Source organism: Rhizobium sp. rho-13.1 (assembly GCF_007000305.1).
GTDB lineage: Bacteria > Pseudomonadota > Alphaproteobacteria > Rhizobiales > Rhizobiaceae > Rhizobium > Rhizobium rhododendri.
On the sequence record NZ_SCFL01000015.1, the window covers coordinates 56,777 to 111,636 of the forward strand.

The window sequence follows — 54,860 nt, forward strand, 5'->3', positions numbered from 1 at the left end:
TGCTGCCGATACCGCGAGCATCGCCAATCGCTCGGCAACCAGCGGATCCCTCAAGAGCGCCGACAGCGGCGTAAGGGCTCCGATGCGGATGATCTTGTCGTCGAGCGAGATACCGGTCATCTCGCCTATGCCCCCGAGATCGATCAGTCTTACCGGTTTCGCCGCACCTTTTGCCCACTCGAGTTGCAGGGCCGTTCCGCCGGCGACGAGACGCGCATCCTCGATATCCCGCATCATGCCGAGGGCATTCCCGACGGACGACGGATGGAGCACGGTGAAGGCGGCGCGGGTCATCGTCAGCCGGCCTCCATCGTTGTGCCGAAACGGATACCCTTTTCCTTTAGCCAGCGGCGGTAGGCGACGGAGGAGCTGTCTGCGCGGGTCGGGATTTCCTGGCGCGGTTCCAGTGGCAACAGAAGCGGCCGCTGGTTCTCGACGACGATGCGGTCCTGCAGGAAAATGATCTGCTCGAAGTGTAGCAGCGAGGTATGCGTCGAGGCGTTGTCGACCAGATACATGACGGGCTGTGCCCGACAGAGACCCTCTTCTATCGGCTGGATGAACAGCGCAATGGCGTCGAGCCGATCCGGCGCTGTCGGGCAGACGCGATAGAGCATGACGCAGAAAGGCGTGGGCACGCGGTAGGTCAGTTGTACGAAGGCGCCTTCGCTCTCGGTGGCAGCAATGCGCGGCTGGAAGAAGGTACAGTTGGTCGCCCAGACCTCGTCGACATCGCGGCGGACCTCACTCAGATAGCCCGGCACTTCGGTGTGCGGCTCCGAGCCGAGGATGTCCGTGTGAACGAACGGGAAATGTGCCATGTCGAGGAAATTTTCGACGACGCGAAGGCCTGATGCCCGCATCCTCACCCAGCCGCAGGGTACAAACCGGCGATCGGTCTCCGAGGCTTGCGAGATGTTGAAGATGTCCCTGTTCGGATGGCCGAGCGTCGTCCAGACGCAACCGTATTTCTCCTGCGCAGGCAAGGGTGCGCCAGACGCCACGCCGGAATGCACTTCGCAAATGACAATCCGCCCGCCTTGCTGGCGCACGATCTCGATGTCCTGTCCGAGCAACCGTGTCCGCACGGGCACTCCGGTGACGTCCGCTGCGGTCTCGACAGCGTACCATTCGTCCAGTGCAGCCCTGTCGGATGTCTTTGCCATGGAGGCTCCTATTCAGCCTTCGTCCACTGCGCCGTGCCGCCGGCGTTCTCTGCCAGCCATGCCGCACGGCGAGCAAAATGCGGCGGTGCGATGCGGTGGATCTCGGCGATGATTGCCTTCATGTCGCCGGTCTTCAGCATGCCGTCCTCGACTAGGATCTTCCCGTCGACCATCGTCATGCTGACATCGCCGCCGCGAACGGCGTGGACGAGGTTGTGCTGGAGGTTGAAATAGGGGCCCTCGCCGAAAACCGGCGTCATGCGCGGCGTATCGGTGCGCACGGCGATCAGATCCGCGCGCTTGCCCGCTTCCAGCGAGCCGATCTCGTGATCGAGCCCGATGGCGCTTGCACCTGATATCGTCGCCATGCGCAGGACGTCCCAGCTATCCATCGCGGCCGCATCGAGATCCTTCAGCTTGCCGAGCAGGGAGGCGACCTTCATTTCCTCGAACATGTCGAAGTTGTTGTTTTCCTTCTCGCCATCCGTGCCGATCCCCACCGGTACGCCGGCTGCCAGCATCTCGCCAACGAGGGCGATGCCGCTTGCAAGCTTCATGTTGCTCACCGGGTTATGGGCGATGGAGACATTGTACCTCGAGATGAGCTCGATCTCTGCCGAATCGAGCCAGACCCCGTGGGCGATCATGGTGCGCGGTGCTTCGAAGAAACCGAGCTCTTCGAGCGCAAACATCGGCCGCTTGCCATAGCGCTTGCCGAACTCCGCCAGCTCGATCTCTGCTTCGCTGCAATGGGTGTGAAAGCCGGTGTCATATTTTTTGGCAAGGGCGATGCCGCGTTGCTGGCCTGCCTCGTCGGCATAAAAGAGGTGTTCAAGCCCGACCCAGACGTTGATGCGGCCATCCGCCTTGCGATGCCAGGTCTCGATCATCGCCTCGTTCATGTCGAGCGTGTCGAAATAATTATATTCCGGGTGCTCGCCAACATAGGGCACGGCCACCAGCCGGTTGCCGATGGCGGCCGCAGCCTTTGCGCTGCCGTCCATGTATCGCCACATGTCGACGACAGTCGTCGTGCCGCCGAGGACAGATTCCGCGTAACAGAGCCAAGACGCCGCCTCCGCCTCGTGCGGCTGCAGCATGCGGTGCATCGGGTTGATATGCAGGGTCAGCCAGTCCCAGACGGGCAGGTGCTCCGCTGTGCCGCGCAGGAAACCGGAATGGGCGTGGGCATTGATGAGCCCGGGCATCAGGACGGAATTCTCGATCTTTCTGACGGACACCTCCGGATGTTCGGCCACGAGTTCGGCAAGCGGCGCCACCGCCTCGATGCGTCCGCCGTCGATCAGTACGGCACCACCCGTCACGACGCGATTTGCCGGATCCATGGTCAGGAGATGGTCGCCGGCGATGATCTGTCTTGCACTTGCCATGATGGGTTCCAATTTCGTTTATCCGGTCCCGCGCCGAGGGCTCAGGTCCCGGTTGCGGTGAGCAGGAAGTCGGCCGCCCGCTCGCCGATCATCGTTACCGGCGCGTGGGTATTGCATGTCGGAATGATCGGGATCACGGAGGCGTCGGCAATCGTCAGCCCGGCGACGCCCATGACCCTCAGCCTGCTGTCGACCACAGCCATTTCCCCGCTGCCCATCGCGCAGGTTCCGCAGACATGGAAAAAGGTCGAGCAGGCGTTGCGGATGTAGGCGATGATGTCCTTTCGGCCGAGCATCGCCGGCGGGGCTGCGTATCCGCCGAACCAGTCCGCATAGGCGGGCGTTGCCGCGAGCGCCATTATCATTTCCACCGAGGTGACGAGGGCGTCGAGATCGCTCGGTTCAGCAAGGTAATTGGGCTGGATTTCCAGCGCGCCGCCCGGCTCCGGGCTCAGCAGCCTCAAATAGCCGACGCTCTTCGAGCGCATCAGCCCGCAGCCGATCGAAAAGACGTCACTGGGAAGATCATAGAGTTCACGAATGCGCGGCTCGGCGCTGTTGCCCTGGACGGGAAAGGCATGCAGGTCGGCTTGCGGCAGATGAGTGCTCGACTTCCAGTTCATCATCGTGCCGCCGCCATTGCCGATCGTCGGCCCAAGCGGCTGCCTGGCGCGAAAGACGCAGGCCTGCACCAGCGGATGATCCTGGAGATTGCGGCCGACGCCTGCAAGTGCGGCACGGACGTCTATCCCAAGCCGCCTCAACTCGGCGGGATCGCCGATGCCGGACATCATCAGCAGGCGCGGCGTGTCGATCGCTCCAAGGGCGAGAACGATGCCGGTCGTTGCTTCGGTCTCGTGCGGACGGCCGTCGACCAGATGGGTAACGGAAACGCACCGGCCGTTTGCGATCCCGAGGCGGATCGCGAACGAATTTGTCGCCACCGTCAGCCGCTCGTTGTCGAGCACCGGCTCGAGATAGCCTTTCGCCGAACTCCAACGCTTGCCACCGGATATGTTGAAATTGGAAACGGCAGCACCCTCGTTGTCGGGGCCGTTGGGATCGTCGATGACGGGAATGCCGAGCGCCCGGGCGCCGTCGAGCATCGCCGCGGCTGTCGGGTGCAGTGTCGCACATCGCTCGATGCGCAACGGGCCGCCTGCACCGCGCAGGTCCGATGCGCCGTCCTGCCAGTCTTCCGAGCGCTTGAAGAACGGGAGCACATCCTTGAAAGACCAGCCCTTTGCGCCGGCAGTTTCCCAGGCATCGTAGTCCATCGGATGGCCGCGATACCACATCATCGCATTGATGCTGCTGGAGCCGCCGAGCACCTTGCCGCGCGGAATGCCGATGACGCGATTGTTGACGGCAGGCGTCGGCGCATAGTCGTAGCCCCAGTCGTAGCGGCTGCGGCCGAGCGGCACCCAGGCCGCCGGGTCTTCGATTTCGGGAATGCCGAAGCCCGAGCTTCCGGCTTCGATCAAGAGCACGCTCGCGTCGCTGCCGTCGATCAGACGCCGTGCCACCGCGCAGCCGCCCGACCCCGATCCGACGACGATATAGTCGTAGGCCCTGGAAAGCGGCTTCTGGGGAATGGCGACGGCGGACATCGAACGATAGTTCCTGTTCAGTTGTGCTCGCTGGGGCCCATGATGACGATGCCTTCGCTCGCCTCGACATGGCGGACGAAGATGTATTTGTCTTCCCGGCCATCGCTGTGCTTGCGTTTGATGTCCGGCTGCACCGTGCCGGCAACCTTGGCGACGATGACATAGGGGACGTCGGCTGCAAGCCCTGCGGCGCAATGGGCGTCGAACTCTTCCACGTTGCGTGCCGTGAAGGCATTTTCGATGCCGCAGCCGCGCGCGATGGCAGCGATATCGACACGTCCGAAGGCCGTATGCGTCGGCGGGCCGCCGATCGACTGGTAGATCTCGTTGTCCCAGACGACGACAAGGAGGTTCTTCGGTTGCTCGTTGCCGAGCGTCGCGAGAATGCCGAGGTTGAACATCATGCCGCCGTCCGTATCCAGCGAGACGATGCGCCTGTGTGGCAGGCCGGCGGCAAGTCCGAAGGCCTGGGGGGTGACGCAGCCGAGTTGCTGCTGGAAAAGGCTCGCTTCCCGCATATGCGGCGCCGCGTTGTACCATTCGTCGACGCTGCCACCGAGGGAGAGGATGACGAGCTCATCCTTCAGCCGGGCCGAAAGGGCTTTCATGCAATCGAAGCGTTTCATCGGACGATCTCCCCGCCAAGCGCGATTGCCGAATGGTAATAGGCCGCATAGGACCACTTGAAGGCGTCGGTGATGGCCCGCTCGATCGCCTCTTCCTCGCGCACGATCCGGTACGGAATGCGCAGCGCGTCGAGCACCGGCTCCATGGTTATGCCATGGGGGATCGCCCACCAGTTGTTCTCGCCGAGCTCGCCGCGATAGCTCATCAGCATGACGACCGGGATGCCGGCACCAAGGCCCATGCGCGCCAGGGGTTCGACAGACGCCCTGAGCCCGGAATTTTCCATCACCAATGCTGCCCGTTTGCCGGACAAAAAAACCCCGCCACAGATCGCGGCGCCCTCTCCCTCGTTCGTGACGCGGATCGTGCGGATATCGGGATCGGCATCAAGCGCCGGGTAGAGCTCCTTGAACAGCGAGTCCGGCAGGTAGCAAACGACGCTCACGCCGGCCTTTTTCAGGCCACGGATGACAGCGTCAACAGCAGATTTTTTCATCGGGCATCCTCTCTTCCCGGTCAGGGTGACAAATGCCGGATGTTCCGAATAGGGTCTTATTTTCGATCCATGCAATGCGCCAAAAGCAACATGTCATCATGTTCGATCTTCCGATCCATCAAGCGACTGCGCCAGAAGCCTGCCCATCGCCGAGGCGGCGTCCGACATTTCCTTCTCCGAGCGCGAGAGAAGCATCAGCTTGCGCGGATTGACCTTGGCGTCGTGCAAGGGGACGAACGTCAGCGTCCCATCGGCAATCTCCTGTTCGATGCCGACACGGGTCTGCAGCACCGTGCCGAGGTCGCGCTTGGCAAGATCGATCATGAGCCCGATGGAGTTGGTGCGCGCGCGGGGCGTGAGGTCGACGAAAGATCGGCTGAAGGCATCCTCGACCCAGGCGCCGAGCGTCAGGCTGGCGTCAGACAGGATGACCCGTTCGCCGGCAAGGTCGAACAGCTTCAGTTCCTTCTTCTGCGCATGACGGCTATCCGGGAGCGCCAGTACGCCGAGCGGCAACAGCACAGTCGAAATGCGCCGCACATTGCGCGCCACTTTGACGTCGAACACGACAGCAAGATCGCATTCGCCAGCGGCCACGGCATCGGCGGCCTGCTGCGATCCCATCACCCTGACATCGACGGAGATCTCCGGGTGCCGCTTCCAGAATTCCTGCAGGGCGTCCGGCATCAATCCCCGCGAGACGCTTTCGATGATGGCGACGGAGACGGTACCGCGATGCAGTCCGTTGAGATCGTTGATCTCGGTGCAGGCGCGCTTCAGTTCCGACAGGCTGAGACGGGCGTGATAGAGCATCAGTTCACCGGCGCTGGTGAGCTTCAGCCGCTGGCGGACACGCTCGAAGAGAGGCGTGCCGAGCTCTTCCTCGAGCTGCTTCAGGATACGGCTGATCGAGGACGGTGCGACGTTCAGGGCCTGGGCTGCCTGGCGAATGGAGCCAAGACGCGCCACGAGCTGAAAGTAGTGGAGACGGGTGGCCACAAGCCCGAGCCGAAACGGATCCATCATGCCAACATGCCCATAAGCCGCGCCTTTCCGCTCTCAGTGATAATCGGGAATGCCGGGCATGGTCAGGAAGCCCTTGAGCGAGCGGAAATGCCGGATCCAGCGTCGCAGCGCCGGGAACTCCGCGTGATCGATGCCGAAATCGCGGCTGAGGGCGAAGGATGGGAAAAGCATGAGGTCGCCAAGCGTCGGACCGCTGCCGCAAAACCACTCCAGCCCATCGAAATGGCGGATTGTCATGTGGTCGTCCATGATCCGGAAGGCTTTGCGGGCCGAGGCGCGAAGCGTTGTTTCGTCACCGGGCGTATCGAACAGCGCCTGCAGCCGGGCCGCCACCGCCGGGCCAAGGGCAGTGTCGCCAAAGCCGACCCATCGGACGACGTCGGCGAAGGCCTTCGGGTCGTGCGGCAGCCACTGTTGCGCCGCGTCGTGCGCCCGGGCAAGATAAAGAAGAACGGGCGCCATGCCGTAAACGACGAGATCGCCATCCTTGACGACGGGAAGCGTCCCGAGCGGATTGAGAGCCAGCATGGCCGGCTTCCCGTGCTCCTGCCCCGGAAACATGTCGATGGCCACGGTCTGCCAATCCAGCCCGAGCATGGATAGCAAAAGGCGAGCGCGGTAGCTGTTTTCGTCGAGTTCGTAGCCGTAGAGGGTGATTTCCGGCATCAGGCCATCTCCGCCGTTTGCTCGAGTTCGAACCGCATCTTTTCCATCAGGCGGGCGTGGTGCGCCTGCCTGCCGCTTGCCTGCGGGGAATGAGGGCCGAGAATGACACCGTGAATGGCGGTCTTGTCGGGGGAGACTTGCTGGACGGCCATGAGCAGCCGGTCGCCATCCGCCGCCAGCAGTCCGGTGTTGGCATCCAGATGTTTCATTCCTGCCTGATCGAGCGCCGCGAGCACATCGCTGATCGGACAATCGACATAGAGGCTGCGGACGGGCGCGAATTCTGCGGCACCCACGGCATCTGGCAAAACGGCCTCGCTGGATGCCGTCGCCCAGATGATCCCGTAGTCCTCCCGCGCAAGATATGTCGGCACCTTGATCGTCGAAGGCACGTCCAGCGCAGGATGGGCCGGGATGTAGCGGCACTGACCGGCAGCATCATACTGCCAGCCGTGGTAGAGGCAGGCAATATGGTCGCCGCGCACGAAGCCGAAGCTCATCCGCATGCCGCGATGCGGACAGCGATCCTCCCAGACATGGACGATGCCGCTGCTGTCGCGCCAGACGACGATCTCCTGCTCGTCGACGACGGCACCCGCCGAGGTTCCGGGCTCGATCGAGGACGAAAGCCCGACCGGCACCCACCCTGCTTCCAGTCTCATGATCCGCTCCTCTTCATGCCGCAGCACGCCGCTCGATATCCAGGATGATACAATCGTAAGGGCCCAGGCTGCAGGCCATCTCGAACGCATCGACGAGATCGCCATGACCGCGCACCGAAAGGCTGGCAGCTGCACTGTCGCAGGCGCCGAAGTCGATTTGCAGATCCAGCTTGCGGGCGCGATGCGTGGCAAACTCCGTGAAGCTGTCGCAGATCATCTGACCGCGAAAGGTAAAGCTAGCCGCTTCGATCATCGCTCAACCTCGCTCGGGCAAGTGCCGTTCTGCGGTCTCCCAGTAGCCTTGACCTGCATGAAAATGACCCGTTTTGCATAAATTTTAATCGCGCCTTAGTTTTGTGCATCCTATCCGGTTTTTGCCGGAGAGTTCAAGCCAGTTTGGTGACGGAGTTGTTGCCTTTTGCGCCTGAGTGCCTTCGAAAAATTGGCACTATTCCGAACAAATGCCGTCTGACACTGTGATTGCCGATAGCTTCTTGCAAGCTTGAGATGGACGAAACCGCGCAGATCTACGCCGCTCCAGAGCCGTTTTCGACCGGGAAATTGGTCCTCGTCATCTGGCACAGTTGTTGCGTCGCATAAATCAACGCTGGCCGAAGCCGGCTATAAAGGGGGATACCATGCTGGACTTGCGTACGCTTTCAAGGCGCGGATTTTTGAACATGAGTGCCGCTGGCGCCGCCTCGCTGATGCTGCCGACAGGCTTTGCCCGCCAGGCATTGGCCGCCTCGGCATTTCCCCCGATCAAGGAAGAAGACGCTGTCGTCGGTTTCGGCCATGTCGGCCCGATCTCCGACGAGGGATGGACCTGGTCCCACCATCAGGGTCTGCTGGCCGTCAAGAAGGCCTATCCCAAACTCAAGAAGGTTCTCGAGGTCGAGAACATTCCCTACTCGGCCGACGCCACACGCACCTATCGCCAGTTCGTCAGCGAGGGCGCCAACATCATCTTCGATACGTCGTCCAACGGCGATTTCCTGCATGAGGTGGTCAAGCGCGCCACCGACGTCGCCTTCATGGAATGCGACGGCCGCGTGACGATGGACAATCTCGGCTGGTATTACCTCGCTCACTGGTATCCGACTTATGTGATCGGTGTGGCCGCCGGCCATCTGTCTAAAACCGGCAAGCTCGGCTACATCGCCTCTTTCCCGGTCGCTTCCGTCTATGCATCGACCAACGCGTTCCTGATGGGCGCTCGCAGCGTCAACCCGAACGCCGTGTTGCAGACGATCGTCATCAACTCGTGGTTCGACCCGCAGGCAGCGACGCAGGCCGGCACGGCATTGATCGACAACGGCTGCGACTTCCTCTTCGGCATCATGGACGAAGCCGGATATCTCCAGGTCGCGGAAAAGCGTGGCGTCTGGGCGGCGATGTGGAACACCGACATCCGCCGCTACGGCCCGAACTCCTATGTCTCGTCCGTGCTGATCGACTTCACCAAATTCTATGTCGACCAGGTCGGCAAGCGTCTCGCCGGCACCTGGACGCCGACCGAGCAGCTGTTTGCTATGGGTGCTGGCGTCGATCGCGACAAATGGGGCGAAAAGGTTCCGACCGACGTCGCGGCGGCGGCCGACGCAGTCCGCCAGAAGATGGTTGGCGGCTGGTCGCCGTTTACCGGAGAGATCAAGGATGCAAGCGGAAAGGTACGGGTTGCTGCCGGCCAGACGATGACCGACCTGGAACTCTACAACTGGGACTGGTCGGTCGAGGGCGTCTCGGGCCTTTCCGGCTGATCCCGGTCGACGACCGCCAATCCGGGACCCGGCCTTGCGGCCGGGTTCGCTGCTTCCCTTCCGGTGCATAATTGATGACTGAAAACGCGATCCGTTTCAAAGCTCCTGCCGGTGCGCCGCCTTTGGTCCAGCTGAAGGGTATCGCCAAGTATTTTCCAGGCGTCGTCGCCAACGAGAATGTCGACCTCGATGTCATGCCCGGTGAGATCCACGCCCTCTTGGGCGAAAACGGCGCCGGCAAGTCGACCCTGATGAACATCCTGACCGGTATCTACCAGCCAGACGCGGGCGAAATTATTATCGACGGCTACGCCAAGCAGTTCGCCACCCCGCTGCAGGCCATCGCTGCGGGCATCGGCATGGTGCATCAGCATTTCAAGCTCGTGCAGGCGTTCACTGTTGCCGAAAACATCCATCTCGGCTGGTCTGAGACACCCCGCCGTGCCTCGGCGCCTGTTCTGGAAGCCCGGACTGAGGCGCTTGCCGAAAAATTCAATCTCCAGACCCGACCGGGCGCGCGGGTGAGCGACCTGTCGACGGGTGAGCAGCAGCGCGTCGAAATCCTGCGCGTGCTTGCCCGCCAGGCGCGCGTGCTGATCCTCGACGAGCCGACGGCAGTGCTGACTCCTGCCGAAGCCCGCGAGCTCTTCAAGGCCTTGCGCAACTTCGTCGCCAGCGGCAATGCCGTCATCTTCATCAGCCATAAGCTCGACGAGGTGCTGGAAATCTCCGATCGCATCAGCATCCTGCGCGGCGGCCGCAAGATGGCGACGGTCGAGGCGGCCGAGTGCAATCCGCGCATGCTTGCAAAGCTCATGGTCGGTCGCGATATCGTGCTTGCCGACATGCGCCAGCGCTCGCCGACCGCGGCTGCCATGTCGGCGACACCGGCGCTCAGCCTTGAGCACGTCTCGGCTTCGGGCGACAACGGCAATCAGGCATTGTTCGATGTCTCGCTCGACGTCCGGGCCGGCGAGATCGTCGGCATTGCGGGCGTCGCTGGCAATGGGCAGCGCGAGTTTAGCCAGGTGCTGACAGGCATTCGCCCGCTCAGCGCAGGCCGCATCCTGATCGATGGCAGCACGGTGGAGAATGGCAATGCGGCATTTTTTGCAGATAGTGGCATCGGCCACATTCCGGAAGACCGACTGCACAGCGGCCTGGCGCCGGCGCTGAGCATCACCGTCAATGCTGTCATGCGCGAATACAAGACACCGCGGATCTCGGCAGGAGGCATCTACCGCCTGGCCTCGGCAGCGGCGCTGGCCAAGGAAATTGCCGCCGCTGCCGAGGTGGCCATTCCGGATTTCGCCATGCCGGTCCGCAACCTGTCGGGCGGCAACCAGCAGCGGCTGGTGGCGCGTCGCGAAATGCGGATCGCCCACCGCGTGCTAGTGGCCGCCTATCCCAGCCGCGGCCTCGACGTCGGCGCCATCAACACGATGCTGCGCTATATCGTCGAGCTGCGCGACGCCGGCGCCGGTATCATCCTCATTTCCGAAGAACTTGAGGAACTGTTGAACGTCTCAGACCGGATCGCCGTTCTCTATGAAGGCCGGATCATGGGCATCGTCGATACCGACAACGCCGACCTCGACGAGATCGGCCTGCTCATGGGCGGCCGCGCACCAACCCACGAGGCCGCCTGAGATGGCTGCATCACTTCGCCTTCAGCGTCTGCCGTCCGCGTCGCCCGTCATAGCCCTTGCGGCGCGCGCCGCAGCCATTGTCATTGCCCTCGTCTTTGCCGGTATCGTCCTGTCGCTCACCGGGGCCGATCCTCTCAATCTCGGCCTGCAGGTGCTGAGCGCCAGCTTCGGATCGAGTTTTGGATTGGAGGATCTGGCGCTGCTGCTCATTCCCCTGATCCTCACCGGGCTGTCGGTCGCTGTCGCTCAGCAGATCGGCGCCTGGAATATCGGGGCGGAAGGCCAGTTCTACGCGGGGGCCTTCGGTGCCGCCGCTGTCGGTCTCTTCGTGCCAGGACCGCCGGTCATCATCCTGCCGATGATGTTCGTCGCCGGACTTGTCGGCGGCGCCGCCTGGATCCTCGTGCCGACGCTTGCGCGCGCCTATGCCGGTGTCAACGAGCTGATCACGACGCTACTGCTCAATTTCGTCGCGATCCTGCTCGTCTACTATGTCTCGACGAACGCCTGGCGCGACAAGATGGCGAATTCCGCCACCAAACGACTTTCCGCTGAAATCCCGGACTTCTGGGGCTCAGTCCACTGGGGCCTGCCGATTGCCGTGATCGTCGCGCTGGCCGTCGCGGCCTTGCTGGCGTTCTCGCGCTGGGGCTATGAAGTGCGCCTCGTCGGCTCGAACCCATCGGCGGCGCGCTATGCGGGCATGCCGGTCCGCAGGCACCTGATTACCGTCATGCTGCTCTCCGGTGCCATCGCCGGTCTCGCCGGCATGTTGGAGATCGCTGGCACGGTTCATCGCCTGCAAGGCGGCATCTCCAACAATTACGGCTATCTCGGTATCATGGTCGCGGTTCTCGCCCGCAGTTCGGCCATCGGCGTCATTTTTTCCGCAGCGCTGATGGCCTTCATCCTCAATTCCGGAATCATCCTGCAGACGCAGGGGCTGACGACGTCGACCGTGCTGGCAATCACCGGATTGATCCTGTTTCTGACCGCGATCGGCGACGAACTCGCCCATTACCGCATCGCCCGCGACAAGGCTTGAGGAGACAGAGCATGGACCTTCTGACCGGGCTTTTCACCACGGCGTTTCTTGCCGGCGGCGTGCTGGCGCTAGCCGCCCTCGGCGAGGTGCTGGCGGAACGCGTCGGCGTCGTCAATCTCGGTGTCGAAGGCCTGATGGCCATGGGGGCGCTGACGGCAATTGCCACCGTCGCGTCATTCCCGTCGCCAACGGTCGGTTTTCTCGCGGCGCTCGGCGTCGGCGCTGTCTTCGGCATGATGTTCGCGTTTGCCACTGTGATCCTCAGGGCAAATCAGGTGCTCTGCGGCCTTGCCTTGACACTGATGGGCAATGGTCTCGCCTCCACGATCGGCCGCGCCTATTCCGGCATGCCCGCCCGTGCGGTGTTTGCCGGTATCGAGGTACCGCTTCTCAGTAGCATCCCGATCTTCGGGAAGGCCTTCTTTTCGCAGAACATCCTCGTCTATCTCATCTATATCATCCTGCCGGTCGGGCTCAGCTACCTTATGTTCCGGACCCGCCACGGCCTCAACATGCGGGCTGTCGGCGAAAATCCGGCTGCGGCAGATGCTGCGGGCATTTCCGTCAATCTCATCCGCTTCGTCTACGTGACGGCCGGCTCTGCACTGGCGGCCGGTTCCGGTGCCTATCTGACGCTGGCCTTCGTGCCCTCGTGGTCAGATGGCGTCGTCGCCGGTCGCGGCTGGATTGCCGTCGCACTGGTAATCTTTGCCGGCTACCGGCCGATCCCAGCCGTCCTGTCCGGGCTCCTGTTCGGCTTCATCACGGCACTCGGCTTCGTCGGCCAGGCGCGTGGCTGGCCGATTGCGCCGGCCTTTCTGTCGATGCTGCCCTATCTCGGCACCATGGCCTTCATCATCGTGCCGGTGCTCACCTGGCAGCGGATGCGCCGGATCATGGCGGCACCGGCGGCTATCGGCGTGCCCTATTACAGGGATGTGCGCTGATGCAGGAGGCATGCGCCACGCGGGTATTTGTCGATTTAGCGATGGACCAATGGCACGGAGATCATCAAGATGAGGCGGCAGGCAGTCGATCGAGAAACGGGAGCGCTCCATGAGCAGATGTTCGGACCAGGCAGCCCTTGATCAATGGTATCCGCTCGATACGGAGACGGAGATTCCCTTCGGGTCATCGTCGAGCCGCCTGCTTGGCAGCGATCTTGTGGTAACGAGAGAGACGGACGGTTCAATCGCGGTTACGGCAGAAGAGGGTGCTCTTCAGATCATCAAACGCTTCGGCCTTGTCTGGACGACGTTGGGGCAACCGGCCGGCGGCCTCTTTGCGCTGCCGGAGGCTGACGAGGAAGACCGTCGTGTCGTCAACTGCGGTTCCGTGATGGTTCGCGCATCCGGGCTACGGATTGTCGAGAACTTTCTCGACATGGCGCATTTTCCGTTCGTGCACACCGACATTCTGGGCGCCGAGCCCCACACCGAAGTCATGCACTACAATGCCGAGATCCGCCGGGATGTCGACGAGGTCTGGGCAACGAACTGCCAATTCTTCCAGCCGCAGGCCGCCCTATCCGCTACTGGCGGCATCATGACCGACTATATCTACCGCGTCATGACCCCGTTTGCGACGCTGCTCTACAAGACATGCCCGAACGCGGCCAACCGATGGGATGTCATATGCCTGTTTGTCCAGCCGCTCGATCCCGGCCGCTGCCGCGCCCATCCCGTCATGTTCCTGATCGACGATGTCTCGACGACCACCGAGCTGGTGCATTTCCAGCAGCTGATCTTCCTGCAGGACCGCATCATTCTCGAAAACCAGCGCCCGGTGCTGTTGCCGATGGAGGCGCGCTCGGAGATCCCGACGCGGGCCGATGCCAGCTCCATCGCCTATCGTCGCTGGCTGAAGGAGAAGGGCATCACCTACGGCACTTCCGCGATGGCAGCGTAGCGGATACCCCATGGATCTTTGCAACCGGACACTGAGCGCCAGCGGCTTTCACACGCCGGAACGCGGCACCATCGATATCCTGCAGGACGTCTTGATCGACATCGACGGTGACGGCCGGATCGAAGCCATAGTCCGGCCAGGCGAACCCAGTTATGACGAAATTCGCCGGGTCCGCGAGACCGACGGGCGGCTCGTCACCCTTTCCCGCACCGCCTACCTCCTGCCGGGCTTCGTCGACCTGCACGTACATGCGCCGCAATACCCGCAACTGGGAAGCGCGCTCGACGTGCCGCTCGAGGTCTGGTTGCAGACCTATACCTTCCCGCTCGAGGCCCGCTACCAGAACCTGGCCTTTGCAAGGCGTAGCTACGGACTGCTGGTCGACGACCTGCTGGCGAACGGCACGACCACCGCCCTCTATTTCGCGACAGTCCACCAGGAGGCGACGCGCCTGCTGGTGGATCTCTGCCTCGAGAAAGGCCAGCGGGCATTGATCGGCAAAGTCGCAATGGACAATGCCGACGAGTGCCCGGACTATTATCGCGACGCATCGACCGAGGCGGCTTTGGAGGGCACGCGGGCGCTGGTGGACCATATCCGCAGCCATCCGGACAATGGCGCCGATCGCGTTCTGCCGGTGGTGACGCCACGCTTCATTCCGTCCTGCACGGATGCGACGCTCGAGGGGCTCGGTGCCATCGCCAGTGAATGCGGTTGCCATGTCCAGACCCATTGTTCGGAGAGCGACTGGGCGCATGGCTACGTGCTCGACCGCTACGGGTCTACCGACACCGACATGCTCGACCGGTTCGGACTGCTCGGGCGCAAGACGGTTCTCGCCCATGCCAATTTCCTGACGGCCGACGACATCGAAACAATCCGCGTCCGCAAGGCCGCCATCGCCCATTGCCCTCTGTCCAACGCCTATTTCGCCAACGCCGTCTTCCCACTCCTGGCAGCGCTCGAAAAAGGCGTTCATGTTGGCTTGGGCACCGATATTTCCGGCGGTCCGAGCGCGTCGATGCTTGAAAATTGCCGAGGCGCCGTCCTTGCCTCGCGCATGTTGCAGAGCGGTGTGGATCCGACACTGGCTGCGGGTGTCCGATCGACCTTCGGTCCCGCACAGATCGATTTTCGCGATGCATTCTACATCGCGACCACAGGGGGTGGGGTGGCCCTCGACCTGCCCATCGGCCAGTTCACGCCCGGCTACAAATTCGACGCCGTCGTCATCGATGTCGAGGCCGAAGGCGGGACGGTGCGCCTTTGGGACGAGTTCGACCACGGTGAGCAGATCCTCCAGAAGATCATCTACACGGCCTCACGGGCAAACGTCTCGGCCGTGTGGGTCGACGGGTTGGACAGGCTGACCGCTGGGTGATCAGCCAGCGGCTCGCCCTACGGGCGCTGCGCGCCGTTTGTCGTGAGATAGACGGCGTAGACAGAGGTCGTCGCTGTTATGAAGAGGCGGTTGCGGCGTGGTCCGCCGAAGGTGAGGTTGGCAACGGTTTGCGGCACCTTGATCTTGCCGAACAAGACACCCTCTGGCGAGAAGCAATGCACACCGTCCGCAGCACTCGACCAAAGGTTGCCCTGGTTATCGAACCGGATGCCATCCGGTATGCCTGCATCGATGTGGCAGAACACCTTCGGGTTCGCAAGGCTGCGGCCGTCGACGACGTCGAAGACCCGGATGTGGCGTGGCGCTGACGGCTCGTGGCTGGCCCCGCTATCGGCAATGTAGAGCTTTGTCTCATCCGGCGAAAAGGCGAGCCCATTTGGCTGCAGGAAGTCGCTGACGACAGCGGTGAGATCGCCGGTTTCGGGATCCAGCCGAAAGACGTTGCGCTGGCCCTGCTCTGGATCGGACTTGTAGCCCTCGTAGTCCGACAGGATCCCGTAGGTCGGGTCGGTGAACCAGATCGTCCCGTCCGAGCGGACGATCACATCGTTGGGGGAGTTCAGGCGTCTGCCTTCGAAGCTGTGGGCAAGAACAGTGATGCTGCCATCCACCTCCGTGCGAGTGACGCGGCGTGTGCCGTGCTCGCAGGAGATCAGCCGGCCCTCTCGGTCGCGCGTATTTCCGTTGCTGAAGTTCGAAGCGTGACGGAAAACCGAGACGCCGCCATCCGGCACCCAGCGCATCATCTTCTGGTTCGGAATATCGCTCCACAGAAGATGTTGCGCATCGTCGAACCAGACCGGGCCTTCCGCCCAGCGGCAACCACTGTAGAGCTCTTCCAGCCGGGCACTGCCGACAAACAGCGCCGTAAAGCGTGGGTCGTGAACTTCGAATGGGGATGCGTCGGTCATGAGGATATTCCGCGTTCAGTGATTTCGAAGACTGCGTCCACCGGCGACGACGATGACGCCGATGATGATGAGACCGGTCATGACGAGGCGGATGCCCGCGCCAAAGCCGTAGGTGTTGAGCATGGAGACGACGAGGAACATGAACAGCGACGCGCCCCATATGCCGGCGACATTGCTGTCCCCACCGGCAACCGCCGTGCCGCCGATGACGACGACGGCAATCGACATCAAAAGATATTCCTGGCCCATGTTGAGCGCGGCACCGCCGGAGAAGCTCGCCAGCAGATAGCCGCAGACGGCGGCGAGCACGGCACAGAGCACGTAGGTTGTCAGCCGGACGCCATCGACCGGTATGCCGGCCATGCGCGCAGCATTGATGCTCTGGCCGATTGCGGCGGCCCAGCGCCCATAGACGGTTCTTTGCAGCAGCACATAAGCGAGGAGCGATAGAACGAGCGCCAGGAGCGCGACGTTCGGCAGGCCCAGCGTCGTTCCTGTCGAAAAGCTTGCCAGCGCCTCCGGCGGTTTGATCCGCAGGCCGCGGTTCGTCCAGATGGCGGTCGACTGCACGATGAAGCTCATTGACAGGGTGGCGATGATTGGCGGGATCCTTAGGAGCTTGATCAGCGCGTAATTGCCGAGCCCCACTGCTAGGCCGACGGCGACAGCCACCAGCAGGCCCATGGCGATCAGCGCGTTTTCGCCCGCCATGAATTTCAGCGCGACTGTGCCCGACAGCGTCATCGTTGCGGGCACGCACAGATCGATATTGCCCGGGCCGAGGGTGATGACGAACATCTGACCGACGCCGACCACGATCGAGAACGCGGCGAAGGTCAGCGCTGCCTGGCTGAGACCCAATGTGCTGGCGCCGCCGGTAAACAGGATGGTGACGAACCAGACGACGAAGGCAGCGACGAAGGACCAGATCCATGGCTTGCGCATGAGCGAGGTGAGGATTGTCATGCGCGCTTCTCCCTTTTTTCCATGCGGTTGAGCAGCAGTCGCAGCCCGAGCACGACGATAAGGATCGCCCCCTGCGCGCCGATCTGCCAATCCGACGAAATGCGCAGGAACGACAGGAACGAGCCCGCAAGTGTCAAGGTCAGCGCGCCGATGACTGCACCGATGGGCGAAACGCGGCCGCCGACGAACTCGCCGCCGCCGAGAATGACACCGGCAATCGACAACAGCGTGTAGCGCAACGCAATGTTGGCATCGGCCGACGTCGTCAGGCCGACAAGGGCAATTCCGGCCAGAATGGCGAAAAAGGCGGCCAGCGCATAGGTCGCTGCCCTTGCCGCTAGGATCGACCAGCCGGCGCGCTCGACAGAACGTGCGTTGCCGCCGACGCCGCGCAGGATGACGCCGAACGAGGAGCGCATAATGAGGAAATGCGAGAACAGCGCGATGATGACGCTGGCGACGATGGCCATCGGCACCAGCGGCGGCTTTGACGTCATAACCGCCCTCGCCCAGTCCGGCGCATGCCCTCCCGGTGCCGGCAGCAGCAGGATGGCCAGTCCGCTCCAGACGAAGCTCATGCCGAGCGTGACGACGATGGATGGCAGGTCGCGGATGTGGATGAGCACGCCGAGACCGGCATAGACAGCGACGGCGGCCAGCAGAATGGCGATGCCCAGTGCCGGATCGGATTGCAGGAAGGTCGCCGTGACGCAGGCGATGAAGCTGACGAACGAGCCCATGGAGAGATCGAGATCGTTGACGGTCATGACCAGCATCTGGGCGATTGTCGCGAGTGCAATCGGAACCGCCAGATTGAACAGCAGGTTCAGGCCGATGTAGCTCATCGCACGTGGCTGCAGATAGAAGACTGAAATGAGCAGGATTGTCAGCGACAGGGCGGGAATGACGAGGCGGATGGTATCCGAAGACAGGCGAAGCTTCATGCCGCCACTCCCGTGAAGGACGCTGACAGAATGTTTTCCTCGGTCACTTCGGGGCCGACGAGTTCGCGGACGATGACGCCTTCGTTAAAAACGAAAACGCGGTCGCAAAGACTGACCTCTTCCATCTCCGTCGAATACCACACGAAGGTCCGTCCCTTGGCCGCTTCAGCCCTGATGATGGCGTAGACTTCCTGCTTGGTGCCGACATCGACACCGCGCATCGGATCGTCCATGAGCACGACGGGCGCAGTCGTTGCCAGCGCGCGGGCGAAAAGCACCTTCTGCTGGTTGCCGCCTGAGAGCGACAGAATGCGATTGTCCATGTCCTTGGTGCGGATCTCGATCCTTTCCTTCCACGACATGCCGAGCGTCTCTTCCTTAGCGTCTCGCAGCATTCCGCCCGGAGACAGGTCGTTGAGATTGGCAATGGTGAGGTTCTTCAGAATGCTCCATAGCGGAAAGACACCGTTGAGAGCGCGGTCGCCGGCAACGAAGGTCACCTCGGCATCGCGCCGCCGCATCCAGTTGCCGGTGCGCGCCAGATAAAGCTCGAGGAGGATATCCGTCTGTCCATGGCCCCCGAGCCCTGCCAGTCCGACGAGTTCGCCCGGGAACGCGCTGAACGGCAATCCCTTGCCTTTGCGTGGGGGAGCTGACAGCAGAGGCGGGGCTTGGTGTGCCCGGGCGCGCGCCGGCGCGGCGTCGCGTGCCTTGACGACACTGCCCATGACGGCCACCAGGCTGTGATGATCGAATGCAGCGGACGGTTTCTCGGCGACGACCTTGCCGTCCTTCATGACGATGACCCGGTCGGTTGCCGACAGGATTTCACCGAGGATATGGGAGATCAGGATGATCGACCCGCCGTTTTTCACGAAGACACGCACATAGGCGAGCAATTGCGCCGCAAGGCTTGCGTCCAGTGACGAGGTGGGCTCATCGAGGATCACCAGCTTGACCGGAGTGGAGATAGTGGAGAATGCCGTGGCGATCTCGACCATCTGCCGTTCGGCAATCGAGAGGTCGCCGATGGTGGCTTCCGGCTTGATGCCATGGCCTGGGAAAATCGCATCCAGAGACTGGCCGATGATGGCGGCGGCACGCCTGCGCCAACCCCAGCCGGTCAAGCCGCGATGCATGACGCGGGTGTTCTCGATGACGGTCAGGTTGGGACAAAGCGACAATTCCTGGAAAACGCATCGCACGCCGTGGCTTCGCGCGGCAGCGATACCGTAGCGCTCGATCTTCTCGCCACCGCAACTGACGCTACCGGAATGCAGTGTCAGCCCGCCGTTGATGATGTTGACGATTGTCGATTTCCCCGCGCCGTTGTGACCGACGAGGCCGACGCATTCGCCGGCGGCAATACGGATGGTTACGCCGTCCAGCGCCTTGACTGCGCCGAAATGCACCTTGGCGTCGCTCACCTCAACGACGGCCGGGCCGTGCGTTTTCACGTCCATGACTGGATCTCCCTCTGAAGGACCGACCGCCCGAGGTCAATCGGGCGGCGCAAGGCGGTGGGAGGATGGGTTTTACTTGCTGTCAGCGATGACTTTCTGCGTATCGGCCAGCGAGTACTCGACATTGGCGACACCCCCCGAGGGGGTGGTCGCAAGGTTGGCCTCGAGATTGTCCTGGTTGATTGTCAGGAACGGCACCACCAGGTCCTTCTTCACGGTCTTTCCGTCGAGGATCTGTTGCGCGACCCAGAAGGCCAGCGTCGAAACGCCGGGAGCGATGGACACCGACATGGTTTCGTACTTGGTGGCGTCCTTCTGCTTCTTCCACCAGACGAGTTCATCCTGGCGATTGCCCATGACGATGGTCGGGATGGGACGTTTTGCCGCCTCGAAGGCCTGGGCCGCGCCATAACCGTCGCCACCCTGGGTCACGACGGCTGCCACTTCCGGCAGGCTCGGCAGGATGCCGGCAACGGCCTTCTGCGCAACATCCTGCGCCCAGTCGCCGTGAACGGAGCCGACGATCTTGAACTGCGGAAATTTGGCGACGCCCGCATGGATACCGGCGGAGATTTCATCGTCGACGGAGACGCCGGCGAGGCCGCGGATCTCAAGCAGGTTACCACCGGCGGGGATCTTCTTGGCGAGGTAGTCGACCTGGCTTTCGCCCATGCCCTTGAAGTCGACGGCGATGCGCCAGGCACAGGGTTCGGTCACGATGCCGTCGAACGAGACGACGACGATGCCGGCATCGCAGGCCTCTTTGATGGCGCCATTCAGCGCCGTCGGCGACGCCGCATCGATGACGATGGCGTTGTAACCCTGAAGGATCATGTTCTGGATCTGGGCTGCCTGCTCGGTCGCCTGGTTTTCAGACGTGGTGAATGGGTCTGCGGCAGCGACGACGCCGGACTTGACGGCTTCGCCGGTGACCTTTTCCCAGCTGGTCAGCATGGCCTGGCGCCACGAGTTTCCGGCGTAGTTGTTGGACAGCGCAATCTTCTTGGCGGACGTGTCGGCCATGGCAGCTGCGGGCAGCGCCACGCAGGCAAGCGTCACCGACGTCAGAAGCAGATTTCTGAAATTCATTGTCTCTCTCCCTGTTGACCCGAAATCCCCTCCCGGGCGGATAGTTTGTGTCAAACGTCGAGTTCCTCCTCTCGACCCCATCAGGATGTTATAGATTGGCGGGGTTGTATAGTAACAATGCGGCATTGCATTTGCGGCAATTCCTGTAATTGCTGCGGGATCCTGCAGGACGGGGTGCCACCACCTGGCGCTTACTGGGCAGAACGGACTGAGCCGCGACCTGGGAGGGAACGGCTGGAGGAGGAACCATGCTCAAGTTGGCGCCCTCGGCGCTTCTCGACCATTATCTCGGAATTTCCCGCGTGCTGGCGGGACAGCTGGAGTTCCGCTCTGCCATTCGCGCGGTGGCAGCGGAGATCTCCCATATCATTCCCCACGATCATCTGGACGTCTGCATCATCATGCATGGCGGCAAGTATCACACCGCCTACGAGACCGGCATTGAAACCGCATGGGGCAACAACCCGCCGGCGCTGGTGTCGGGAAGCCCCATCCGCAGCCTTCTCTGGGGCGAGGTCGGCTACCTCCTGACCGACGATGCCTGCGTCGATCCGCGCTTCAACTTCGACGGTGCCTTCGTGCGCCCAATCTTCGACCAAGCCCTGCGCAGCCGCCTGCATGTTCCGCTCAAGGTCGAAGGTGACGTGATCGGCGCGCTCAGCTGCTCGGCGCACGCCGTTGCACTTTATGGCCTCGACGACGTGGCCAATGCGCGGTCGATCGCAGACCTGCTGTCGCCCTATTTCTTCGCCTTGCGCGCCGCCGAGCAGGCCCAGCAATGGGCGATCGTCGAGGCGGAAGCGCGAGCCCGCGAAGAGGGCCTGCGGCTCGGCGCGCTCAAGTTGACCGAGGCGCTGGAACTGGAGCGCCAGCGGATCGGCATGGATCTTCACGACCAGACATTGGCGGACCTGACCCGACTGTCGCGGCGCCTGGAGAGGTTGACCCACGAGCAGAAGATCTCCGGCGAGGCGCTGGAGCCGCTGGCCCGCAGTCTGCAGCATTGCATGCAGGACCTTCGCCAGATCATCGAGGAGGCCAAGCCCTCCGTGCTGCAGCTGTTCGGTTTTGCGCAGGCAGTCGAAAACGAGCTGGATCGTTCGATCCGGGATAGCGGGTTGTCAATAGCCCAAAAGCTCGTCGACAACACCGGCGGGGTAATCGACAGACTGGAGCCGACGGTTAGCATAGCGCTGTTCAGGATCGTGCAGGAAGCCATCAACAATGCTGTGCGTCACGCGCAGGCCGACCACATCACCGTAACGCTGACGGGCCGGGCGGACGGCATTTCCATCGAGGTACGCGATGACGGCATCGGTATCGACAGGCCGGGCCGCCGCCGTGGCGCCGGCATCGACAATATGCAGACGCGCGCGCAGCTCATTTCCGCTGGATTTTCCGTCGGCGACGGGCGCCAAGCCCGCGGCTCCGTCGTGTCCATCCACCTGCCCATCGCAGAACAGCCGTCCCCTCGTGACGGCAAATCGAGGCTGCACGCATGAAAGTTCTGATTGTCGAGGACGATCCCCTGCATCGCTCCTATCTCCACGAGGCAATCGGCGCCTCCCTGCCGGAATGCGAAACAATCCTGGAGGCGCAGAACGGCAAGGAGGGCGAGAAGCTGGCGCGGGAAAACAAATCCGCCCATGTCGTCATGGATCTGCAAATGAACAACCGCAACGGCATCGAAGCCGCGCGAACGATCTGGAACGAGCGACCGGACACGCGCATCCTCTTTTGGTCGAACTATTCCGACGAGGCCTATGTGCGCGGCGTATCGCGTATCGTGCCGGATGGAGCCGCCTATGGCTACGTTCTCAAGTCGGCCTCCGACGAACGTCTGAGGCTGGCGTTGCGCAGCATCTTCATCGAGGCGCAATGCGTCATCGACCGCGAGGTTCGCGGCATGCAGCAGAAGAGCCTCGGCCAAGCAAAGGGGTTCAGCGATACGGAATACGAGATCCTGGTGGACATAGCTTTGGGGCTGACCGACCGCACGATCGCCCGCCGGCGAAACCTATCGCTGCGCAGCGTCCAGAACAGGCTGCAGCAACTCTACGAAAAGCTTGAGGTTTACCAAAATTCCGCCGAGGATCATGAGGACGGTCGCTTCAATCTGAGGGCCAGGGCGGTGACCGTCGCAATGTTGCGCAAATTGTTGAACTACAGTGCCCTGGAGCGCGCAGAGACGGAACTCTCCGAATGGCTTGCCTCCCTGTGAGCCGCGCCGGAGTGAACATCTGAGCGACTGGCAATTCCCGATGGCCTCGCGCCGTAAAAGTCTGAAGACAAGGAGTTATAAAATGGCAAAGGAAATTTTCTGCAGCTTCGGCATCGATGTCGATGCGGTCGCCGGCTGGCTCGGCTCCTACGGGGGCGAGGATTCGCCGGACGATATTTCGCGCGGGCTTTTCGCCGGTGAAGTTGGCAGCCCACGGCTTGTGAAGCTGTTCGACCGGTTCGGCATCAAGACGACCTGGTTCATTCCCGGCCATTCCATCGAAACCTTTCCAGAGCAGATGAAGGCCGTCGCGGATGCCGGCCACGAGATCGGCATCCACGGCTACACCCATGAAAATCCGATCGCCATGACGCGCGAGCAGGAGGTCGAGGTGCTCGACCACTGCATCGATCTCGTTACCAAGCTCTCCGGCAAGCGACCGACCGGCTATGTCGCACCATGGTGGGAATTCTCCAACGTCACCAACGAATTGCTGCTGGAGCGCGGTATCAAGTATGACCACTCCCTGATGCACAACGACTTTACACCCTATCGCGTCCGCGTCGGCGACAGCTGGACGAAGATCGATTACTCGAAGAAGCCGTCGGAGTGGATGGTACCATTGAAGCGCGGCCAGGAAACCGACCTCATCGAGATCCCCGCCTCCTGGTATCTCGACGACCTGCCGCCGATGATGTTCATCAAGAAGTCGCCCAACAGCCACGGCTTCGTCAACCCGCACGACATCGAGCAAATGTGGCGCGACCAGTTCGACTGGGTCTACCGCGAGATGGACTATGCGGTCTTTCCGATCACCATTCACCCCGATGTCGCCGGGCGCCCTCAGGTGCTGATGATGCTGGAGCGCCTGTTTGCCCATATGAGCAAGCACCCCGGCGTCAAATTCGTCACCATGAACGAGATCGCCGACGATTTCGCGGCCCGCTTTCCGCGCAAATCCTAGAAGGCGGACAGATCGATGTGCTCGCTTTGCGGCATTCTCGGGGGCAACGAGCATTGGGCCGATGCCATTGCCCGTCCCGGCGTCTACACGCGCAACACCGAGCGCATCGATCGGCGGCGGGAAAGGGCGGCGCGCGTGCGCATCGCCAACCGCGTGCTGGCGGCCTTCGGCCTTTCCCTCTCGGACTGGCAGGGCACATCGTTTCTGCTGTCCACCCGGACCGGCAAAACCGAGATCATCGAGGATCTCGGCCATTTGTGGCCGGCAGCCGAGACGCTGGCGGGCAGGCCGCTCGATCCGCTGGCGCTACCGTTGCTCGACAGGCTGGAGGCGGAGGCGAATGGCTGATGATTACCCCGCCTTCACGCCGGTCAATCTCCTGACCGGCTTTCTGGGCTCGGGCAAGACCACACTGCTTCGCCGTATGCTGGGGGATCCGGCCATGGCCAACACCGCCGTTTTGATCAACGAATTCGGCGAAATCGGCCTTGATCATCACCTGCTCGAGCGGATCGACGAGACCATGGTGCTGCTGCAATCGGGCTGTCTCTGCTGCACCGTGCGCGGCGAACTGGCCGAGGCACTGCGCGACCTCCACGCCAAGCGAGACGAGGGTCTCGTGCCCGCCTTCGACCGCGTCGTCATCGAAAGCACCGGCCTTGCCGATCCCTTTCCCGTATTGTCGACTCTGAAGGCCGACCCGGTTCTGCGCCATCACTTCAAGGCAGCGACCACCATCGCAACGGTCGATGCCGTTAACGCGACTGTGCAGCGCAGCCGTGCGGAATTCGCGCGCCAAGTGTCGGTTGCCGACCGTATCGTGCTCACCAAGACCGACCTTTCATCACAGTCACAGGAAGACAGTGCGGTTGCGGCCATCCGCGCGCTCAATCCGGATGCGACGATCCTGCGCGGCGCTGGTGACGATCTCGATCTACGACGTCTGCTGGTCGATGATGCCAGCGGAGAGATGAGCCTGTTCCGCTGCGACGAGCCGCTGGTCGGCGATGGTTCGATCCACACGGGAAAGATCCAATCCTTCGTTCTTAAGGCAGAGACCGCAGTCGATTGGACCGCCTTCGGCATATGGCTGACGATGCTGCTCAATCGCCATGGGGACAGGATCCTCCGGGTAAAAGGCATCCTCAATGTCGCCGGCGAGCCCCGGCCCGTCGCCATCCACGGCGTCCAGTATCTCGTGCATCCGCCAACACATATGCAGGCCTGGCCCTCGCAGGACCGTCATTCGGCCGTTGTCTTCATCATCGACGGCATCGACCCTTCTCTGATCGTTCGATCCTTCCAAGCCTTCAATGCCCTCGGCTGACGCCTGATCGTCTCGCCTGCCCATATAATCGTCATCTGCCACCGAAACTGTGTGCAGTTTTGACTGCTGATCCAAATAACCCAGAGATTTCAACCCCAAAAAACTGGCACGGGGTTTGCTTGTCTTATTTCAGAGTTGGTGGCTAGGGTTCCGGCGCTATCATGGCGTGCTGGTCCGAGAGCTACCACCGGTCGGGAGAGAAATCCCGCCGGGTGCACGGCGGGAGAAAAGCCCGGGAGACCTCGTTAGCCAAGGGATTGGCTGCGTGAGTCTGTGCCAATCCCTTTTTGAGTTAAAGCAAAAGGGGAATTGTCATGCAGAGCATTTCGAAAGCATTTTCCGTCGCGGCCTTGGCTGCCTCTCTGGCCATCGGCCTTGCACAGGGTGCGGCTGCCGCTCCGAAAACAGAATTCAAGGTCGCCTGGTCGATCTATGTCGGCTGGATGCCGTGGGGCTATGCGGCAGATCACGGCATTGTCAAGAAATGGGCCGACAAATACCGCATCAAGATCGATGTCACGCAGTTCAACGACTATGTCGAATCGATGAACCAGTACACCGCAGGCGCCTTCGATGCGGTCACCCTCACCAATATGGACGGCCTGTCGATCCCGGCCGCCGGCGGCGTGGACACTACGGCTGTCATCGTCGGCGACTTCTCCAACGGCAATGACGCGGTTATCCTCAAAAGCAAGGACAAGCTCGCCGACATCAAGGGGCAGCCCGTCAATCTCGTCCAGTACTCGGTCTCCGAATATCTGCTGGCTCGCGCATTGCAGAGCCTCAACCTGACGGAAGCGGACATCAAGGTCGTCAACACCTCCGACGCCGATATGGTTGCCGCCTACAAGACAGCCGACGTCTCGGCAGTTGTCACCTGGAACCCACTGGTCTCGACCATTCTCGAAGACCCGACGGCCAAGAAGGTTTTCGACAGCTCGCAGATCCCGGGCGAGATCATGGATCTCATGGTCGCCAACTCCACCGTGCTGAAGGAAAACCCGAATTTCGGCAAGGCTCTTGCTGGCATCTGGTACGAAACGGCAGCCTTGATGACGGCCGAAAACGACGAAGGAAAGGCAGCCCGTCTCGCGATGGGAACAGCGTCCGGCACCGATCTCAAGGGCTTCGAATCACAACTCGCCGCCACCAAGCTCTTTTCCAAGCCTTCCGACGCGGTGACCTTTACGGCTTCGGCCACCCTGCCGAAGACCATGGATCTCGTCCGCAACTTCCTCTTCACCAAGGGCCTGCTGGGCAGCGGTGCGGCATCCGCCGATGTCATCGGCATTGAAATGCCGGACGGCAAGGTGCTCGGCGACAAGGGCAACGTCAAGCTCCGCTTCACCGAAACCTACATGAAGGCCGCGGCCGACGGCGCGCTCTGACCGCCATGCAGGAGCGGCGCGCCCGTGCCGCTCCCGTCCACTCGAAACGCGGAGCCAACGCCTTGCGATGGATCAACACCAAGCCCAGCCCGGGTGCCCGGCTGGCATTGACACTGCTGCCATTCGCCCTGCTTGCGGTCGCCTATACCGTAGGGTCGGTTACGCGGCTCGCCGAGAATGCCAATGACAAGCTCTTGCCCGGCCTTACGCAATTTGCCGATGCGATAAACCGGATCGCCTTTCTGCCGGATACGCGCACCGGCGACTATCTCTTCTGGGGCGATACCGCCGCAAGCCTTGAGCGTCTTCTGGCCGGCCTGGGGATCGCGACGGGGATTGCGCTAGCAATCGGCATGGCGATCGGCATGCTGCCTTATCTCCGCGCATTGCTTTCGCCCTTCGTCGCCGTCATCTCCATGGTGCCGCCATTGGCGCTGCTTCCGATCCTGTTTATTGTGCTGGGGCTTGGCGAAACGTCGAAGATTGCCCTCATCGTGATCGGGATCGCGCCGACGATGATCCGTGACCTCGCCCTCCATGCGCTCGAGCTGCCCCGCGAGCAGATCGTCAAGGCGGAGACGCTCGGGGGCTCGTCCTGGCAGATCGCCCTGCGCGTCGTGCTGCCGCAGATCCTGCCACGCCTGATCATCAGCATCAGGCTGCAGCTCGGCCCGGCCTGGCTGTTCCTCATCGCTGCCGAGGCGATTTCGTCCGATGCCGGGCTCGGCTACCGGATATTTCTGGTTCGCCGTTATCTCTCGATGGACGTGATCTTTCCCTATGTCGTCTGGATCACGCTTTTGGCCGTCATCGCCAATGTCCTGCTCGATCAGATCCGCATCGCCGTCTTTCCCTGGTCCGCACTGGAGAAACAGGGATGAGCGCACTGGTCATCGAAAACGTCTGGAAAGAATACGGCGATCAGATCGTCCTGGAGAACGTCTCGCTGACGGTCGAGCCGCGCGCCTTCGTGGCCCTTGTCGGCCCGTCCGGCTGCGGCAAGAGCACGTTCCTGCGCATGCTGCTCGGACAGGAGCAGCCGACGCGCGGACGCATCTTGCTGGATGGAACGCCGCTGCCGTCTGAACCCGGACGCGATCGCGGCGTCGTCTTCCAGCGCTATTCGGTCTTCCCGCATCTAACCGTGCTCGGAAACGTGCTCCTCGGCAAGGAAATGACCGCCTCGCCGCTCACGGCAAAGCTCAGGGGCGCCTCGCGCCGGCGGGCGATAGAGGAGGCACGGGCGCTGATTGCGCAAGTCGGCCTTTCCACATCGGAAACCAAATATCCAGCCCAGCTGTCCGGCGGCATGCAGCAACGCCTCGCCCTTGCGCAGGCGCTGATCATGACACCGAAGGTGCTGCTTCTCGACGAGCCCTTCGGCGCGCTCGATCCCGGCATCCGCGCGGAAATCCACACGCTGATGAAGCGCCTCTGGCATGAGACGCAGATGACCGTCGTCATGGTGACCCACGACATGCGGGAGGCCTTCACGCTCGCCACGCGAGTCATTGCCTTCGAGCGGCCGCGCGATCGGCCGGAGGAGAAAATCCGCTACGGCGCGACGATCACCAACGACATCTCGATCTGGCCGCCGCGGCGCGCCGGATCATCGATAGCGTCCAGCCCTGACCGGGACGGCCCGGTTCCCTCTCTGGGCCCTCGCCAGGACGACCTGGCAATCCGTGAGACAGAGGAGAAATAGCCATGCACATCCATCGCACGACTGACGAGATAGCAGCAGACCGGGCGCGCTACGAAGAGCACCAGCGCCGCGGCCTCGACTTTGCGCCAAAGACCCTGCCGGCGCCAAGCCCGGTGCCGGCCCCGGAAATTCCCGCTAACACGATCATCCATCAGGAGGTCATTCCGGGCGGATGGTACTGGTCCACGTTGCTCAAGCGTGGTGAGGGGCTGAGGATCGACCAGAAGGAGGGCACGTCGACAGTCGCCCTCGTTGCCTGGAATGCTGCCGACACCAGCGAGCGCCTGAACCTTGTCGACACAGCCAAAATCCAGTGGACGACGGCACTTAGCAAAGGCCGCGTGCTGTTTTCCGACATGGGCCGTGTGATGTTTTCGATCACCGAAGATAGCGCCGGTACCCATGATTGCCTGATGGGCGGCTCGAACGCCGCCTCGAATGCGATGAAATATTCGGGCGTCAAGACACGCAACACCAGAGACAACCTCGTTCTGCTGGCTGGCAAGCTCGGCCTCCAGCGCCGCGACATTCCCGGCATGCTGAACCTGTTCGCACCGGTCAGCCTCGACGAGGACGGGGGGGTCCATTGGCAGAAGAAGCTTCCAAACAGCGGCGACTATGCCGAGTTGCGGGCGGAAATGGACCTTCTCGTCGGCTTTTCCAACTGCCCCCATCCGCTCGACCCAAACCCCACCTATGCGCCCACACCCGTGACCATCACCCGGTTTCGCGCCCCCGCACCGACCGGTGAGGATCTGGCAAGAACGGCAACTGCCGAGGCCATCCGTGGCTTCGAGAACAACGCCATGATGCAGGCTTGAGGGAGCGCGACCATGACAGACTTTATCCAGACCTCCATCGCCCGCACGATCGACAACGCCGTCGCCGATCATCGCATCCCCGCCGAGGCACCCTGGTCGGGCATCGTGCGCAAGGGACAGACAATTCGCATCGAGGACAGCTACGGGCAGCAGGCCATCGACACCCTGTTCTATCGTGCCGATGATTTTTGTGAGCGCTATTCCAACCAGGATACGATGCGCACCCAGGGTGCCGCCTATGTCAGCGTCGGAACCGGGATCGTTTCCAGCGAAGGCAACGTGATGCTGACGATGACGGCTGACAGCTGTGGTCGTCACGATACGTCCGCCGGTGCGTGTTCCTGCGAAAGCAATACGGTCCGCTTCGGTCACGGCACCAAATACCTCCACGCCTGCCGCGACAACTTCATTCTGGAGGTGACGAAGCATGGCATGGACAAGCGCGACATCGTCCCGAACATCAACTTCTTCATGAACGTGCCGATATCGCCCGATGGCAAGATGACCATCGTCGACGGCATTTCGGCGCCAGGGGATTATGTCGAGCTAGTGGCCGAGATGGACGTCCTTTGCGTCATCTCAAACTGCCCTCAGGTCAACAATCCCTGCAACGGCTTCGACCCGACGCCCATCCGTGTCCTCGTCTGGGATCCCGAGGTCTGACCCATGTTCAAGAAAGTCCTGATCGCCAACAGGGGCGAAATCGCCGTCCGGATTATCCGGACACTCAAGCAAATGGGAATAGCATCCGTCGCCGTTTATTCCGATGCGGACAGGTTCTCCCTGCCCGCGCGTGTCGCCGACGAAGCCGTCAGGCTCGGGCCGGCCGTGGCCACGGACAGCTACCTCAACATCGACGCCGTCATTGCGGCCTGCAGGCAGACCGGTGCTGAGGCTGTCCACCCGGGCTACGGCTTTCTTTCGGAGAATATCGGCTTTGCCGAGCGCTTGGCAGCAGAAGGCATCGCGTTTATCGGGCCGAGGCCGGAGCACCTGTCGGCTTTCGGCCTGAAACACACGGCAAGAGCGCTGGCGCAGGCAAGCGGCGTCCCGCTGCTGCCCGGCAGCGGATTGCTGGAGAGCCTGCAAGAGGCATGCGCCAAGGCAGCCGAGATCGGCTATCCCGTCATGCTGAAAAGCACGGCCGGTGGCGGCGGTATCGGCATGCAGCTCTGCCACGACGAGGCCGCACTGAAGGCAGCCTTCGAAGGGGTGCGTCGTACCGCCAATGCCAGCTTTGGCGATGCCCGCGTCTATATCGAACGCTTCGTTGCCAACGCTCGACATATCGAGGTGCAGATCTTCGGCGACGGCAAGGGGAACGTCGTCGCTCTCGGAGAGCGCGATTGCTCTTTGCAGCGGCGAAACCAGAAGGTCGTCGAGGAGACCCCTGCCCCCGGCATTTCCGCAGATGTCCGCGCGCGCCTCCACAAGGCCGCTGTCGACCTCGGTGCTTCCATTTCCTATTCTTCCGCCGGCACCGTGGAGTTCATCTACGATCCACGCCGCCAGGAATTCTATTTTCTCGAGGTGAACACCCGCCTGCAGGTGGAACATCCCGTGACCGAAGCCGTCTTCGGCATCGACCTCGTCGAATGGATGATCCGGCAGGCAGCCGGCGAAGATGTTCTGTCAAAGGCGATGGATCTGCGCCCGAAGGGGGCGGCCATCGAGGTGCGGATCTACGCCGAAATGCCGCATGCGGATTTCCGCCCGAGCGCCGGCCTTTTGACCGAGGTGGCATTCCCCGCCAATGCGCGCGTTGACAGCTGGATCGAGACCGGAACGGACGTCACCCCCTTCTACGACCCAATGCTGGCAAAACTCATCATTGCCGCCGATGACAGGGAGACGGCCATCGAAAAGCTCAAGGCCGCGCTTTCGGAAACCGCGATTTGGGGCATCGAGACCAATCTCGACTATCTGCGAAAAATCGCCGCCTCCGAATTGCTGGCCAGCGGCAATGTCGCGACAACCGCATTGCGTGACTTCGCCTTCATCCCCGATATCATCGAGGTGCTGGTGCCCGGCGCCCAGTCCAGTATTCAAGAATTGCCGGGCCGCCTTGGCCTCTGGCATGTCGGGGTGCCGCCGAGCGGGCCGATGGACGAGCGCTCGTTCCGGCATGCAAACCGGCTTGTCGGCAACCATGACGACACGGCCGCGCTGGAGTTGACGGTCTCGGGACCGACATTGCGCTTTTTTACGCAGACGTCGATAGCCCTGGCCGGTGCAGAAATGGCCATGAGCTGCGACGGCACGCCCTTGCCGCATGGTGAGCGGGTCGTCATTCCTGCAGGCGCCGTCCTGACCGTCGGCAACATCACCGGCCCCGGTCAGCGCGCCTACCTGGCCGTCGCCGGAGGCTTTGCGGCGCCCACAGTGCTTGGCTCGCGCGCAACCTTCACGCTCGGCCAGTTCGGTGGCAATGCGACCGGCGCGCTGAAGACCGGGCATGTCCTGCATCTCGCCCGCCATGAAAAGACGCAGGCGCCCAAGCGTGCGGAGGCGCCGGCGGAGCTGACGAACGCCTGGAATGTCGGGGTGGTCTACGGCCCGCACGGGGCGCCGGATTTCTTCCAGCCGGGCGATATCGACGCGCTCTTTTCCCTGCCCTACGAGGTGCATTTCAACAGCGCCCGAACGGGGGTCCGGCTCCTCGGCCCCACGCCAAAATGGGCACGGACCGATGGCGGACAGGCAGGGTTGCATCCCTCCAACCTGCATGACAATGCCTATGCTATCGGCGCCATAGACTTTACCGGCGACATGCCGATCATCCTTGGTCCGGATGGACCGAGCCTCGGCGGCTTCGTATGCCCCGCCGTGATCGCGCGCGACGAACAATGGAAGATGGGCCAGTTCAAGCCGGGCGACACCATCCGTTTCCATCCGGTGGTGCGTCCTGACGATCCCCTGACGGCACCGGCCGCGCTGGCCGGCGCGACCGAAAGGGGATCGGCCATCGTCGGTACGTTCGACAAAGCGCCGGTGACGGTCGTCTATCGCCGGCAGGGGGACGACAATCTCCTTGTCGAATACGGGCCCATGGAGCTGGACATCGCGCTTCGCCTGCGCGTCCATCTGTTGATGAACGCCGTCAGGGACGCGCGCCTTCCCGGCCTGATCGATCTCACGCCGGGCATTCGATCCCTGCAGATCCATTATGACGGCTCGACGCTGACGCGTCGACGATTGCTGGGCCTGCTGGCGAATCTCGAAGCCGGGCTTCTTCCGGCCGAACAGGTCACGGTTCCAAGCCGGATCGTCCATCTGCCACTTTCGTGGAATGACCCGGACGCCGAGCTGGCGATGCGCAAATATCAGGAGCTCGTGCGGCCGGATGCGCCCTGGTGTCCCTCCAACATCGAGTTCATTCGCCGGATAAATGGGCTGGCGGACGAGCAGGCGGTCAAGGACATCGTCTTCGATGCCAGCTATCTCGTACTGGGGCTGGGCGATGTCTATCTCGGCGCGCCGGTTGCAACGCCGGTCGATCCAAGGCACCGCCTCGTGACCACAAAGTACAATCCGGCGCGCACCTGGACGCCGGAAAATGCCGTCGGCATCGGCGGCGCCTACATGTGCATCTACGGCATGGAGGGGCCGGGCGGCTACCAGCTCTTCGGCCGCACGATACAGGTCTGGAATACCTGGCGGCAGACGCCTGTCTTTGACACGGGCAAGCCATGGCTTCTGAACTTCTTCGACCAGATCCGCTTCTTCCCCGTCAGCCACGAGGAACTGGCCGAGGCGAGAGCCGCCTTCCCTCACGGCGGCTACCCGATCCGCATTGAGGAGACCGAATTCTCCTATGCCGACTACGCGCTCGAACTGAGCAAGAACGCCCAGTCCATCGAAGCATTCAAGCACCGGCAGCAGGCGGCATTCGAGACCGAGAGGCAGCGCTGGAAAGCCGAAGGTCTCGACAGCTTCGTGACAGACGATGGCGGCGGAGAGAGCTTCGATGGAGATGTGCCCGAGGGCTGCTTCGGCGTTGCCAGCAGTGTACCCGGCAATATCTGGAAACTGCTGGTAGAGCCCGGTTCCCATGTGTCGGCGGGCGATACCGTTGCTATCATCGAGTCGATGAAGATGGAGATCAACGTCACGTCCCACGTGGCTGGGCGGGTGCGTGAACTCCGGGCCGCTCCGGGGCGTACGGTGAAGGCCGGAGACCTCCTGATTGTGCTGGAGGACCCCTGACCAAGGCTGCCTGCACCGGGGACGGGGACCGCCGAGACCGAGACGTCGCGGCAGTCTGATGCTGGTGTCCCCCCAAGGTGGATCGACTGAGTGTGCGCCGGCATGCGAGGGCGCGCGCGCCATCGGTCGTAAAAAGAGGTGCAAGAACGCAATGCCACGCCCTTGAACCTTGGTGAGCACTGCCTCATATGAGGATCAACCCATGGTCCGGGCCCCTCTGGCAGTCGCTTCCGGCGCGTCTGTGATGTCGGACCCTCCCGACAGACGATGCCGGACTAGGACCGAGGGACATGTCTCTTTTCCCACCGCACCCTGCAGGCCGGTCTCATGACGGACCGATGGTCTCTGCCGACTATCCGCCGTCCCAAACCGGCATCGGCTGGAAAACATCCGTTCGACCGATCGAGACGTAAGGCTAGACGGGGTCTCCTGGCGCGACAGAGATTGGTGGGGCATGTCATGAACAAGTTTGCAGCAGCAGCATTGGGGGTTGCCGCAGTCGGTGTGGCGGCGATAAACTGGCGGTGGATTGATGCACCACCCGGTATGGCTTTTATCCAACGATCCGAAAACAGACCCGTTGCCCGCGCGGCAGGGCCTGTAGCCGTGGAAGTGGCGAAGGCCAAACAGGTCCTGTCGACCAGCGACATCAACGCGATTGGCACGCTGCAATCCGACGAGTCCGTCCAGCTTGCCCCCGAAATTGCAGGGCGCATCGTCGAAATCAAATTCGAGGAAGGCAGGCCGGTCAAGGCTGGCGAGGTCCTCGTCCGGCTTGACGATACACTGGCCAGAGCAGCCGAAGAGGAAATGAGGGTTCGCCTCGACCTTGCGACAACCAGCTACGATCGTGCGAAACGTCTCGCCGGAACGGGAAGCGGCACCGGCCGCGAACTCGACGTCGCGCTTGCCGAGCGGAGCACGGCCGAGGCGTTGTTGAATTCCCAGCGCGCCCAGCTTGCCAAGCTCGATATCCTGGCACCCTTTACCGGAACGGTCGGCCTTCGCCGCATCTCGACCGGCAGCTATGTCGGTGCCGGTACGACGCTGGTCAATCTCGAAAAGATCGACGTGCTCAAGGTCGACTTCAAAATCCCTGAGGCAAACCTGCAGAAGGTCCGCGTCGGACAGAATATCGAGGTTGTCGTCGATGCCATCCCCGGCCGGCAATTCACGGGCACGATCTATGCGATCGATCCGATGCTCGACGTCAACGGGCGGGCGATCAGTATCCGGGCCACGCTTCCGAACGCCGATCTTGTGTTGCGGCCGGGCCTTTTTGCCCGCGTCGTCGTCAAGGGTCTAAAGGAGCGCCAGGTTGTCACCGTGCCGGAGGCTGCGATCGTGGCGCGCGGCCAGGAGCGGTTTGTTTGGACCGTGGTCGACGGCAAGGCCCAGGAAACCAAGGTGAGCCTTGGAGCGCGCAAGGCCGGCATGGCCGAACTCGAAGGAATCTCCGGCGACATGACGGTGGTGACCGCCGGACACAATCGCCTGCGAAACGGATCTGTCGTCGATATCGTTGAAAGCGCGGCAGCCGAGCCGGCGATATGAGGAGAGGCTGATGGGTTTTTCGGAACTGTGCATCCGCCGGCCGGTGTTTGCGACCGTCCTCAGCCTGCTGATGCTGCTGGTCGGTATCGTCTCCTATGACCGACTGGCGGTGCGCGAGTATCCCAGTATCGACGAGCCCGTGGTTTCCGTCGTCACGACCTATCCCGGTGCTTCCGCCAGCATCATTGAAAGCCAGGTCACCCAGATTCTCGAAGGATCGATCGCCGGCATTGAAGGCATCGACGTGCTGGAATCGACCAGCCGCTCGGAATCGAGCCGCATCACCGTCCGCTTCCGCCTGGAGATCCAGCCGGACGTGGCCGCAAGCGATGTGCGCGACCGGGTAAGCCGGGTGCGTCAGCGTCTGCCGGACGAAATCACCGAGCCGGTTATTTCCAAGGTCGAGGCCGATGCCCAGCCGGTGGTCTTCGTTGTCTTTCGCAACGACCGGATGAGCCCCCTCGAACTCACCGATTATGTCGATCGCAATGTCGTCGACCGCTTCAAGAATGTGACCGGCGTTGCCGACGTGCAGATATACGGCGAGCGGCGATACGCCATGCGGATCTGGATCGATCGCCAGAGGCTTGCTGCCCTGAACCTCACGGTGCAGGAAATCGAGGATTCGCTGCGGGCTCAGAACGTCGAGATCCCCGCCGGCCGACTGGAGAGCAACGACCGCGAGTTTACGGTCCTTTCCAAGTCGGCGATCGGCACGGTCAGCGAGTTCGAAAACATCATCGTCAAGCGTGGCAATGGCGTGCTGGTGCGCCTGAGCGAGGTTGCCCGGGTTGAGCTCGGCGCTGCCGACGAGCGTCGCGCCGGTCGCTTCAACGGCGAAAACGCCATCGTGGTCGGCATTATCAAGCAGGCGGTCGCCAATCCGCTCGATGTCTCCGCCGGCATCAATGCCATCCTACCAGACATCAACGCCAATCTGCCGGAAGGCATGACGGGTGCTGTCGGCAACGACAACTCGGTATTCATCGACAGGGCGCTGGGGGCCGTCTACGCGACAATCGTCGAGGCCATCGTCCTCGTGCTGATCGTCATCGTCGTCTTTCTGCGCTCGTGGCGGGCCTCCATCATTCCGATCGTTACCATCCCGATTTCGCTGATCGCCACCTTCGCGATCATGTATGCGCTCGGTTTCAGCGTGAACACCCTGACCTTGCTCGCCATCGTTCTCGCCATCGGTCTGGTGGTCGATGATGCCATCGTCGTGCTCGAGAACATTTTCCGCCACATCGAGGACGGCATGGCGCCGATACCGGCGGCCATCAAGGGAACGCGGGAAATCGGCTTTGCGGTGATCGCCATGACGCTGACGCTCGCCGCCGTCTATGCGCCCGTGGCCTTTGCCACCGGCAGAACGGGCAAGCTGTTTCTCGAATTCTCGCTGACGCTTGCAAGCGCGGTGATCGTGTCGGGCTTCGTCGCCCTGACGCTGACGCCGATGATGTGCTCCAGGCTCCTGAAACACGAGAAGGAACCGGGGCGAATATCGGCGTTCATCGAGCGGGGGCTGAGCGGCCTTGAGAACGGCTATCGTCGCCTGCTGGCGACCTCGCTCGGCATGCGCCGCCTTGTCGCGCTGGCGGCTGTCGTCGTCGCCGCCTGCAGCGCCTTCCTCTATGTCGGCTTGCCGCAGGAGCTGGCACCCGTTGAGGACCGCGGCATCATCCGCGTGGTCGGCACGGCGCCGGAGGGCTCGACGCTTGCCTATACCGAACGCTATTCCAAGCAGGTGGAAGCCCTTCTCAAGCCGATCTCTGAAGTCGGCAGCGTCCAGACGATCAACGGCATGCCCGAGGTGAACCGCTTCCAGGTTATCGGCCGCCTCAGCGATTGGGATGCCCGCGACCGTCGCCAGCAAGAGCTGGTGGCAGAGTTGCTCCCGGCCCTGCGCCGCATCGCCGGCGTCACTGCTTTTGCCAGCAATCCCCCCTCGCTCGGCACCTCCAACAATGCCCGCCCGATCGAATTCGTGTTGCAGAGTTCAGGCACCTATGAGGAGCTCGACCAGGTGACCCGTCGTTTCATGGAGCGAATCTCTGAATTTCCCGGTCTCACCAACATCGATAGCGACCTGAAGCTCAACAAGCCGGAAATGACCATTAATATCGATCGCGAAAAGGCGTCCGACCTAGGTATCGACATATCTGTGATCGGCAGGACCCTCGAGACGTTGCTCGGCGGCAGGCAGGTTACCCGTTTCGAAAATGACGGTGAGCAGTACGATGTCTATGTCCAGCTGGCAGCGGAGGACCGCACTGCACCATCGACCCTCTCGACGATCTTCCTGAAGTCGCCGACCGACCAGATGGTGCAATTGTCGAACCTCGTGGGCGTCAAGGAAACCGTCGCGCCGCAGGAGCTGAAGCGTTTCAACCAGCTGCGGTCGGTGACGGTGTCGGCAAACCTTGCCGCTGGCGTATCCACCGGCGAAGCGCTTTTCTTCATGGAGACGGCAGCCAGGGAGGTCCTGCCGGACACAGTACAGACCGACGTATCCGGCCCAAGCCGCGAATTCCGCGCTTCCGGCCAGAGCCTGCTCGTGGTGTTCGTCCTCGCGCTCGGCTTCATCTACCTAGTGCTTGCCGCACAGTTCGAAAGCTTCCGCGATCCGCTGATCATCATGGTGACGGTACCGCTGTCGATGACCGGCGCGCTGGCCGCGCTTTCGCTCGGCGGCGGCTCGTTGAACGTTTATTCGCAGATCGGACTTGTCACGCTGGTCGGCCTCATCACCAAGCACGGCATTCTCATCGTCGAATTTGCAAACCAGCGGCAGGAGGCAGGGCACGACCGGCTTTCGGCAGTGATCGATGCCGCTGTCATGCGCCTGCGGCCGATCCTGATGACGACAGGTGCCATGGTGCTGGGTGCCGTGCCGCTCGCCATCGCCCAGGGCGCCGGTGCCGAAAGTCGCCACCAAATCGGCTATGTCATCGTCGGCGGCATGACGCTGGGCACGTTGCTGACGCTTTTCGTCGTACCGATGGTGTATACGTTTGCGGGTCGCAGGATGTCTCACCAGGAAGTCACGCCGCTCAAAGCAGAGGTTAGTGCTGCGACACTCACATAGCCGCCTTGGTGGCTCGTGCATTGCCATTAAGGTGACGGCAGTCGCTTTCAGGGCCGTCTGTCACACTTGCGCAATGAGCAAGGAGAACAGCGCTGCCGGGCAAAAAGGAGAATCATCGGTTCGAATTCGTTTGCTACCACTTGTCGACATCGGTTTAGCGACAATGGACCCGGTGTGCGTCCCATTGATGGGACGGTATTATCCATGAATTGGCTTGAGCCTTGGGGAACCGCTAGAGGAAATCGAAGACGGCACGGCTTCTTTTTGGCAAGGCTGGGAGGTGGAGTTCCACAAGGAGCCGGTACCGGCCCCTGAGCTATATGGTCTGAGAGTGAGGCTCATCGCCCGCCGCTATGACTGCGACGATGCTCTTATTCAGCTGTCTGACGAAGCATGGCAAAAGTTCATCTCACGTGGACGCAAGCGGAGGAAGGGGATGCACGATGGCCTGAGACTGCCGTTTACGCATCCCTGGATAGGTGGGCGTCAATCGGACTGCGCGATGATCATGCCGAATGGACCGGCGACTTTACCGAATGAACAGGGTCAATCGCTGCAATTGGCGCAAACCAGTCGTATCAATTGAACACCGACTTGAGGTCGGCCTAGAGCTGCTGGCGCTAGAGAAGACGGAAGAGGGAAACGACGCCGTCTAAAAGCGTCGAGCCACAAAACGGCGCGAACAGCGCCATTACGAGATTGAAGGCAATGGCCATGAGGAGGATACGCTCCTGCTTCGGCGTGAGCTGCTTGTATTTTCTTTCGGGCGGAGGCTCTCGTCTCGGCTGATAGGCATTGAGGTCGCGAAACATCTGCTCATCCTTTAGATCGGGGAAGAACGAAGATAGGGCGGAAGGAATGATGTCCAGGCACTGTTGTAAATCTACGCCATCTGTCATGGGTTGCAAGCGGTGCTTCGATGCCAAAAGAGCGCAGGCGCCACGCCGTCGGCAATGCACAGTGCAGTGGCAAAAGGCGAGATCGAGATGCGGGTGATTTTTGCGGGCCCCACGGTCCACGGTGCAGATCTGCGAACGGACGGTGCTTACGAGCTTCGGCCACCTGCCGGCCAAGGCGATGTCCACAGGGCTGTGGAAGACGGCGCCACGGTGATCGGGCTGATCGACGGTGTCTATGATGCCGTCCCCGCAGTATGGCATAAAGAAATCCTGTATGGCCTGTCTCAGGGCGTTCACATGTTCGGTGCCGCAAGCATCGGCGCGCTGAGGGCGGCCGAGTGTGCGCCATTCGGCATGGTCGGCATCGGCAAAATCTACGAGGGATATGCCAGCGGCCTGCTGGAGGAGGATGCTGACGTGGCGCAATCGCACGCGCCGGCCGATCTCGGTTACCTGCCGCTCAGTGTCCCACTCGTCAATGCCAGGGCGACACTTGCGCAGTGCCGGCATCTGGCCCTCGTCACGCTCGAGGAGGAAGCCCGCCTGCAAAGGACTGCCGAGGAGACCTTCTTCAAAAACAGGACCTATCGGCAGCTGGTGCGGGACGCCATTTCGGATGTCGAAAGAGCGTCAACGGTCTTGGCGCATTTGCGTGCCAATGCCGTCAATCCCAAGCTTCAGGATGCCCTGCGCCTCATCGACAGGGTGATCGGGACGCCGGATCGTAGTTTGTCCCCGCAGTTCGACTGGAGGTTTCACGCCACCTCCTTCTGGGAAACCCAGTTTTGCGGTGACGTGAAATCGATGCCACCCGTCAAGCCTGCCGGAGATTAGGCAAGCAGCCGGAAGGACGGCAATTTTTCAAGTCGTCGTCGATCTGTTGACGAAAGCCCGCCATCCGCCGAAGGAGGATATATCCTCTGCGCCTTCGAGACCCACCGACTCGGCCAGAAAGCCCTTCGCCTGGCTGCCGTCGCTGAGCATGATGGTTCCGATGCCGAGCGGTGGAGGAATGGCGGCGACGAACTTTCCGAAGCCGGCTGCCGAAAGCCGCCAGACCTCGACTTCGATCTTCGTGCCGGTGTTTTCAGCGCATCGGATGAGGCCGGGCTTGGCCGGCGTCTGATTGGCAAGGCTGAAAAGCTTGTAGTCGGCGGCGGTCGTAGTCGTGCGGACAAAACGGGCTTCGAGATCGCGGAGCTGGATGTTGAGCGGCATGCCGGAAAGGTGCGCGCCGACAACCACGACGTCGATCTGGCCAGGTTCTTCAATCTGCGGGAGCTCGGGTTGGGGCGGCTGCGCCCAGCCGGTGGCACCGAGGGTCACCCCGCTTCGTGCATGGATATCGGCCGCCAGCGCTGCGGTCAGGCCATCCCGGCCTGCAGGCGCAAGCAGTGTGACGCTTGCCGGCAGTCCGTCGCTCCGGGTGCCTGTGGGCACCGCGATGCCGCACATGTCGAGCAGATTGACGAAGTTGGTGTAGGTTCCTAGCCGGCTGTTCTCGCGGATCGGCTCGGCTTCAAGCTCAGCGCGGGTGTAGTGTCGCGGCGCTGTCGGGACACAGAAAAGATCGACCGATGCGATCAGCGGTGCGACCGATCTCTTCAGAGCCTGCAATGCGTAGAGCCCGTTGAAGGCATCCGCCGCCGACAGCGATTTGGCGCCACCGTAGATCTTGGCAGTCACGGGGTGGAAACTCTCCGGGCGGGCATCGAAGAAATCCTTCACGGCAGCATAGCGTTCCGCCACCCAGGCACCCTCGTAGAGAAGATCGGCCGTCTTGTAGAAGTCTGCAAACGGCACTTGGACAAGCTTGTGCCCGAGCGTTGACAGCATCGAAAGCGCATCCTCATAGGATGCCTCCATTGCCGCATCGCCGAAGAATTTTCTGTCTTCCGGTGCAAGCACACCGATGGTGAGCACCGGCGGCAGTGGGCCGTATCCTGTTACCTGGATCGCTCGCGAATAGGCGTCCACTGCATCGTATCTGGCGGCGACCGAGAATACCTTGAAGGCGTCGTCAGCCGTCAGGGCGAAGATCGAAACACAGTCGAGCGTACGGCAGGCCGGCAGTACGCCCGATGTCGAAAGCGCACCGACACTCGGCTTTAGGCCGACGATGTTGTTGAGGCCGGCGGGGATGCGGCCGGAACCAGCGGTATCGGTCCCGAGTGCAAAGCTAACGATGCCGTGTGACGTAACAACGGCCGAACCGGAGCTCGATCCGCCCGGCACGAGTGTCGGATCGATGGCATTACGGGGCACTGGAAAGGGTGTGCGGACGCCGACGAGGCCGGTGGCGAACTGGTCGAGATTGGTCTTGCCGATAACCAGTGCGCCGGCCTCCTTTAACAGGCGAACGACGGTTGCGTCTACATCCGGGTGGAAGGCAAAATCCGGGCAGGCCGCCGTGGTCGGCATGCCGGCAACATCGATGTTGTCCTTGACGGCGAAGGGGATGCCCCAGAGCGGCTTTGCCACCGGGTCGAATGGCCCGAGGGTTGCCGCCTGCGCCAGCAGCGCATTACGGTCCGCCAGATGCAGGAAAATGCCGGGGTCGTCGACATCGGCAATGCGGGCAAAAACCGTGTCGACCATCTCGGCGACGGTCCAGCCGCCAGCGTAGGCCCGGTGCAGGGAGGCGATGTCGAATGTTTGTCCGTCAATCATTGTTACTCTCTTCCAAAATCATTACCGGCCGGTCCCACTGGATGAGAACGACACACCCTGTTTTTGTCCAGACGGAGTGCTCGGACCCTATCCTGTTGATCACCACGGTGCCCGGACCATAGTCTCCGGCCTCGTCCGACTGGACGCCATCGAGCACGAGGATGGTTTCGAGCCCCATATGCCGATGGCGGGGCACGGCGGCGCCGGGTTCGTATTTCAGCAGGGCGACGCCCGGCTGGTCGTCCTCGAAATTCTGGAGCCAGTGTAGGGTGACGCCGGGCCGGAAAGGGCCGAATTCGAGGCTTTTCCAGCCGCCCGATGTCAGGTTTTCGCGCGTCGTCTCAGGCATCGGCCAGTCCCTCCAGAATATCGTCGAGATGCGCGGTCCAGCCGACGATCGCCCCTTGCGCGCGGATCATGGCAATGGCAGCGCGCTTGAAGTCCTCGAAATAGCTTTCCGTCGCTTCTTCGCAGAGAAGACATTCGTAGCCGCGATCGTTTGCCTCGCGCATCGTCGTCTGGACGCAAACCTCTGTCGTTACGCCGGCAAACACCAGCTGCTCGATGCCCCTGCTCTTCAGGATGTCGCCGAGGGGCGTGGCGTAAAAAGCGCCTTTGCCGGGCTTTTCGATCACCACCTCACCGCCCACCGGCGCGACCGCCTCGAGGATCGCAGTGCCGGGTTCGCCCGATATAAGAACCCGTCCCATCGGTCCTTCGTCGCCGATACGCAGTGCCGGATTACCGCGATTGCGCTTGGCAGCCGGCAGATCGGAGAGATCAGGCCGATGACATTCCATGGTGTGAACGACAGGCAGCCCGGCCGCGCGGAAGCCCGCGATCAGCCTTGCGACATCGGGGACGATGCGGGTGATGCGGCCGACATCGTTGCCAAGGCTCTCGCCGAAGCCGCCGGGCTCTGCAAAATCACGCTGCATGTCGATGACGACGAGCGCAATCCTGTCTCGTTTGAGTGGAAAGGCGAATGGCTGTGCTTTGATCCCGGCCATCACTGGTGTCCCGCCATATGCGCGCCGATGACGCCGACATCCGCGTTGCGGATCGGTGTTTCGTAGACGAGCTTGCCGTCTGACATCACCATGATGCGGTCCGACATCTCCAGGAGTTCGTCGAGATCCTCGGACAGCAGCAACACGGCGGTGCCAGCGTTGCGCGCCCTCATGATCCGTGCCCGGATTTCGGCGACAGCCGAGAAGTCGAGGCCAAAGCAGGGATTGGAGACGATCAGCAGATCGACCTCGCCCGTCAGTTCGCGGGCGAGCACCGCGCGCTGGATATTTCCACCGGAGAGCGAGGCGATCGGCGAGGAAGCAGAGGCGGTTTTCACCTTGAAATCGGCGATCAGCGCCTCAGCGCGCCGGCGCATCGATGTCTTGTCGAGCCAAGAGACCTTGCGCCCGGTCTTCTGCTTGACGTCGAACGTGCGGAACGCGAGGTTTTCCGTCACTGTCATTCTGGGCGCGCAGGCATTCGTCAGCGGTTCCTCGGGAATGAAGCGGACATTGTTGGCGCGCGTTTCCTTCCGCGTGGCACCGTATGGCCTCCCCTTGACTGTAATCGTGCCGGCCTCGAGCGGTCTTTGTCCGGCGAGCACTTCGGCCAGTTCCTTCTGTCCGTTCCCTGAGATGCCAGCGATGCCGACAATCTCGCCGGCGCGAACGTCGAGATTTTCGATATCGATGCTCTTCAACCCGGAGCGATCCCGTGCCCGGATGCCGCTGACGGCCAGAACCGGGTCTGCCGTATTGGCGACCGGCAATCGCGAGTCGAGTTCAGCCAGCTTGACGTCGCCGATCATCATCGCAGCCATTTCCTGTGTGGTAAGATCTGCCACCTTGCCGCCGCCTGCCATCTTGCCGCGCCTGAGGACGGTGACGGAATCGGCAAACTTGGTTACCTCGTGAAATTTGTGGCTGATCATCAGCACGGTGAGTTCGCCGCGCTCCGTCATGCCGCGCACGACGGCGAGCATCTCATCGGCTTCTGCCGGTGTCAGCACCGATGTCGGTTCATCGAGCACCAGGAAGGACCGGCCGAGATAGAGTTGCTTGACGATTTCCAGCTTCTGCTTCTCGCCGGCGGCCAGTTCCTGAACCGGACGGTCGAGGGGGATCTTGAAAGGCATTGTCTCCATGAACTCTGCCAGATCCCGGTTCTCCCTGGCCCAATTGATCACGGCCGGCACGTGGGCGCGGCTGATCACCAGATTTTCCGCCCCCGTCAGCGATGGCACCAGCGTGAAGTGCTGGTAGACCATGCCGAGCCCGTAGCTTGCCGCATCCTTGGGCGAGCCAATGGCGACCTCCCTGTCCCCGACGGACAGCGAGCCGGATGTCTGGTGGTAAAAGCCCATGATGCATTTCACGAGTGTCGATTTGCCGGCGCCGTTTTCGCCGAGCAGCGCGTGAAAGGAGCCGGCAGGAACGTCGATGGAGACGTGGTCGAGCGCGGTAAAGCTGCCGAAGCGCATGGTCATGTCGTGCGTCTGGATGCCGACGGCCTTGCCACGAGCCGGAAGTGGTGTGTCGCGGATCTGGATCATGTCAGTTCCTGCCTTTTAACGATGACGGCAACGGGTCCGCCGCCGGGAGGCCCCTGGTGTTCAGCGCCGCCGGAGACATAGAGGTCCGTAGCCCCGAACAGGCCGGCAAGGACGCCGCCGACGAAGGCGCGGGCATGCCGGGTGGAGGAGATATCGCTGTCGTCAAGCATGGTATGCCGGCGACCGCGGACAGAACCGGAAGGGTCCGCTTCGGCCTTGGCGAGTACCGCCACGAGAGTGGCGTCGCCGAGGCGGTCGCGTGCTTCCTTTACACCTGCTGTGTCGATCGCATCGCCCATGATGGCGTGGTCGATGGCGAGCGGGCCGGACCAGCGGGGACTCATGCCGAGCACGATGATCTCGTGGTCCTCAAGTTCGACGCCGGCGGATGTGGAGGCACGGCCGGAGAAGAGGTCGAGCCGGGTGCAGACATCACTGTCCGAAATCGTGTCCGGATCCAGTTCGCCGAGGGCCACCGCCACACCCAGCGCCGATGCGCCACGGGAATAGGCCATGGATTTCAATGCGTCGCGGGTGACTGTCGTGCCGCCGGCGTGCTCGACTTCGAGGACCCGTCGCTGGGTCAGAAGGGGGCACTTGATCTGCACGAAATGCACGTCTTCCAACGTGTCGATCCCGGCATCGGTAATCGCCGCGCGTACCGCCTCTGCCACGCTCAGCACCTGTTGCCTGCGGCCGAGATGCTGCCACGGCAATACAGACGTGCGGGCAACGCCGATTGCAAGTGCGCCGGTTCCCTCATCCGCCACCTGCTGCCGACCAAAAACTGTCCAGTGCGGCGACAGCGCGCCTTCGGTGCCGCCGGACATCACGATCGAGGCGCCGGATATGCCGTGCTTTGCAAATAGCGTTTCGAAGCTCGTCGTGGCGAAGGCGCGCGTGAAATCGTTGACGCAGCCATTGCCCTCGGTCTTGCCGAGAATGGCAACGAGATCGCCAGGTGGCAGGGCAGCATCGAACAAGGCCTCGACGCCGGCAATATCATTGGGGCCATCTGCTGCGATGCGAGCGACGAAGGCGCGGCGGGAGGACATCAGCCGATCCCCTCGATGATCGCCTGCGATGTCGAGACGGCGCCGAAGACGCCGCCCTGCATCTTGATCATCTTGATGGCGGCGAGGTGGTTGCCGTAGTCGGTGGCGCCGCAGCAATCCTCCAGCATGACGCATTCGAACCCGCGGTCGTTCGCCTCGCGCATCGTCGTGTGGACGCAGACGTCCGTCGTAATACCGGTAAGGATGATGTTCTCGATGCGCTTCTGGTGAAGAATGAGCTCAAGGTCGGTCGCGCAGAACGAGCCCTTGCCGGGCTTGTCGATGATCGTCTCGCCGGCGATGGGGTAGAGTTCATCGATGATATCCCAGCCGGGCTCGCCCCGTACCAGGATGCGGCCGCAGGGGCCCACATCGCCGATGCCAGCGCCGATGCGCTGCGAACGCCAGCGCTTATTGGCCGGCAGGTCTGCAAGGTCAGGCCGGTGGCCTTCGCGGGTATGGATGATGTGATAGCCGTTCGCGCGCATGGCTGTCAGCACCGCCTTGATCGGGGCGATCGGCGCTCGCACCAGCGAGAGGTCATAGCCCATATGATCGACATAGCCCCCGGCGCCGCAGAAGTCGGTCTGCATGTCGATGATGATAAGCGCCGTATTATCGGGGCGCAGCGCGCCGTTATAGGGCCAGGGATAGGGATCGGACGTGATGAAGCGTCCCTTGGTTTCCGTCTGCAAATCCATATCAGGCCTCCTATTCGCCGGCTATCTTGCGTGTTTCGCGATAGGACCTCGTCGGCTTCTCAAAGCCGCAAGTCGTTCCATCCTTGACCTTGATCTCATCCTCCCAAGGCAGCTTGTACTGCCCTGCCATCAGATCGTGCATGTAGGTGTAGGGCGCATCGCCGGCGCCGCTGGCAACGGCCACATAGCCGCGATGGCCGAACTGGTAGATGTTGTTTTCAACGCCCCAGCCGCGCCGTGCCTCGCGGACGAGATCAGGCCGCACCTCGGCGGTGATGATCTCGTTGACGCGGCCGGATGTTCCGTGGGCGATGATCGACCCGTCGAAATTGCAGATCATCCCCTCCCCCATGGAATCGAAGCTGCCGTCGGAGCCGGACATGCAGACACTGACTGTCACCATCAGGTTGCAGAAGGCATTCGACTGGTTGGTAAAGCGCCAGCTTTCGCGGATCGGGGCGGTGTAGCCGGCCGTGCGGATCATGATCTCGGCGCCCTTGTAGGCGCATTCGCGAGACATTTCCGGGAACATGCCGTCATGGCAGATGATCAGTGCCAGCTTTGCGCCCTTGGGGCCGTCGATGACCGGAATGCCGAGATCGCCGGGTTCCCACGGCTCGACCGGCACCCACGGATGCATCTTGCGATAATAGAGTTTGAGTTCACCCTGGTCGTCGATGATGATGCCGGAGTTGTAGGGCATGCCACCGGGATTGAATTCCATGAGCGAGAAGCATCCCCAGATATGGTTGTCGCGACAGGCCTGCTTGAATGCGGCCACTTCCGGACCGTCCATCCGGCACATGATGTCCGGGTTGATGTCCATCGACAGTCCGTGCAGCGCATATTCCGGGAAGACGACGAGATCCATGCCGGACTGGTTGCGCCGCGCTTTGCCGACGAGGTCGACGATCACCTGCGTCTGGCGGGCCAGGTCGTCCTTCGTCACCGTCACCGGCAACTGGAGCTGAACCAGGCCGATGCCGACGCCGTTTTCCGAGATGTTCAGTCCTCCGAGACCGTTCATGGCGTGTCCTTTACTTGGTTATCGATAGCGAGGCGGGCGCGCCTGAGAGCGACCGGGTGGGCGAGGATGTGGCGATCAGGATGACGAGCGTCAGTACATACGGCGCCGCATAAAACAGGTAGTAGCCCTGCGTCACGCCGACAGATTGCAGCGAAGGACCGAGCGCACCGGCGCCGCCGAACAGCAATGCGGCGAGAAAGCAGCCGATCGGGTTCCAGCGCGCAAATATCACCAGTGCGACCGCCATCAGCCCCTGTCCCGATGAAATGCCCTCGTTCCAGGAGCCGGGATAAAACAGCGACAGATAGGCGCCGCCGATGGCTGCAAGCGACCCTCCGGCGGCAGTTGCCAGCAGGCGGACGGTATCGGGGTTAAGACCCATGGCGCGGGCGGCATCCGAGCTATCGCCGACCACCCGCAGGATCAGGCCGAGGCGCGTGTTGCGGAAGCCCCACCACAGCACCACCGCCAAAAGCGCGCCGATGACGAACAGCACGTTGATGTTCAGCGCCGCCTGGATCTGCGGCAGGCGCGACCAGCCGCCGAGCGGGATCGATGGCAGGTGCGGTGCCGCAGGCTTGATGAAAGACTTGCCAAGGAAGAAGGCAAGGCCCAGGCCGAACTGCATCATCGCGATGCCGATCGCGATATCGTTGATCTTGGGGAATTTGCAGATGAAGCCGTGCACGAGGCCGAAGACTGCCCCGGTCGCCATCGCCGCGAGCACGCCGAGCCAGGGCGAACCGCTCATGACGGCAACAGCGTAGGCGGTCATTGCGCCGAACACCAGCGTCCCCTCGAGGCCAAGATTGATGCGGCCGGAGCGCTCGGTGATCGATTCGCCGAGGCTGACGAAGATGAATGGCGTCGAGACACGGATCGCGCCGGCAAAAATGGCCAGCGGTACGCCCCAAAGACCGATTGCGGTGTCGTCCATCAGGCGCTCCTCTTCCAGAGGTCGGGGTTGAAGATCTTGAAGCGGCCGTAAAAGGTCTCGCAGAACAGGATGAAGAGAAAGAGCGTGCCTTGCAGCACAAGTACGGTCGCGTCCGGCAGGCCCATGCGTCGCTGGATCAACCCGCCCGACGCATCGATGCCGCCGAGAAGGATGGCGACGGGTATGATTGCCAGCGGATTGTGGCGCGCGAGAAATGCGACAAGGATGCCAGTATAGCCATAGCCGGAGGCGAGCGACGCATTGGCCGTGCCCTGCACCGCCGAGACCTGCACCATGCCGGCCAGACCGGCAAAGCTTCCAGCCAGGGCCGTAAAGCCGACCATCAGGCGGCCCACGGGCAATCCTTGGACTTGCGCCGCGCGGACATTGCCGCCGGCGATGCGGGCGGCAAAGCCGATGCTGGTGGCCTCGATCAGAACGAAGCAAAGGATGCATGCGATGACGCCGATGGCAAGACCCCAGTTGACGTCCATGCCAGGGATATGACCAAGCATGAAATTTGCCGGCAGAGGCGCGGTCGAGGGCTTGTTGAGGCTGGCGGGGTCCCGGAGCGGTCCCTCGATAAGGTGGTTCATCAAGGCAATGGCGATATAGGCAAGCAGGAGACTGGAAATTGTCTCGTTGACACCCCTGTAGTGACGCAGAAATCCGGCAAAGCCGATCCAGATGGCGCCGGTCAGCATGCCGGCAAGCGCCATCAGAGGAACGACAACGACCGGCGACAGGGTTGCGGTGAGCGGCAGGGCGATCGCAGCAGCCGCAACGCCACCAAGAACAACCGCGCCCTCGCCGCCAATAATGACCAGCCCCAGCCGCGCCGGCAGCGCCACGCAGAGCGCGGTCAACAGGAGCGGTGCTCCCCGGCTGAGCGCATTCTGCATTGAAAACCAGCTGCCGAAGCCACCGGCATACATCAACTGGAAAAGGACGGCCGGCGATTTGCCGACCGCCAGAATGAACAGGGAGAAGAGAGCCAGGCCTGCAAAAACCGCTCCGAACGAAATCGCAACCGGCTCGGCGCGACGCGCCAACCACCCCAGTGCCGGCCTGAATGACGCGGCTCGCGCTGCCGGCGACGATATCGTGGACGTTTCGATCTCGGCGGCCATGACCTGCCCTCCCCTCTTCACGCTCAAGCCGTCGAGCCGACGACGCCCTCGACAAGGTAGCCCATGCTTTCGAGCTCAATGGCGTCCTCGGCAAGAGACTGCCCTGCGGTCACGACGACATTGCCCTTGTTGTCCTTCAGCGGCCCCTTGAATACCGAGAAGCCACCGGCCTTCATCGATGCCAGCGTTGCTTCGAACTTAGTGCGGGATTCTGCCGACACGCCGGGTCCAAGAGGGCTCATCTTGACGAAGCCATCCTTCAGGCCGCCGCGCACGAAGTTTCCAAGCGGCTTGCCGGCCTGGGCTTCCGTGACGAAGTTTGTGTAGACATTCCCCCAGGCCCACTCGGCGCCGGTCAGATATTTTTCGGGCGAAAGCGGGCTCTGATTGGCGTGGTATCCACAGACAAACGCGCCTCTCCCGGCGGCCGTCTCGACCACGACTTTGGGGCTGTCCACGTGGCAGGTGATGACGTCGGCGCCCTGGTCGATCAGAGCATTGGTGGCCTCGGCCTCCTTGACGGCAAGCGACCATTCTCCGGTGAAGATGACCTGGCAGGTGATGGCTGGATCAACCGAGCGGGCGCCGAGCAGGAAGGAATTGATGTTCTGCAACACCTGCGGGATCGGCTTTGCAGCGACGAATCCGATTTTCTTGCTCTTCGACGCGTAGGCTGCCGTGATGCCGTTCAGATACTGCCCCTGGCCGATATAGCCGAAGTACGACCCGGTGTTCATCGGGTTCTTGTCCTTCTGCCAGAGACCGCCGCAGTGGCGGAATTGAATGTTTGGATACTTTGCTGCAACTGCCAGCATATGGGGGTCGAAATAGCCGAAAGAGGTCGGGAAGATCAGCGTTGCACCATCGAGATTGATCATCGATTCCATGGTTTTCTGGACGTCGACGGTTTCCGGTACATTCTCCTCCTCGATGACAGTGACGCCGGGCATCGCCTTGACGACAGCAGCGCCTTCCGCGTGCGCCTGATTGTAGCCGTAGTCGTCCTTGGGGCCGACATAGATGAAGCCCACAGTCAGCGCGGTTTGCGCCGCGGCACCGGTCGCGAAAAGGGAAGACGAGAGGCCGAGGGCCGCGCCGGCCCCCGCGGTCGTCTGGAGAAATGTACGGCGGTTCATTGGCAGGAGTTTGGTCATGGTGATCTCCTCGCGGCATTGCCGGGTCAACAGGTTACGAAAGTCTTGAAGCAACTGCCATGCCACTTTGAAAGTATCATGATATCAATGCTTTATGAGATGCCGACATGGGATAAGCACAAACTGTATGCACTTTTTCTGAGCTGATGAATATATTATCGGCTTTTCGGATTTCTGCGAGCTCCCGAATGGGTCGATCGCCAAACTCTAAAAAATAATGTTTCATAACAATGGCTTGTGCTAACATTGACATCCTGTTGTTCTCGATGCATCTGTATGCAGTACGTCTTAGATGTAGAGACAACGTGTGAAATCGCCCTCGAAAAAAGCAGTCGTGCGCGCCGGGACCACCGTCGAGCAAATGGTCCGCGCTATCGCCGACATGATCATCACCGGCGCCATGCAACCCGGCGACAAGCTTGACGAAGTGTCTCTCGCGGGACGTTTCGAGGTTTCGCGGACACCGGTGCGCGAAGCGCTGGGCCAGCTTTGCGCCATTGGCCTTGTTGGCCGCCAGCCAAACCGCAGCGCCGTGGTCACGAGGGTGACACAACAGCATCTCGTATCGATGTTCGAGGCCATGGCCGAACTGGAAGGCATCTGCGCCCGGCTATCCGCCGAGCGCATGACCGTCGATGAACGACGCCAGCTGGAGCTCGAGCACCGCGCATCGGCGCGGCTTGTACATCTCGGCGGGGAAGAGGAATATGCGGCGCATAATACCGAATTTCATACGCGCCTCTATCGCGGTGCGCACAACGACCACGTTTACGAGCTCGTAACCCAGACCCGCGCGCGACTTGCGCCGTTTCGAAGGGCGCAGTTCAGGCTCTCCGGGCGCATGGTGAGGTCCTTTGAGGAACACGAGACCATCGTCATGGCCATCCTGCGCGGCGAGGCGGCGCTCGCCGGCCGCGCTGCCCACGCGCACGTCGCCACGGTCAGCGACGCCAGTCTGGTGTTTGCCCGCGATAGCGATAACCAGGCGTCGAGCAAGGAGTAGGCTTCCTACACGACCACAGGATACTGGGCGCCATCCATGGTAATGGTGATGCCGGTGATATAGCGCGCCTTGTCCGAGGCCAGAAAGAGCGCGAGGTCGGCCACTTCTTCCGGCAGCGCCATACGCCCGATCGGGATCTTTTTAACGCTGTTCTCGATGGCGGCTTCGATGGTGATGCCGGCAAGGCGCGCATCCGCTGCAACTCCCTCCGCCACTCTCCCGGTTTGCGTCAGACCGGGACTGATGCCGACGATACGCACTCCGGATGCGGCATAGGCATTGCCGAGACCAGCAGTCGCCAACATCAGCGCCGCATTCGCCGAACCGCCCGCAAGATGGATGGGGCTCGCCACCTTGCCGCCAGCGCCGATGATATTGATAATGACGCCATGACCCCGCGCAGCCATCGCCTTGACGATGGGATCGACAACGTTGATGGTCGAGAAGAACTTTGCATCCATGGCTGCGCGCCAGAAGGCGGGCGTCAGGTCCTCCGGTGGCGATCGCTTGGCTGCACCGGCCGAGTTGACGAGGACGTCGACAGGACCGACATCCAGTCCTACCCGTTTGACCAACGCCGCTGCAGCCGCACCATCGGAGAGATCGGCGGCAAAGCCGACTGCACCCGGCAGCATTTTCAGCGCTTCGTCGATATTGGCTTGCGAGCGAGAACTGATGACGACACGGGCCCCCTCCCCGACAAATTGCTTGGCACATGCCAAGCCGATACCCTTCGAGCCGCCAGTAACGAGAACGATCTTGTCGTTGAAGCTTTTCGTATGCACATCCATCTCCTGTCTATATCCCCCGACCGGTCGCAGAGCCTGTTCGCCAGGCAGCGCAACCAGAGCGCGGCGGCCAGACTAGCAGGCCACCATCTCGAGCATTACGCCTGAAGCGACGAGAAACCATTCACGTTTTCATGATGGTTGCTCCCATCCCCGGTGAAAGCCTCCGTCGATACGAGATGCGCGCGCCCCAGCACCTTTTACCCTTTGCCAGACTTCTAAATTGCTTGTCAGAATCAAAGAAAAGGAGATAATGGCGGCAATTCATCGATACACCGAAAAATATCGCCAGAATGGTCCTTTGACATGAATGCTTTCACCCCGCTGCCGTCGTTTGAGTTCGACGATAAAATCCTGCAGCAGGGAGCAGAAATCTCGCGCAAGCTGGATCAGCTCCGCTTCGAGAAATTTCCGCCCAATGCACGCAAGACGCTGCGCAAGTTTTCGATGGCGGAGGTGGCGCATTATCTCGGTGTAAGCCCCAACAATCTGAAGCGATTGCATCTGGAAGGCAAGGGCCCGGTCCCCGAGACCTCGTCCGGAGGTCGGCGTCTCTATACTGCGGAACAGATGTCGGAACTTCGCCTGCTGCTGGATAAGACCGGAAAGGCCGAAGCCAAGAAGTATGTGCCGCATCGCAAGGCAGGCGACAAACTGCAAGTGGTGGCCGTCGTCAATTTCAAGGGCGGGTCAGGCAAGACTACGACGGCCGCCCATCTGGCCCAGCATCTTGCCCTGACCGGCCACCGGGTCCTTGCAATCGATCTCGACCCGCAGGCCTCGCTCTCGGCGCTTCACGGATTTCAGCCGGAGCTGGACAAGAACCCGTCGCTCTACGACACGATCCGTTATGATGACGAACGCAAGCCGATCAGCGACGTGATCCTGCAGACCAACTTCCCGGGCCTCGACATCATTCCGGCAAATCTTGAGCTGCAGGAATACGAATACGACACGCCGTTGGCGATGCAGGTCGGCACCGAGGGGAAGCGTTTCTTCACGCGTCTGGGCAAGGGCCTGCTGGAAGTCGACGACAGGTACGATGTCGTGGTGATCGATTGCCCACCGCAACTCGGCTATCTGACTCTGACCGCTTTGACTGCTGCGACATCCGTTCTCATCACCGTTCACCCGCAAATGCTCGACCTGATGTCAATGAGCCAATTCCTGCTGATGCTCGGCAATATCACCCGGACGATCAAGAAGGCGGGTGCGGACGTGCGGATGGACTGGCTGCGTTATCTCATCACCCGATACGAGCCGACAGACGTGCCGCAGGTCCAGATGCTCGGATTCATGCAATCGATGCTCGCCGAGGAGATCTTGAAAAGCCCGATGGTCAAGACCACGGCGATCTCAGATGCGGGTCTTACGAAGCAGACCTTGTACGAAGTTGAGCGCTCGAATTTCACGCGTGGGACTTATGACCGCGCCATCGAATGCATGGATGCCGTCAATTTCGAGATCCAGGGTTTGATTCACCGTGCGTGGGGGCGGATGTGACGATGTTGACTGCCGTCAAAAGCAAGGATTTCTCAATATTATTCAAGGGTCTAGTGCAATTGGAGGGTAACACAGATGGCGCGTAAGAACCCATTTGCCCAGGTTATGGACGACCATGTTTCGGATGAAACCCGGCCGCTGCTCGACTATACCGTCAAGGGCGCTTCAAGGTCGATTTTGAATTCCATCGATGAGCTCGCCAGCCGTGCAGACAAATTGCTCGAAGGACAAACGATTGTCGAACTCGATCCCGATGTCGTAGATGCTTCCTTCATCAGGGATCGCCTCGAAGACGATGCCAAGGAATTCGAGGAGCTGGTGAACGGCATCAGGGACAGGGGACAGGATAGTCCCATTCTGGTCCGTCCGCATCCCAAGACCGACGGTCGCTACATGGTGGTTTTCGGCCACCGGCGGCTAAGGGCGGCCAAGACGTTGGGGCGTAAGGTCCGTGCCGTCGTCAAGGATATGGAAGATCGGGAGCATGTCGTTGCGCAGGGACAGGAGAACTCTGCCCGTGCCAACCTCTCTTTCATCGAACGCGCAGTCTTTGCCGGTGAGCTGTCGCGTCTTCACTACGACAATGACAACCACATCATCATGACGGCGCTGTCGCTTGATCGTGCGACGCTCTCAAAAATGCTGGCGGTCACAAGCATTCCACCGGAGATACTGGAAGCTATCGGGACTGCGAAGTCGATCGGCCGAGATCGCTGGTACGAATTGAAGATCTTACTGGAGAAGCCATCCAGTCTGGACAAGGCGATGACGTTCATTGTCAGCCCTGAATTTGCGGAGGGGACCAGTGACGAGCGCTTTCAAAGGCTCATGTCACACCTCAAGCAGAGCAAGCGCGTCGCGCGCAAGGTTCAGGAAAAATCATGGTCGCTGGCGAACAAAAGTGTCAGCGTCACAGCAAAGCATGATGGTAAGATATTCTCGCTGGCGCTGAAATCCAAGGATGCTGCGGCGTTCGGAGAGTATCTGTCGGAAAATCTGGAACAGCTTTACCACTCATTTTCCAGCCGTGACGCGAATAAAGCAAAAGACTGAACCGCACCAGAGAAAGGCCCGCAAAACGTTGTGGATGTGGAAGCGCTTCTCGAAATTATAGCCGACTATGAATCGGCATTTTCCGGAAACACCATCAAGAATGTTGGCTCCGTTTGGTGAGCAGATTTCTATTGCCCTATTGAAGGTGACGAGAAAATGCAGACAGGAAGTGTGACGACGCCCTTTGGTCGGCGGGAGATGACGCTTGGCCTGCTGGCAAGCCAATGCTCGGTCTTTCCGACAGGGCGCTGGCGGTGCTGAACGCGCTGCTGAACGCGCTGCTGAGCTTCTATCTGGGCAATGAGCTCAGTGCAAAGCACGG

The 54,860-nt window shown here is 61.7% G+C and carries 50 protein-coding genes, 1 pseudogene and 1 riboswitch (1 of these 52 cut by a window edge); of the genes and pseudogenes, 24 read left to right on the plus strand and 27 right to left on the minus strand.

All coding sequences use genetic code 11. The features are described 5' to 3' along the window. The 10 genes from EQW76_RS23645 to EQW76_RS23690 all read right to left on the minus strand — a co-directional run. Positions 1-294: the start of a molybdopterin cofactor-binding domain-containing protein gene (locus EQW76_RS23645; RefSeq protein WP_143123283.1), read on the minus strand. The gene continues 2,853 nt to the left of window position 1, outside the view; only the first 294 of its 3,147 coding nucleotides appear in the window; it begins with the start codon at positions 292-294; its stop codon lies beyond the left edge, outside the window. Positions 295-296: 2 nt separating this feature from the next. Then, the gene (locus EQW76_RS23650) at positions 297-1,166 is read right to left on the minus strand and encodes an aromatic ring-hydroxylating dioxygenase subunit alpha (protein WP_143123284.1); all 870 of its coding nucleotides are present in this window, start codon (positions 1,164-1,166) and stop codon (positions 297-299) included. 8 nt (positions 1,167-1,174) lie between these two features. Then, positions 1,175-2,557, minus strand: a complete 1,383-nt coding sequence (locus tag EQW76_RS23655) for an amidohydrolase (RefSeq protein WP_143123285.1) — start codon at positions 2,555-2,557, stop codon at positions 1,175-1,177. 41 nt (positions 2,558-2,598) lie between these two features. Then, positions 2,599-4,167 carry a GMC family oxidoreductase N-terminal domain-containing protein gene (locus EQW76_RS23660; protein ID WP_143123286.1) on the minus strand — a complete coding sequence of 523 codons (1,569 nt, stop codon included), beginning with the start codon at positions 4,165-4,167 and terminating at the stop codon, positions 2,599-2,601. Between the two features lie 17 nt (positions 4,168-4,184). Next, on the minus strand, positions 4,185-4,793 hold the full coding sequence (locus EQW76_RS23665; protein WP_142831385.1) for a thiamine pyrophosphate-dependent enzyme: 609 nt from the start codon (positions 4,791-4,793) through the stop codon (positions 4,185-4,187). Beyond that, entirely contained in the window at positions 4,790-5,290 is a 501-nt protein-coding gene (locus EQW76_RS23670) for a thiamine pyrophosphate-binding protein (protein WP_111222304.1), read from the minus strand. The genes EQW76_RS23665 and EQW76_RS23670 overlap by 4 nt, the downstream gene beginning before the upstream one ends. 96 nt (positions 5,291-5,386) lie before the next feature. After that, positions 5,387-6,316: a LysR family transcriptional regulator gene (locus EQW76_RS23675; RefSeq protein ID WP_224128719.1), complete on the minus strand. Its 930-nt coding sequence runs from the start codon at positions 6,314-6,316 to the stop codon at positions 5,387-5,389. 33 nt (positions 6,317-6,349) lie between these two features. Then, positions 6,350-6,982, minus strand: a complete 633-nt coding sequence (locus EQW76_RS23680; RefSeq protein WP_142831384.1) for a glutathione S-transferase family protein — start codon at positions 6,980-6,982, stop codon at positions 6,350-6,352. After that, positions 6,982-7,644: a Rieske (2Fe-2S) protein gene (locus EQW76_RS23685; protein WP_142831383.1), complete on the minus strand. Its 663-nt coding sequence runs from the start codon at positions 7,642-7,644 to the stop codon at positions 6,982-6,984. The genes EQW76_RS23680 and EQW76_RS23685 overlap by 1 nt, the downstream gene beginning before the upstream one ends. Before the next feature lie 13 nt (positions 7,645-7,657). Beyond that, complete coding sequence (locus EQW76_RS23690) at positions 7,658-7,897, minus strand: hypothetical protein (protein WP_224128722.1); 240 nt, start codon at positions 7,895-7,897, stop codon at positions 7,658-7,660. Positions 7,898-8,282: 385 nt separating this feature from the next. Here EQW76_RS23690 and EQW76_RS23695 point away from each other — a divergent pair, with 385 nt between their 5' ends. The 6 genes from EQW76_RS23695 to guaD all read left to right on the plus strand — a co-directional run bounded on the left by EQW76_RS23695 (position 8,283) and on the right by guaD (position 15,387). Next, complete coding sequence (locus EQW76_RS23695) at positions 8,283-9,404, plus strand: BMP family ABC transporter substrate-binding protein (RefSeq protein ID WP_142831382.1); 1,122 nt, start codon at positions 8,283-8,285, stop codon at positions 9,402-9,404. Between the two features lie 74 nt (positions 9,405-9,478). Continuing rightward, entirely contained in the window at positions 9,479-11,053 is a 1,575-nt protein-coding gene (locus EQW76_RS23700; protein ID WP_142831381.1) for an ABC transporter ATP-binding protein, read from the plus strand. 1 nt (position 11,054) lies between these two features. Beyond that, positions 11,055-12,098 (plus strand): ABC transporter permease, encoded by a 1,044-nt coding sequence (locus EQW76_RS23705; protein WP_142831380.1) that lies wholly within the window; start codon positions 11,055-11,057, stop codon positions 12,096-12,098. A gap of 11 nt (positions 12,099-12,109) precedes the next feature. Then, positions 12,110-13,045, plus strand: coding sequence for an ABC transporter permease (locus EQW76_RS23710; protein WP_143123287.1), 936 nt, complete (start codon positions 12,110-12,112; stop codon positions 13,043-13,045). Positions 13,046-13,154: 109 nt separating this feature from the next. Further along, complete coding sequence (locus EQW76_RS23715) at positions 13,155-14,006, plus strand: aromatic ring-hydroxylating dioxygenase subunit alpha (RefSeq protein WP_142831378.1); 852 nt, start codon at positions 13,155-13,157, stop codon at positions 14,004-14,006. Positions 14,007-14,016: 10 nt separating this feature from the next. Continuing rightward, positions 14,017-15,387 carry a guanine deaminase gene (guaD, locus tag EQW76_RS23720; protein ID WP_142831377.1) on the plus strand — a complete coding sequence of 457 codons (1,371 nt, stop codon included), beginning with the start codon at positions 14,017-14,019 and terminating at the stop codon, positions 15,385-15,387. Between the two features lie 17 nt (positions 15,388-15,404). On the opposite strand, the gene EQW76_RS23725 is transcribed toward guaD, so the two are convergent. The 5 genes from EQW76_RS23725 to EQW76_RS23745 form a co-directional block, all read right to left on the minus strand. Beyond that, a complete protein-coding gene (locus EQW76_RS23725) occupies positions 15,405-16,319 on the minus strand; it encodes an SMP-30/gluconolactonase/LRE family protein (protein ID WP_142831376.1) in 915 nt (304 codons plus the stop codon). Positions 16,320-16,334: 15 nt separating this feature from the next. Beyond that, complete coding sequence (locus EQW76_RS23730) at positions 16,335-17,285, minus strand: ABC transporter permease (protein ID WP_142831375.1); 951 nt, start codon at positions 17,283-17,285, stop codon at positions 16,335-16,337. Next, the gene (locus tag EQW76_RS23735) at positions 17,282-18,229 is read right to left on the minus strand and encodes an ABC transporter permease (protein WP_142831374.1); all 948 of its coding nucleotides are present in this window, start codon (positions 18,227-18,229) and stop codon (positions 17,282-17,284) included. The genes EQW76_RS23730 and EQW76_RS23735 overlap by 4 nt, the downstream gene beginning before the upstream one ends. Beyond that, a complete protein-coding gene (locus EQW76_RS23740) occupies positions 18,226-19,692 on the minus strand; it encodes a sugar ABC transporter ATP-binding protein (RefSeq protein ID WP_142831373.1) in 1,467 nt (488 codons plus the stop codon). The genes EQW76_RS23735 and EQW76_RS23740 overlap by 4 nt, the downstream gene beginning before the upstream one ends. A gap of 72 nt (positions 19,693-19,764) precedes the next feature. Continuing rightward, positions 19,765-20,781 carry an ABC transporter substrate-binding protein gene (locus EQW76_RS23745; RefSeq protein WP_143123288.1) on the minus strand — a complete coding sequence of 339 codons (1,017 nt, stop codon included), beginning with the start codon at positions 20,779-20,781 and terminating at the stop codon, positions 19,765-19,767. A 248-nt stretch (positions 20,782-21,029) separates the two neighbouring features. Here EQW76_RS23745 and EQW76_RS23750 point away from each other — a divergent pair, with 248 nt between their 5' ends. The 13 genes from EQW76_RS23750 to EQW76_RS23810 all read left to right on the plus strand — a co-directional run bounded on the left by EQW76_RS23750 (position 21,030) and on the right by EQW76_RS23810 (position 38,055). Next, positions 21,030-22,283, plus strand: coding sequence for a sensor histidine kinase (locus EQW76_RS23750; protein WP_142831371.1), 1,254 nt, complete (start codon positions 21,030-21,032; stop codon positions 22,281-22,283). Then, on the plus strand, positions 22,280-23,002 hold the full coding sequence (locus tag EQW76_RS23755) for a response regulator transcription factor (RefSeq protein WP_111221423.1): 723 nt from the start codon (positions 22,280-22,282) through the stop codon (positions 23,000-23,002). Before EQW76_RS23750 ends, EQW76_RS23755 begins: the two co-directional genes overlap by 4 nt. An 82-nt stretch (positions 23,003-23,084) precedes the next feature. Continuing rightward, a complete protein-coding gene (locus EQW76_RS23760; protein WP_142831370.1) occupies positions 23,085-23,966 on the plus strand; it encodes a polysaccharide deacetylase in 882 nt (293 codons plus the stop codon). Between the two features lie 15 nt (positions 23,967-23,981). After that, a complete protein-coding gene (locus EQW76_RS23765; protein ID WP_142831369.1) occupies positions 23,982-24,314 on the plus strand; it encodes a hypothetical protein in 333 nt (110 codons plus the stop codon). Continuing rightward, positions 24,307-25,293, plus strand: a complete 987-nt coding sequence (locus EQW76_RS23770; protein WP_143123289.1) for a GTP-binding protein — start codon at positions 24,307-24,309, stop codon at positions 25,291-25,293. Before EQW76_RS23765 ends, EQW76_RS23770 begins: the two co-directional genes overlap by 8 nt. A gap of 131 nt (positions 25,294-25,424) precedes the next feature. Further along, positions 25,425-25,534, plus strand: a riboswitch (guanidine-I (ykkC/yxkD leader). Between the two features lie 73 nt (positions 25,535-25,607). Continuing rightward, entirely contained in the window at positions 25,608-26,681 is a 1,074-nt protein-coding gene (locus EQW76_RS23775) for a putative urea ABC transporter substrate-binding protein (protein WP_143123290.1), read from the plus strand. 62 nt (positions 26,682-26,743) lie between these two features. Then, positions 26,744-27,562, plus strand: coding sequence for an ABC transporter permease subunit (locus EQW76_RS23780; protein WP_143123291.1), 819 nt, complete (start codon positions 26,744-26,746; stop codon positions 27,560-27,562). Further along, positions 27,559-28,386 (plus strand): ABC transporter ATP-binding protein, encoded by an 828-nt coding sequence (locus tag EQW76_RS23785; RefSeq protein WP_143123292.1) that lies wholly within the window; start codon positions 27,559-27,561, stop codon positions 28,384-28,386. Before EQW76_RS23780 ends, EQW76_RS23785 begins: the two co-directional genes overlap by 4 nt. A gap of 2 nt (positions 28,387-28,388) precedes the next feature. Then, complete coding sequence (locus EQW76_RS23790) at positions 28,389-29,207, plus strand: urea amidolyase associated protein UAAP1 (protein WP_142831364.1); 819 nt, start codon at positions 28,389-28,391, stop codon at positions 29,205-29,207. Positions 29,208-29,219: 12 nt separating this feature from the next. Further along, entirely contained in the window at positions 29,220-29,870 is a 651-nt protein-coding gene (locus EQW76_RS23795; RefSeq protein WP_143123293.1) for an urea amidolyase associated protein UAAP2, read from the plus strand. A gap of 3 nt (positions 29,871-29,873) precedes the next feature. After that, entirely contained in the window at positions 29,874-33,413 is a 3,540-nt protein-coding gene (uca, locus tag EQW76_RS23800) for an urea carboxylase (RefSeq protein ID WP_143123294.1), read from the plus strand. Positions 33,414-33,872: 459 nt separating this feature from the next. Continuing rightward, on the plus strand, positions 33,873-34,967 hold the full coding sequence (locus EQW76_RS23805) for an efflux RND transporter periplasmic adaptor subunit (RefSeq protein WP_161991079.1): 1,095 nt from the start codon (positions 33,873-33,875) through the stop codon (positions 34,965-34,967). Positions 34,968-34,977: 10 nt separating this feature from the next. After that, positions 34,978-38,055 (plus strand): efflux RND transporter permease subunit, encoded by a 3,078-nt coding sequence (locus EQW76_RS23810; RefSeq protein WP_142831360.1) that lies wholly within the window; start codon positions 34,978-34,980, stop codon positions 38,053-38,055. Between the two features lie 620 nt (positions 38,056-38,675). Here EQW76_RS23810 and EQW76_RS23815 read toward each other — a convergent pair. Then, positions 38,676-38,963: a hypothetical protein gene (locus EQW76_RS23815; protein WP_142831359.1), complete on the minus strand. Its 288-nt coding sequence runs from the start codon at positions 38,961-38,963 to the stop codon at positions 38,676-38,678. 45 nt (positions 38,964-39,008) lie between these two features. Here EQW76_RS23815 and EQW76_RS23820 point away from each other — a divergent pair, with 45 nt between their 5' ends. Further along, the gene (locus EQW76_RS23820; RefSeq protein ID WP_244617012.1) at positions 39,009-39,788 is read left to right on the plus strand and encodes a TfuA-like protein; all 780 of its coding nucleotides are present in this window, start codon (positions 39,009-39,011) and stop codon (positions 39,786-39,788) included. Between the two features lie 27 nt (positions 39,789-39,815). Here the strand turns inward: EQW76_RS23820 and atzF are convergent, their stop codons facing one another. The 10 genes from atzF to EQW76_RS23870 are packed head-to-tail and all read right to left on the minus strand — an operon-like array spanning position 39,816 to position 50,191. Further along, positions 39,816-41,624: an allophanate hydrolase gene (atzF, locus tag EQW76_RS23825; protein ID WP_143123296.1), complete on the minus strand. Its 1,809-nt coding sequence runs from the start codon at positions 41,622-41,624 to the stop codon at positions 39,816-39,818. Beyond that, entirely contained in the window at positions 41,617-41,973 is a 357-nt protein-coding gene (locus tag EQW76_RS23830) for a cupin domain-containing protein (RefSeq protein WP_143123297.1), read from the minus strand. Before EQW76_RS23830 ends, atzF begins: the two co-directional genes overlap by 8 nt. Further along, entirely contained in the window at positions 41,966-42,634 is a 669-nt protein-coding gene (locus EQW76_RS23835) for an isochorismatase family cysteine hydrolase (protein WP_142831356.1), read from the minus strand. Before EQW76_RS23835 ends, EQW76_RS23830 begins: the two co-directional genes overlap by 8 nt. Next, positions 42,634-44,187 (minus strand): ABC transporter ATP-binding protein, encoded by a 1,554-nt coding sequence (locus EQW76_RS23840; protein ID WP_143123298.1) that lies wholly within the window; start codon positions 44,185-44,187, stop codon positions 42,634-42,636. Before EQW76_RS23840 ends, EQW76_RS23835 begins: the two co-directional genes overlap by 1 nt. Continuing rightward, a complete protein-coding gene (locus EQW76_RS23845) occupies positions 44,184-45,242 on the minus strand; it encodes a ring-opening amidohydrolase (protein WP_143123299.1) in 1,059 nt (352 codons plus the stop codon). Before EQW76_RS23845 ends, EQW76_RS23840 begins: the two co-directional genes overlap by 4 nt. Continuing rightward, positions 45,242-45,943: an isochorismatase family cysteine hydrolase gene (locus EQW76_RS23850; RefSeq protein WP_142831353.1), complete on the minus strand. Its 702-nt coding sequence runs from the start codon at positions 45,941-45,943 to the stop codon at positions 45,242-45,244. The genes EQW76_RS23845 and EQW76_RS23850 overlap by 1 nt, the downstream gene beginning before the upstream one ends. Positions 45,944-45,953: 10 nt before the next feature. Further along, a complete protein-coding gene (locus EQW76_RS23855; protein ID WP_142831352.1) occupies positions 45,954-46,970 on the minus strand; it encodes a formamidase in 1,017 nt (338 codons plus the stop codon). A gap of 10 nt (positions 46,971-46,980) precedes the next feature. Further along, positions 46,981-47,907 carry an ABC transporter permease gene (locus tag EQW76_RS23860; RefSeq protein WP_142831351.1) on the minus strand — a complete coding sequence of 309 codons (927 nt, stop codon included), beginning with the start codon at positions 47,905-47,907 and terminating at the stop codon, positions 46,981-46,983. Further along, on the minus strand, positions 47,907-49,037 hold the full coding sequence (locus tag EQW76_RS23865; protein WP_143123300.1) for an ABC transporter permease: 1,131 nt from the start codon (positions 49,035-49,037) through the stop codon (positions 47,907-47,909). The genes EQW76_RS23860 and EQW76_RS23865 overlap by 1 nt, the downstream gene beginning before the upstream one ends. 23 nt (positions 49,038-49,060) lie before the next feature. Beyond that, positions 49,061-50,191 (minus strand): BMP family ABC transporter substrate-binding protein, encoded by a 1,131-nt coding sequence (locus tag EQW76_RS23870; protein WP_143123301.1) that lies wholly within the window; start codon positions 50,189-50,191, stop codon positions 49,061-49,063. A 307-nt stretch (positions 50,192-50,498) separates the two neighbouring features. Between EQW76_RS23870 and EQW76_RS23875 the strand changes: the two genes are divergently transcribed. Then, the gene (locus EQW76_RS23875) at positions 50,499-51,194 is read left to right on the plus strand and encodes a GntR family transcriptional regulator (RefSeq protein ID WP_224128739.1); all 696 of its coding nucleotides are present in this window, start codon (positions 50,499-50,501) and stop codon (positions 51,192-51,194) included. Positions 51,195-51,199: 5 nt separating this feature from the next. Here the strand turns inward: EQW76_RS23875 and EQW76_RS23880 are convergent, their stop codons facing one another. Further along, positions 51,200-51,985 (minus strand): SDR family oxidoreductase, encoded by a 786-nt coding sequence (locus tag EQW76_RS23880; RefSeq protein ID WP_143123302.1) that lies wholly within the window; start codon positions 51,983-51,985, stop codon positions 51,200-51,202. A 303-nt stretch (positions 51,986-52,288) separates the two neighbouring features. Here EQW76_RS23880 and repA point away from each other — a divergent pair, with 303 nt between their 5' ends. The 3 genes and pseudogenes from repA to EQW76_RS29935 form a co-directional block, all read left to right on the plus strand. After that, complete coding sequence (repA, locus tag EQW76_RS23885) at positions 52,289-53,485, plus strand: plasmid partitioning protein RepA (protein ID WP_142831347.1); 1,197 nt, start codon at positions 52,289-52,291, stop codon at positions 53,483-53,485. Positions 53,486-53,560: 75 nt separating this feature from the next. Beyond that, a complete protein-coding gene (gene repB, locus EQW76_RS23890; RefSeq protein ID WP_143123303.1) occupies positions 53,561-54,538 on the plus strand; it encodes a plasmid partitioning protein RepB in 978 nt (325 codons plus the stop codon). Positions 54,539-54,694: 156 nt separating this feature from the next. Beyond that, positions 54,695-54,860 (plus strand): annotated as a pseudogene (locus tag EQW76_RS29935) (replication initiation protein RepC); the annotation flags it as partial.

Coding starts and splice junctions, on each gene's coding strand:
- EQW76_RS23650 (WP_143123284.1), bottom strand. CDS start 1,166: ATGGCAAAGACATCCGACAGGGCTGCACTGGACGAATGGTACGCTGTC.
- EQW76_RS23655 (WP_143123285.1), bottom strand. CDS start 2,557: ATGGCAAGTGCAAGACAGATCATCGCCGGCGACCATCTCCTGACCATG.
- EQW76_RS23660 (WP_143123286.1), bottom strand. CDS start 4,167: ATGTCCGCCGTCGCCATTCCCCAGAAGCCGCTTTCCAGGGCCTACGAC.
- EQW76_RS23665 (WP_142831385.1), bottom strand. CDS start 4,793: ATGAAACGCTTCGATTGCATGAAAGCCCTTTCGGCCCGGCTGAAGGAT.
- EQW76_RS23670 (WP_111222304.1), bottom strand. CDS start 5,290: ATGAAAAAATCTGCTGTTGACGCTGTCATCCGTGGCCTGAAAAAGGCC.
- EQW76_RS23675 (WP_224128719.1), bottom strand. CDS start 6,316: ATGATGGATCCGTTTCGGCTCGGGCTTGTGGCCACCCGTCTCCACTAC.
- EQW76_RS23680 (WP_142831384.1), bottom strand. CDS start 6,982: ATGCCGGAAATCACCCTCTACGGCTACGAACTCGACGAAAACAGCTAC.
- EQW76_RS23685 (WP_142831383.1), bottom strand. CDS start 7,644: ATGAGACTGGAAGCAGGGTGGGTGCCGGTCGGGCTTTCGTCCTCGATC.
- EQW76_RS23690 (WP_224128722.1), bottom strand. CDS start 7,897: ATGATCGAAGCGGCTAGCTTTACCTTTCGCGGTCAGATGATCTGCGAC.
- EQW76_RS23695 (WP_142831382.1), top strand. CDS start 8,283: ATGCTGGACTTGCGTACGCTTTCAAGGCGCGGATTTTTGAACATGAGT.
- EQW76_RS23700 (WP_142831381.1), top strand. CDS start 9,479: ATGACTGAAAACGCGATCCGTTTCAAAGCTCCTGCCGGTGCGCCGCCT.
- EQW76_RS23705 (WP_142831380.1), top strand. CDS start 11,055: ATGGCTGCATCACTTCGCCTTCAGCGTCTGCCGTCCGCGTCGCCCGTC.
- EQW76_RS23710 (WP_143123287.1), top strand. CDS start 12,110: ATGGACCTTCTGACCGGGCTTTTCACCACGGCGTTTCTTGCCGGCGGC.
- EQW76_RS23715 (WP_142831378.1), top strand. CDS start 13,155: ATGAGCAGATGTTCGGACCAGGCAGCCCTTGATCAATGGTATCCGCTC.
- guaD (WP_142831377.1), top strand. CDS start 14,017: ATGGATCTTTGCAACCGGACACTGAGCGCCAGCGGCTTTCACACGCCG.
- EQW76_RS23725 (WP_142831376.1), bottom strand. CDS start 16,319: ATGACCGACGCATCCCCATTCGAAGTTCACGACCCACGCTTTACGGCG.
- EQW76_RS23730 (WP_142831375.1), bottom strand. CDS start 17,285: ATGACAATCCTCACCTCGCTCATGCGCAAGCCATGGATCTGGTCCTTC.
- EQW76_RS23735 (WP_142831374.1), bottom strand. CDS start 18,229: ATGAAGCTTCGCCTGTCTTCGGATACCATCCGCCTCGTCATTCCCGCC.
- EQW76_RS23740 (WP_142831373.1), bottom strand. CDS start 19,692: ATGGACGTGAAAACGCACGGCCCGGCCGTCGTTGAGGTGAGCGACGCC.
- EQW76_RS23745 (WP_143123288.1), bottom strand. CDS start 20,781: ATGAATTTCAGAAATCTGCTTCTGACGTCGGTGACGCTTGCCTGCGTG.
- EQW76_RS23750 (WP_142831371.1), top strand. CDS start 21,030: ATGCTCAAGTTGGCGCCCTCGGCGCTTCTCGACCATTATCTCGGAATT.
- EQW76_RS23755 (WP_111221423.1), top strand. CDS start 22,280: ATGAAAGTTCTGATTGTCGAGGACGATCCCCTGCATCGCTCCTATCTC.
- EQW76_RS23760 (WP_142831370.1), top strand. CDS start 23,085: ATGGCAAAGGAAATTTTCTGCAGCTTCGGCATCGATGTCGATGCGGTC.
- EQW76_RS23765 (WP_142831369.1), top strand. CDS start 23,982: ATGTGCTCGCTTTGCGGCATTCTCGGGGGCAACGAGCATTGGGCCGAT.
- EQW76_RS23770 (WP_143123289.1), top strand. CDS start 24,307: ATGGCTGATGATTACCCCGCCTTCACGCCGGTCAATCTCCTGACCGGC.
- EQW76_RS23775 (WP_143123290.1), top strand. CDS start 25,608: ATGCAGAGCATTTCGAAAGCATTTTCCGTCGCGGCCTTGGCTGCCTCT.
- EQW76_RS23785 (WP_143123292.1), top strand. CDS start 27,559: ATGAGCGCACTGGTCATCGAAAACGTCTGGAAAGAATACGGCGATCAG.
- EQW76_RS23790 (WP_142831364.1), top strand. CDS start 28,389: ATGCACATCCATCGCACGACTGACGAGATAGCAGCAGACCGGGCGCGC.
- EQW76_RS23795 (WP_143123293.1), top strand. CDS start 29,220: ATGACAGACTTTATCCAGACCTCCATCGCCCGCACGATCGACAACGCC.
- uca (WP_143123294.1), top strand. CDS start 29,874: ATGTTCAAGAAAGTCCTGATCGCCAACAGGGGCGAAATCGCCGTCCGG.
- EQW76_RS23805 (WP_161991079.1), top strand. CDS start 33,873: ATGAACAAGTTTGCAGCAGCAGCATTGGGGGTTGCCGCAGTCGGTGTG.
- EQW76_RS23810 (WP_142831360.1), top strand. CDS start 34,978: ATGGGTTTTTCGGAACTGTGCATCCGCCGGCCGGTGTTTGCGACCGTC.
- EQW76_RS23820 (WP_244617012.1), top strand. CDS start 39,009: ATGCACAGTGCAGTGGCAAAAGGCGAGATCGAGATGCGGGTGATTTTT.
- atzF (WP_143123296.1), bottom strand. CDS start 41,624: ATGATTGACGGACAAACATTCGACATCGCCTCCCTGCACCGGGCCTAC.
- EQW76_RS23830 (WP_143123297.1), bottom strand. CDS start 41,973: ATGCCTGAGACGACGCGCGAAAACCTGACATCGGGCGGCTGGAAAAGC.
- EQW76_RS23835 (WP_142831356.1), bottom strand. CDS start 42,634: ATGGCCGGGATCAAAGCACAGCCATTCGCCTTTCCACTCAAACGAGAC.
- EQW76_RS23840 (WP_143123298.1), bottom strand. CDS start 44,187: ATGATCCAGATCCGCGACACACCACTTCCGGCTCGTGGCAAGGCCGTC.
- EQW76_RS23845 (WP_143123299.1), bottom strand. CDS start 45,242: ATGTCCTCCCGCCGCGCCTTCGTCGCTCGCATCGCAGCAGATGGCCCC.
- EQW76_RS23850 (WP_142831353.1), bottom strand. CDS start 45,943: ATGGATTTGCAGACGGAAACCAAGGGACGCTTCATCACGTCCGATCCC.
- EQW76_RS23855 (WP_142831352.1), bottom strand. CDS start 46,970: ATGAACGGTCTCGGAGGACTGAACATCTCGGAAAACGGCGTCGGCATC.
- EQW76_RS23860 (WP_142831351.1), bottom strand. CDS start 47,907: ATGGACGACACCGCAATCGGTCTTTGGGGCGTACCGCTGGCCATTTTT.
- EQW76_RS23865 (WP_143123300.1), bottom strand. CDS start 49,037: ATGGCCGCCGAGATCGAAACGTCCACGATATCGTCGCCGGCAGCGCGA.
- EQW76_RS23870 (WP_143123301.1), bottom strand. CDS start 50,191: ATGACCAAACTCCTGCCAATGAACCGCCGTACATTTCTCCAGACGACC.
- EQW76_RS23880 (WP_143123302.1), bottom strand. CDS start 51,985: ATGGATGTGCATACGAAAAGCTTCAACGACAAGATCGTTCTCGTTACT.
- repA (WP_142831347.1), top strand. CDS start 52,289: ATGAATGCTTTCACCCCGCTGCCGTCGTTTGAGTTCGACGATAAAATC.
- repB (WP_143123303.1), top strand. CDS start 53,561: ATGGCGCGTAAGAACCCATTTGCCCAGGTTATGGACGACCATGTTTCG.